The sequence below is a fragment of the Fusibacter sp. A1 genome (assembly GCF_004125825.1).
Taxonomy (GTDB): Bacteria; Bacillota; Clostridia; order Peptostreptococcales; family Acidaminobacteraceae; genus QQWI01.
In genome coordinates, this window is sequence record NZ_QQWI01000010.1 from 1 (window position 1) to 57,671 (window position 57,671).

Here is a 57,671-nt window from a genome sequence, read left to right on the forward strand (position 1 = left end):
TCATTTATATGTTTATTCAATACCTTGTCTTTGAATGAAACTTTATAATGTAGACTCATGATGTTCTCCTTTTCCATATATGATATATGGCTCAGCTTATCATGTCTACTTAAATGGGTTCACTTCATCGGAACGGTGGCTCAAAATGGTCCGGAATATGCACTTACACAGAAATTAACAAATACTTGGTAAAAAGCAGATGGTAGTTAATCGACTTGTAATGCTTGATTCAAGTTACATGAAATAGCAGACTTGACCAAGTGGTCAAGGTGTGGTAATATTATAGTATGACCAACTGGTCAAGGTGTGGTAATATTATAGTATGACCAACTGGTCAAGGTTAGGAGGTAATACTATGACAATTGTAAAATTAGAAAATTTGACAAAGTATTATGGAAAAAATAAAGGAATCGAGAATGTTTCTTTTGAAATTGGAGAAGGTGAAGTTTTTGGATTTATTGGTCCAAATGGAGCAGGAAAGTCAACGACCATTAGAACACTCTTGGGTTTTATTAAACCGACAAGTGGGTCAGCAACCATCCTTGGAAGAGATATAAGTTTGAATTTAAATGATGCGAAAATGAATTTAGGATACTTACCTTCAGAAGTAGCTTACTATGATGACATGAATGCATTGCAATTACTTAGATATTCCGGAAAGTTTTATAAAAAGAATTTTGATGCTAGAATTCATGAATTAGCAGCCTACTTCGAGTTAGACCTAAAAAGAAAGATAGAAGACTTATCTTATGGAAATCGTAAGAAGGTAGGCATTATACAATCGTTGTTACACAGTCCAAGATTATTAATTCTGGATGAACCAACAGGAGGTCTTGATCCTCTTATTCAAAGCAGATTTTTTGATTTATTAGACAAGGAAAGAAAAAATGGCACAACAATTTTCTTTTCTTCACATATATTAAGTGAAGTTCAAAGGATGTGTGACCGAATTGGTATTATCAAAGAAGGCGAATTAATTAAAGTTGAAAAATTAGCAGATATGCAAAAAGTAAGATATAAAAAAATAGGGATAGAATTAGATCGATTACCTGAGATAACCATTTTTGACAACATTTCAACTAAAGAGTTATCCATTAAGGGCAACAGGGTTGATTTTTTGTACTCTGGTGAAATGCATGATTTATTACAAGGTATTTCAAAAATTGGTGTAAAAAACTTATGGGTTGAGGATCCTAATTTAGAAGAAATATTCATGCACTATTATCAGTAGAAAGGTGGATGTTATGATTTTATTACAGAGAGAATTAAAGGCGAATTTAAGAGGTATTATCATATGGATGATTGTGTGTGGTGGCGTTATGACTATGTCGCTGTCTATGTTTCCTTCCTTTGCTAAACAAGGTGATTATCTTGCAGAAGTGCTAGCTAGTTTTCCAGAGGAAATGTTAGCAGCAATAAATGCAAGTAGTATTGATTTTACTAACGTGCTAGATTATTTTGGCTACATTTATCAATATGTATTACTTGCAGTTGGGATTATGTCAATGATGTTGGGTGTTAGCGTATTATCAAAAGAAGAAGGTGAAAAGACGATTGAATTTTTGAATGCAAAACCAATGACAAGAAGTACTATCGTAACTGAAAAGATTCTTTTTGTATTAACGCAGATAGTGTGTGTCAGTGCTTTTTTATCTTTTATGGGTTATGTATTAACTAATGGATTTAATGATGGCAGAATTGCGTTAGAACCATTCATTTATGTGTTCTTAGGTACGATTCTAATAGGTACAATTTTTGCATCTATAGGATTGGTCATATCTGTATTCGTTATAAAAACAAAAAGATACATTCCCATTGCATTAGGAATGGTGTTTACAATGTATTTCATGTCTATGATGGTTGCTGTTAGCGATAAGTTAAGTGGATTAAAGTATATTAGTCCCTTTAGTTTATTCAATATAGGTGACTTAATTAATACATTAAGTATAGATTATGAAAATTTACTGATTGCTCTGACACTAATCATTGGATTGGTAACTACTACTTATATATTATATAATAGAAAGGATTTTTATACTTAGAAAAATTAACGCATTTTGATGATTAAGAAGGTAGAATATGAAATTAGAAGGCATTGAGCAAGATATTAAAACGAGAATAATTCAAGCTTTAATTGATGAGTATTCAAAAAATGGTTATTCCGGTGCTTCTACAAATATGATTGTTAAACAAGCAGGAATTTCAAAGGGATCCTTATTTAATTATATAGGAAATAAAGAAGAGCAGTATATATTTATCGTTGATTATGTAATGCAATTCTTTATTGAAACATTATCAAAATCTATGATAGATATTCAGTTGCCAGGTGATTACTTTGATCAACTATTACTAAAGAGTCAAATTAAATTGCAATTAGCTTTAGAATATCCCAAAGAGTATAAATTATTACTAGATGCATATTTAGAACCTGCTGAAGAAGTGAAGAAGTATATGGCAAGTCAATACGCCATATTTTCAAAAACAACAATGCTTAAAGGTAGTGAGAACTTCGATGCAAAGTTATTAAAAACACCTGAAGATAAGGAAAAACTGATAGAGATAGTATTTCACTTGATTTCAGGGTATTCAGATAGTTATATTAAGAATTGTGATACATTGACGATTGAAGCTATTCCGGGCGCGCTTGAAGAAATGACAAGAGAATTGGATACTTACTTTAAAGCATTGAAAAGGGCATTCTTTAAATGAAAAAGCATATGAGGAGTGAATTATATGAATATAGTAGAAACCATTAATAATCGGTTATCGACAAGAAGTTTTAAAACAGAATCCATAGGATATGAGTTATTGGAGAAGATAAGAAAGTATTCAGAAGAACTGGAAGTGCCATTTAATCACTCTGTTGAGATTTGTTGTTTTAAAGCAAGTCCATCAAAGAAGCTTTATACCGTGTTTAATGCACCAGAGGATAATATTGCATTCATAAGTGAGACTGATTATGTATCAATTTCTAAGGCTGGTTTTATAGGCGAATTGCTTATATTGTATGCAACTAGCTTAGGTATATCCACCTGTTGGTATGGTCATTATCATTTAGGGGAATTAGAACAAAACATGCCTCATCTTGGTGTTCATAAAGGCGTTGGAAATAAAAAGTTTGGTTATGGAAAAGGACCTGTGGAAGGGCGAAGAACAATATGTATCTCGCCACTAGCTTACTGGAATCCAAATGGATTGAGGCTGCTAGATAGAATACAAAAACAACGAATTAGTTATAATAGAAAACCAATTGAAGAATTATTGGTTGGAGAATTATCAAAAGAGGATATATCTCCAAAAATTCTTTTCGCACTAGATTTAGCACGAAAAGCGCCATCGGCAGGTAATGGTCAATTTTGGCGGTTTGAGGTAATGGAAAATCAAAAAAAAATTACTGTAGCTATGCCGATTGGTTATAAACATATTAAGTGGGAACATCCCAATGTGGATATTGGAATTGCAGCCTGTCATTTATGGTTGGGATTATTAGAACAAGGAATCACTAGTAATATTACTGTTCATGAAGATCAGGGACGAGCTGTTTGGACATTTGATTTAGACATGTAAAGACGCTAATAGTCTTCAAGCGTACCTGTAATTGAATTTGATGCAGCTTAGATTGTTTCTCTAGGCTGTATTTTTTATAGCCTCCCCGTGTCAGTCATACACAGCCACACTTACTATAAAGGTCTGTCACCAACAGGCTTACCTCCTATCCGGTACTCGTGGTAAGACACGCAAAAAAAGACCTCACCAAGGTCTTTTTCACTTCAAATCCTATTCGATTTCAAAACCCTTCTCTTTAAAAACAGCTTTTACTTTCTCCCAATCGATGTTACGGAGCTTCGCTCCCTTTTCCAGACTGACAGTTCTACCGATCGTATGCACTATACCCGGACGGAGTATGTGAGAAAAGCCTAGACCGACCATGACTTCGATGACTTCCGGGTGGGCTTTCGTAATTTCATAAACATTATTTGTTGCTTTGATTTTTGTCATATTGGTTCTCCTTTACGAAATCAATTGATATTACTTATCAATTACCCTTTGACGGAAATCCTAATCATACATTTGTTTTTGTGTCCCTACAGAGGGATGCGATGACCAGCACGTTCAAGAGTTCAGTTATGAGATAGATACAATTGATTAAAAGAGTTGGCTTAAGTCCTCTCCTTATAGATATCGATAAAACCTTCAATAAATTGCTGTTCAAAATGATTCAGTTCAGATTTTATTTTTTTTATATATCCCATTTGGATCATTATTGGAGGTCCGAATGGGATCTTTTTTAGCTTTAATCCATACAGATCCCATAGAGTATTCAAATTCTGATAAAAGCCTCACCGTGTCAGTCATACTCAGCCATGAGCCACCGTTCAATTGGAACGGTGGCTCTTTTAGCAAGTATATGCACAATATGATGAATTACATGCTTACCGCGAGCTATCATCGTGATACACCTTACGAAGATCCATGCGTAAAATGGTAGTGGTTTACTAATAATATGTGCTTATATAAGCCAATCTTTGTGTTTGAGTCGATATCTTGCTGAACCAAATGGAATGGGCATTAATTCATGCAGAAAATGCGACTGTACTGTATAAGAATGCAATTAGCGTGGTTCGATATGAGACTATGAATATCAAGAAAAAATTTGAGAATTCCTATGCGATGCTGGTGAGTTAAAGAATAGTTGCCATATTAAATTTGAAAGGGGTCTACATGGTGAAAGTGGTTAAGCTATTAAGTATAATACTCTTCAACCTTGTTGCACTGATGATTCACCTATATACTTTTTTGTTTTATATTTATATTACAGCTGAAATTCCAGTTAGCTATACCGTACTTGAATGGAATCAACATCTACGCAATTTGGTTTTGTCTGGAATCCTACTATTCCTACAGGCGGCACTACTATTTTTGATTACCCAAAGAAAAAGAAAGCTCGGTAAATGACCTTCTAATAACTATGATAAACAAGGTGCAAATTTTGGCCAATCGAGTGCTAAAAAGTATCCCATATCATGCGGTTTTCAACTTCAGCAGTTTAGTCAGCAAGGTTACGTCATTAAAACTAAACCATTAAGTCATAGGTTAAGGCGTGTTATAATTTTATTCGAGGTAGTATGGTAATAGGGGGATGATATGTCGAATGGCATAGTTGTGTTTGGTCTAAATGGTAGTGGAAAATCGACACTGGGAAGAGCGGTAGCGAATGCTCTGGAATATAAATTTATGGATATCGAGGATTATGTCTTTTTAGAGTCTGAGATACCATATACCAAGCAACGTTCAAGAGAAGAGTATTTGAGGTTGATGCAAAATGATATTAGAGAGCATGACAAGTTCGTTTTGTCAGCTGTAAAAGGCGACTTTGGAGATGAGATATCCTCAGCTTATAGACTGGGTGTTTTCATAGATGTGCCATATGACATTAGAATTGAACGTGTGGAGCAAAGAATGATAAGTAAGTTCGGAGATAGGGTGAAATTCGGTGGGGATATGTATGAATCGGAAGTGCAATTCCTTGACTTTGTTAAGACACGCAATGTTCTAAGTGTTGAAATGTGGTCGGAGACTTTGGAATGCCCAATCATTCGTGTTGATGGCACAAAAGAGATACTAGATAATGTTAAGTTGATTGAAAAGAGTTACTTAGATATGTTAGCTTGCAAGAATAGAGTTGAAAAATGAGGTTTCCAAGTGCTTCATTCAATAATTGATTTAGTGTTAGAAATGAAGATCTGAGGAAATTGCCTAATTACATTCAAAAGGAGAATCATAGTCTATCTAGTAGACTAGGGGAAAGGACAGGAATATGGAGGCACTATTCCACAGCTGTCCGAGGTGTGAAAAAAAAATCGAATGTCGGAACTTATTCCAAAGTTGTGCGTCTAATCTGTAGAAACTTATGAAAGACATATGGAGGAATACACATGAAAAGAATGATAAGCACATTTATGGTTGCAGCACTTTTAGTGACCGCCGCATCTGCGTTTGCGGATACAGGGAACACATCGGCACCGATGCCTGTTTTAATATCTGAACCAGTACCGACGCTTTATGACAACACTAGCTCAGTCAATTTTGACCTAGTGCAAGACAACGACGAGTTCACGATCATCTTGGATGAGAACATCACAACTGGCTATTCATGGATCTACACGATCAAAGACAAAGCACACGTCAGCTTTATCAGCGACAGTCAAGTCGGTGCTCAAACGGACCTGATCGGCGCAGGCGGCACACACGCATTTAAGTTCAAAGTAAACAGCGAAGGTGTTTCGACTATCACATTCGACTACCAAAGACCTTGGGAAAACGGCAGTGTGGATACGTTGACAGTGTTAGTGTATAAAAACGGCGATACTGTAATTGTAGAAGAAGACAAGACGGTTTACGCGCTCGATGGTGCTGTAACTACTGAAACGGCGGTTAAAGACGTGTTTTACAAAGAAGAGAAAATAGTGTCAGATGTCGATGCTCAAATCATCGACGGCGTGGTGATGGTTCCTTTAAGAAGCACGCTTGAAAAAATGGGTTACAAAGTAACATGGAACCAAGAGACAAGACGCGTGGAGATTCAACAAGGCGCGCAGTGGACATCGGTTGGAATTGGCGAAAACGCATACTTTAAAAACAGAATGGCACCGGCTCCACTAAGCGCGGCACCGGTTATTGTAAATGGCAGAACCCTTGTGCCAGCAGAATTCTTCTCAGTCATCCTTGGAAAGAACCTTATGGTCGAATCGGGTAACTTGTCATTCGACGATCAAGAAGCAGTCATCCATTCGGGGTATGTCAAGGAGATCTCGACAGATGAAACAGGCATGACGACCATTACACTCACAAGTGACATGGATTCGGATGATATCATGTTACAGACCATCATCCACACGTCGAAGGCCTTTACTTTCTATCAAAAAGAGGTAATCGTCGGTGACTTTGTAAGTGTTGTGAGCGCGATGTTCATGACAATGAGCATTCCCGGTCAAACGAGTGGGTATCTGGTTTTCTAGCTCACGAAAAATGAATAGTTATGAATCGAAGGCGGGTCTTGTACCCGTCTTTTTTTGTGGCGAATGCCTACTAATAAAAATGCTATACTGTAAAAAAGGCTAATTGAATGAAGCGTTTACAGTGTGCTTCACATCGTCTGAAAGGCACTGTGCAAACTGACTTGATTGATAGAGGAGGATGGATGGAAACTGAGAGATTGATTTTACGACCGTTCACTAGGGACGACATCAAGGACTTATACGAATACCTGAGCGATGCGGACGTTGTTGCTTATGAACCTTACGGTCCGCTAAGCTACGAAACATGCTGCGAAGAAATTGAAGACAGAAGTTGTGACAAACGGTTTATTGCCGTCGAACTGAAATCTACCGGAAAAGTCATTGGCAATGTCTATTTGAATCTGGTCGATCCGGAGTTGCCCGCACATACGAAATCGGTTATGTTTTCAATAAGGCATACCACGGGAAGGGCTATGCCACAGAAGCTGTCAGGGCGGTGGTGGACAACACCTTCAAGTTTAAGAACGCCCATAGGTTTGTGGCGTTTTGCAATGTGCTTAACGAACCGTCCTGGCACCTGCTCGAACGCATCGGCATGAGGAGAGAAGCCCATCGGGTCAAGAATATGTTCTTTGACAATGACGAAAAGGGTGATCCGCTTTGGTTTGATTCCTACCAGTACGCCATATTGGAAACTGAATGGCATAGCGAGTGAGGCAAGTCGACCATCGGCAACTGGCAATGACCTACGCAGAATAGGTAATAAGGGCTAAGGATGATGCACAAAAGACTTAGCCCTTACCGCCATATGCCGCCTGCGCAAAAGCGATCAAATTCTTCAAGTCATCCGATAGGTGCTTGTCCTTGTGAATGAGGATCTGTACGTATTGGATGAATTTTTTTTCTGTTTGGACCTTCTTCATTTCATTCTTTTCAAGTTCCATAGCCACAGTTGCGTAAGGCATAAAGGAGAATCCGAAGCCTTGTTTCACATAGCTCTTTATGCCTTCGATACTTTCCATCAAGATGGACGTGCCGAGTGTCACGTCATGGGTGTCGAAAAACTCATAAAAAAGACGATTGTAGCCGGTATGCCCCTTCGATAACAGATACTTTTCTTCAGACAAATCCAAAGCGCTATCAGGAATTGCTGATTGAGCGCCTTTCACAAATACGATTTCCTCCTCGAACAGGGTGGTTGCGTTCACACGAGAATCCCTTACCTCGTCATCTAGCGTAAATCCAATATCGATTTGATGCTCCAAAATGAACTGATGGATTTCCTCGCATCTTGCAATGATGAAATTGATGCTTAAATTATGGTGCTCTTCAATGAATGTTCTGAAAAAAGTTGGAAACTTGTACGTGCTTAAGGATTCCGTGATACCGACTTTTAAGGTTCTTGGGGTGTTCTTATTGAGCATGGCAAAGGTTTCATGATGTAGGTTCAGAATTGAGACGGCTTTCTCCCTCAGCAGCTCACCCTTTGCTGTCAGGTAGATTCTTTTTCCTATGCGTTCAAAAAGAGTGCAGTCTAGATCCTTTTCGAGACCTTTTACGCTATCTGAAACGGTGCTTTGCGCATAATTCAGTACTTTAGCCGCTTCTGTAAAACTGCCCATTTCACAAACCTTCAAGAAAACTGTCAATTGCCTGATTTCCAAGTCATACTCCTTTCCTATCGGTATAACCGATGATATATATCGAATAGTTCTGTTTTTCCTATCTTTGTAATCATGATACCATCATACTATCCAAATGCGAAGAGAGGAAATATGAATGAATAAATCAGGTTTAGCGTCAATGGGCATTTTACTGAGTGCGTTTTTCTGGGGAACTTCGGGCATTTTAACACAAATCGGCCTTGTGGAGACAACGCCGATGCAACTCATAGCCATTAGATTCATAGTTGCCGCTATGGTGGCAGGGGTCTTTTTAAAACCTAATCTAAAGAGTCTTTCGTCAAAAAGCATGATCACCGGACTAGTGTTATCAGCGCTTTTAACGGTTATGTATGTGACTTCGACAATCGGCCTTAAGTATACCAGCGCATCGAATGCAGGCTTTATCATCGGGGCGGCGGTCGTCTTTGTCCCGATCATCAATCAGCTTCTTTTTAAAGCCAAGGGTAAGCCGAAAGAGTACGTTGCGGCGGTGATCTGTCTGATCGGATTAGGTCTTGTAACCTTGGCAGGCTCCACACCGCTCAACTACGGCGACCTGCTATGTTTTGGAGATACGATCGCCTATGCGCTATTTATTATTTACAGCAGTAGAATCAGTGAGTCTGAAGATCTAAATCTGCTTGGATTCATTCAGTATGTTCTTGTAGCATTGTTTTCAGGCACCTACTCACTCCTAGTCGAAGGACCTGTTCTGTCGATAGGCTTAGAAAGCATGCTTGTCCTTTTGACGCTTGGTGTCTTTTGCACCTTTGTAGCGTTTCAAGTGCAGTTGAGGGCACAACAACATATCAGCGCAGAAAAAGCGGGGCGCCTTTTGACATTCATACCGATCTTTACTGTGCTTGTGGACTTCCTGGTATTTAAAACGCAGTTAAGTCCCGCAGCTATGTTGGGTGGAGCGCTTATCATAATGGCTACTGTTTTAGGCGATTTGGATTTCAAACATGTCTTCGCATCCCTCTCAGGTACTGTGGCGGAAGGTTAAGCTCTGCATGCGGGCACTTTGATTTTTCAATAGGCTGCGCAGCTCTCGTTAAAACCTTGCTGTCATGACACAAGAAGAACCACCTGTCGATTTCAACAGGTGGTTCTTTTCATAGTTCGCTTGATTACAATTACCTTAAATTCCACCACCGAGTGACAAAATTTAGTAAAATGGCAGTAGTATTGTTTTATTGCAGTTCTTTTGATGATTGATAGAGTTTACAAAGAGGTGTCATTAAGGAGATGTTTGATGAAAAAGCAAATAGGCGCAATTGTTTTATCGATACTGCTGATCATAATTGGAGTCCTGTCGTTTCAACTGATAATGCTGACGAATGCGTTTCATGATCTTGAACGCAAGCAGCATGAAGCAATGCTTGAAATTGATCAGCTACAAGTTGACGTTGATCGAAAATCAGTGGTATCCGGTGAAAGCAATGACGGGTTATCTAGAATGGAAGCTTTGCTGAATCAGATGGATGATAAAGTAAGAATGCTAGAATCGGAACTGGATGGGTATCAAATCAAGCAGATGTTAAATCGGCTTACTTCAATAGAAAGCAAGATAGCCAATATTCCCGTTGACGAAACGCTAAACGCTAAAGCTAAGGTAAAAGACTGGTTGTCGCTATTTTCTGGTAAACAAGCTAGTCAAGTGAATGGTGCTCTGGTTAAAGAGGCGATGGGCGTTAACTCTGACTTCTACTATGATCATTATGCCGCATTTGAATCACCTGAGAGCATTGAAAAACTTACATTTATGATACAAACGGTTTTTCAAGAAGGAGAGGGCTACACTGTAGAGCTTATATCCGAAACAAATCAGGTATATAGGGTCAATGACACTGATGGGAACGCCTTTGATGTCTACTTAAATGATGATGGAATCTACTCCCTTTGGGTATTTGGTTTTCTTTGTGATCAGTATTTCTCCGAGTTTGCAGTAACGATCATCCAACATAATCAGCAGGACACGTTTACAATGCTTGCTTATGAAGCGTATGATGCAACACCTGAAGATGTCGAAACACTATTGAGCAAACACCTGAAGGGCATTGATGGATTTGATTTGTCCTCGCTGTCCTACCTCTTTAAAGGAATCGATGTAGACGGATTTCAATTTACCATTTACGACAGGGCGGGGCATACTTTGGATTTTCATGTGAATCACAGTGACGGTTTCACAAGTATCAAGAATGCAGACCTCATGTGGGGAGAATAGCAATTCGTACCGGAATGGAACAAGTTGATCAAATGCGAATGAATTTGTCTTAGAGTTTGTCCGGATGATTTAGTTTATCGCCGCGGAAAGGTCTAATTGCGTGTTTTAAAAGGAATCATCGATAATAGGATTATACTCGAAGGCATAGATGCCCATGATGATACGGCTGTTCTTGACATTAAACCCTACCTGCCATGTAGCGACCGAGTCCTAAAGGTTCATACTGCAGACTGGGCGACTAATTGGCCACAATCATTAGAAGAATCATCAACGTTTGATTGGAGCAAGGTATTTGATAGTGCAATGCTGTGAAAAGTGGATTGTAGACCTCAATAGACAAAGCAAACCATTGCGTCATCCTGTGGAAAAATTCATACAATTCATAATTTCATATTGACGAAATTATCAGATGTGATAGAATAGGGTAAACGTTTACCTAGAGGTGCTTAATGAAAATAACGATAAAAGACATAGCGAAATTAGCTGATGTATCTACTGCAACAGTTTCTAAAGTAATCAATGGTAAGGATAAAAATATTTCGAGCAGCACTCGGAACAAGATTCTCAAAATCATTAAAGAAACCAATTATGTTCCAAATAGAATTGCTTCAAGTATGATTACAAAAAAAACGCATTCGATCGGTCTTGTTATTCCTGATATTACAAATCCCTTTTTCCCTGAAATAGCGAGAGGGGTTGAGGATCTTGCAAATCAATATTCCTATCATGTGATTTTATGTAATTCGGATAACAATAGCAAAAAGGAACTCGAATATATCGAAATGTTACAAGAAAAGATGGTTGATGGCATTATCTTGACCTCTTCTAGCAATTCAAAGGGCAGTGCGCCCACGCTGAGCAAACTTCAAATACCAGTAATTACAGTGGATAGGGAGATTGAGGGGGTCACAACGAGCGGAAGGATAATTGTCGATAACTATAGTGGCGCTTACGAAGCGGTTACCTATATGCTTAATTCGGGCTATAAGAAAATACTCCATTTAGCGGGACCTATGACGACTAAACCATCTGTAGACCGCTATCAAGGTTACTTACAAGCCCACAAGGACTTCGGTGATCTAGTGGATGATTCTTTGTATATCGAAGGACACTACACCGCTGAGTTTGGATATAAGGGAATTAAAACAGCGCTTAAGCATGAATTGGATTTTGATGCAGTCTTTTGTGGCAATGACTTGATCGCGCTTGGGGCGATTAAAGGCCTTCATGAGTTAAGGTTGAGAGTACCGGAAGATATCGGCGTAGTAGGGTTTGATGATATCTATATGGCGACCCTGATCGATCCCAACTTAACGACGGTTCATCAGCCCAATTATCAAATGGGCTACAAGGCGGCACAAATGTTGATCGATGTGATAGAGAATAGAACGTTAAGTGATGTAGAAGAAGTTTTAATGACAAAACTTGTGATAAGAGAAACGACTAAATAGTCAATTCTCTTTGTATGGTTAAACGTTTAACTCGTTGAAAATGAATAGGTGGAAAGAGATGAAGAAGATACTGGTTGTAGGTAGTTTGAATATGGATTTAGTTACAAAAGTAGATGTTACTCCTACTGTTGGTGAAACGGTTTCGGGAACAGGTTTGGAATTGATTCCTGGTGGAAAAGGTGCCAACCAAGCGATTGCCATGTCTAAACTAGGTGCAAATGTAAAAATGGTAGGCTTGATCGGCGATGACCAGTATGGCGACTTGCTAAGGTCGAATCTAGAACTTGAGGGTGTGGATCACTCAGAGGTTAGGATGGTGAGCCAGTGTCCTTCGGGTATCGCTTTTATCATGGTAAACCGATCAGGTGACAATTCCATTGTGGTAGTTCCTGGTGCAAACGAAAAATTGCTACCGACAGATATTCAGGAGTCCTGGTTTGAGGATGTGGAGTACCTGGTCTGTCAGTTGGAAACACCGCTAGATACCATTGAAGAAGTCCTAAAGGAAGCAAAGGCAAAGCATATCAAGACAATTTTGAACCCAGCTCCTGCTAAACAGCTAACTAAGGACTTGTTGAGGCATGTGGATATGTTGGTGCCAAATGAGACGGAGTTTTATCATATTACTGGGATCAAGATCACATCTAAAGAAGATTTTATTGAAGGGTACCGAATGATCAACCAACTAGGCATCAAAGAGCTGATCGTAACGATGGGCGCCCAGGGGTCATGGTACTATAACGGAACCGATTTTATTGAGGCGAAGGCTGAAAAGGTGAACGCGATAGATACCACCGCTGCGGGGGATAGCTTTATTGGCGGTGTAGTCACTAAACTTGCTTCTGGCTATTCGATGAGTGAAGCACTGGACTACGGTTCAAAAGTAGCGGCGATTACGGTAACTCGATTTGGAGCGCAAAGTTCATTGCCGACATGTGAAGAGGTAGAAGCGTTAGAGGTGAAAAATGAGAAAAGGTAAATTATTAAATTCAAATATCGTTTCTGTATTAGCTAAACTGGGTCATACCGATACGATAACCATCGCTGATGCAGGACTGCCTATACCCGGAAAAGTGGAACGGATTGATTTGGCGCTTCTTAAAGGTGTTCCTTCATTTTTAGAAACGTTGATGATTGTAGCAAGCGATATGGAAATAGAAAAGATAACACTTGCGGAAGAGATCAAGACACATAACCCGGAAGTATTAAATGTGATAAAAGAGAAGTTTGAGCAGATAGAAATAACTTTTGTCAGCCATGAGGAGTTCAAGCAGCTTAGTAGCGGGTCGAAAGCAATCATACGAACTGGCGAATGTACGCCATATGCCAACATTATTTTGCAATCCGGCGTAAATTTCGAAGAGGCTTAATATGAGTGATGTCATTTTAAGAATGGAAGGAATCACCAAAGAATTTCCAGGTGTCAAAGCACTGGATAGGGTGAACTTGAATGTTTATAAAAACCGAGTGATGGCACTGCTTGGTGAAAATGGCGCGGGCAAATCCACGTTAATGAAAATTCTTTCTGGTGTTTATCAAAAAACCGAAGGTGAGCTATACCTGATGGGAGAACCGCTTGAAGTGAGTGGTCCCAAAGACGCAATGGAAAAGGGAATCGCTATCATACATCAAGAGCTCAATTTGATCAACGAGTTAAGCATTGCTGAAAATATCTTCTTAGGTAGGTTTCCTCAAAAACACGGAAAAATCGATTGGAAAGCACTTGAAAGTAAATCGGAAGCGCTATTGACGAAGCTTAATCTAAAACTGAATCCCAAAACACTAGTTAAAGAACTCAGTATCGGGCACCAACAAATGGTTGAGATCGCAAAGGCTTTGTCATTTGACGCTCGAATCATTATCATGGATGAACCTACCGATGCGTTGACGGACACTGAATCAGAGAGCTTATTTGATGTGATCGAAGAATTGAGGGCCCAGGGTAAGAGCATAGTGTACATTTCACATCGATTGCCTGAAATCTTCAAGATCTGTGATGATGTTACCGTGTTGAGGGATGGACAGTTCATCAATGAATCAAAAGTCTCTGAAATTGATGAGGACAAGCTGATTGAACTGATGGTTGGAAGGAAGCTGGAAGAGCAATATCCGTATTTGGATTCAACCAGTAATGAAGTGATATTTGAAGTGGAAAAACTATCGAACCGGTTTGTACAGGATATAAGTTTCACCCTGAATCGTGGAGAGATATTGGGGATTGCCGGATTAATGGGGGCGGGTCGCACCGAACTTGCAAAATCAATTTACGGGGCAATTAAAAATGACACTTGTAACCTAAGGCTAAATGATAGAAAAGTGAATATCGTCGATGAGGCGAGCGCTCTTAAAGAAGGCATCGCTTATGTATCTGAAGACAGAAAAAAGGATGGTCTCGTTCTTTCACTTTCGGTTAAAAAGAATATGAGCTTATCCTCGTTGTCAAAGTATAGCAATTTTATGCATATAAAAAAATCGTCGGAAACCAAAATGGCGGACACCTTTAAAGAGCAAATGCAGATTAAAACACCGTCACTGGATCAGATCGTAAAGCATTTAAGTGGTGGTAATCAGCAAAAGGTATCCATTGCAAAAGCGTTGTCGTGTGATCCTAAAGTGTTGATTTTAGATGAACCCACTCGGGGTGTCGACGTAGGCGCAAAAAAAGAAATCTATGAATTAATGAATTCGTTTAAAGAAGATGGCATGGGCATCATCATGATTTCTTCAGAGATTCCGGAAATATTAGGAATTTGTGATCGTGTTTTAGTGATGCATGAAGGTAAAGTTGCAGGCATTCTTTCTAGAAGTGAAGCAACTCAGGAAAGTATCATGAGGCTTGCAATAGGCATCGAGGGGGCAAATTAATGAATCAAACTACTAAAACTATCTTAAGGCGATATCAATCAGTGATTGCGCTAATTATCTTTTCGATCATCATCGCGATGTTGAACGATCGATTTATGACATTTTCAAATATCATGAATATTTTGCGACAAACATCGATCAATTCAATCATTGCGGCAGGTATGACATTTGTCATTTTGACTGGCGGTATTGATTTGTCCGTCGGCTCAACCTTAGCTTTTTCTGGTGCCATGGTCGCATGGTTCATTGCAAGCGGAATGAATCCCTTGCTTGCGATTGTTCTTGCCCTAGCCATAGGAACAGCGATCGGTGTACTTAATGGAATCGTGATTTCAAAAGGTAAATTACAACCATTTATCGTCACACTGGCGACCATGACTGTTTTTAGGGGTGCTACGTTAGTATTTACAGACGGAAAACCAATAAGTACCGGATATGAGTCCAATGCAGAATTTTTAACGCAGATCGGTAATGGTTATTTAGGTGTGATTCCAATTCCTATTGTGATCATGATCTTTGTTTTCGCAATCGGCTACTATATTCTGACTCAAACTTCCTTTGGAAGATATGTTTATGCGCTGGGCGGCAATGAGGATGCGACGAAACTATCAGGCATAAACACCAACAGACTTAAAATTATTGTTTACGGAATGAGTGGTTTATTTGCAGCACTTGCCGGTGTCATTATCACTGCGAGATTGTCTTCTGCCCAACCTACAGCAGGGCAGGGTTATGAGCTGGATGCCATAGCCGCAGTCGTATTAGGTGGAACTTCATTGGCTGGCGGTCTAGGTACCATCATGGGTACCGTGACAGGAGCGCTTATCATTGGAATTTTAAACAATGCCTTGAATCTTATGAATGTAAGTTCCTATTATCAGCTCTTGGCAAAGGGTGTAGTGATTCTAATCGCAGTACTGATTGACCGTAAGGAAAAATAGTTATTGATGCTGTTTACAGCTGATATAAATTGTGTGACAGGGGTTGCACAACAAAAAAAACAATTTGAGGAGGATCTCATGAAAAAAGTATTATCTCTTGCACTGGTGTTACTTTTATTGATGTCAATGTTTGCTGGGTGTTCTAGCAATAGTGACAGTGATGAAACTAGCGGTAAAATTGGTTTAATCGTTTCTACGCTAAATAATCCATTCTTTGTGACTTTAAAAGATGGTGCACAAGAAAAGGCTAAAGAATTGGGATTGGAATTAGTAGTACTTGATTCACAAAATGATGCAGCGGCTGAACTTTCAAATATGGAAGACTTACTAACACAGGGTGTTAGCGTTATCCTGATCAATCCAACGGATTCAGATGCTGTTGGAAATGCAATTAAGGCTGCAAATGCAAAAGGTGTTCCAGTAATTACGCTTGATAGAGGTGCGAACTCAGGAGAAGTCGTTTCGCATATCGCATCTGATAATGTAGCTGGCGGCTTAATGGCAGGGCAATACATAGTTGAACTGTTAGGCGGCGCCGGTAAGGTAGTCGAGCTAGAAGGTATCGCAGGCACATCTGCGGCAAGAGATAGAGGCCAAGGATTCAATGATGCTTTGGTTGGTACGGATGTTGAAGTTGTAGCAAATCAAGTTGCAGATTTTGATAGAACTAAAGGGCTTTCCGTAATGGAGAATATTTTACAAGCTCAACCAGAAATCAATGCTGTATTTGCTCATAATGATGAAATGGCTTTAGGTGCTATAAAAGCGATTGAGTCAGCAGGAAAAAACATCATCGTTGTTGGATTTGATGCGACTGATGATGCGGTAAATGCTGTGAAGGAAGGTTCTATGGCGGCGACTGTTGCCCAGCAACCGAATCTAATCGGTAGTTTGGGTGTAGAAGCTGCAAAAAAAGTCATCGACGGGTCTACAGTTGATGCATTTATTCCGGTAGCGCTAAAGCTTATTACAGGTAGCGACGAGCCGGTGGTTCAAGAAGCAAAGACGATGGGTCTGATTCTATCCACCTTGAACAACCCGTTTTTTGTAACTTTAAAAGAAGGTGCTGAAGCCAAAGCTGCTGAACTAGGAGTGGAATTAATCGTTTTAGACTCTCAAAATGATGCGGCTAAGGAACTTTCGAATATGGAAGATCTATTAACACAAGGTGTTGATCTGATCTTAATCAATCCAACAGATTCTGATGCGGTAGGCAATGCAATTAAAGCAGCCAACAGTGCTGGTGTGCCGGTAATTACATTAGATCGTGGAGCTAATCATGGCGAAGTGATTTCTCATGTGGCTTCTGACAATATCGCAGGTGGAGTTATGGCTGGCAAGTACATCGCTGAATTATTAGGTGGTACTGGCAATGTTGTTGAACTCGAAGGTATTGCAGGTACTTCTGCGGCAAGAGATAGAGGTCAAGGCTTTAACGATGCATTAGTAGGAACAGACATAACAGTAGTCGCAAAACAGGTTGCTGATTTTGATAGAACAAAAGGATTGTCTGTCATGGAAAACATTTTGCAAGCACAGCCCGAAATCAATGCTGTATTTGCTCATAATGATGAAATGGCACTAGGAGCACTTACTGCAATTGAAGTATCTGGTAGAGATATTATCGTTGTCGGATTTGATGCGACAGATGATGCTGTAAAAGCTGTAGAAGCTGGTAAAATGGCGGCAACAGTTGCTCAGCAACCCAATTTGATCGGTGCTTTAGGTGTTGAATTTGGATTAAAGGCATTATCTGGCGAGCAAGTTGATTCCTATGTTCCAGTAGAGTTGATGCTAGTAAAATAAGAAATACTCCCCATGCTCCTTTTATCTATCCCATACATGATGTATGGGTTTAGATAAAAGGAGTTTTTTTGCAGTTACAGCCTAATCCAAATGATACATATGAGGTAGACAGCAAGGGTATTCTGTAAGAGGTTCTTACTTATTTATTATCTCTGTCATACTGAATAATATCGTTTACACATTCCTTAACCGATACATAGAGCTTATCGAGTGAGGGCTCGGTAACAAGTGAACCTATTAAGCATACAGGATTTGTTTTTTGATGTGTATTGATATCGGTATAAAAATGACTGGTGAGATCACGGGCTTTAAGGTGGGGAAAGATATACCACTGTTTTACCGTAATTAGCTGCTTAATATCAACACCGACATTCGCTAGCTCATCCGTCATGCCATCGATTGCTGATTTAGATATCTTTCCATATGTATAGGCAACAAGGGTAGTACGTGCCGATTGTCTTTTTGTATAGAAAAACTGAATTTTTCCGTTTTGTCCAAAGTTTGATTTGAAGTAAGTTGTTGGAAGATGTTTATTGTGAACTTCATAAACCGCAGAAATAAAGGGATTGGTTTCGATTTTTTTCATAAGTGTGTTATACAAGGTGTCTTTAATTACATCCTTAGGCAACTTGGTTGTGATGAGGACTTTATCAAAGTAGTCATGTCCGTAAGGTGATTCGATTTTTACCTTTTTGTTTACTACTTCTACATTGATCACTTCGAGCGAATATCTGATATCAGATATATTCTCGCTTAAGCGACTAATAAGGTTCGACATTCCTTTGTTGAGGCTAAGTAGTTTATCTCCTTTTATAAAAGCATAGAGTATGTCAAGACTAAAGATCTTAAATACATAATAGGCTTGAATATGATTGATATTACCGAGTCCGAATGAAGACAGCAAGGGGGTTATGATTTTTGTGATCTGCTCTAACTGATGGTGATTCGCATAGGAGTTAAAAGTAACCAGTAGTTCCTCAGGTACAAAATCAAATCGTACACCCTCAAGATACGTTTTATGTGGTAGAAGGAGTTTAGAAAGCTTGTTAAGTTCTTCAAGTAGAAGTTGTACTTCGTTTTGTGACATCATCTCGGTAGGTTGGTAGCATTCGTTGACATAGTTTTTGTAGATGAAAACCTCTGAGTAGTCAACTTTTAACTCAATAAGCAGCTCTTTGATTTTATTGGAAAAGGAAAATACGGTACCAATGTCTGTGTACACACCTTTACTAAAGAGTGTTCTACAATGACCACCGATATGTTCTTCCTTTTCGTAAATTGTAACCTCAGTTCCTGCTTTTTCTAGTAAGTAGGCGGCTAACATACCACTAAAACCTGCACCAATTACTGCAACTCTCATATAATCACCTATTAATAATTACGGTCCATATACGCCCATATTGGGAGTATGGTTTGTGTGTTTGTAGATAAGTTATGGTACTCGATTGGGGATAATAACCCTTCAGAGTACTGCTTTTTTATGTTCAAGTTGTAATTTCTTATATGGTGCTGAAAACTTATTTTTACATGACTTAGAGCCTGTGCGGATTTAATAAAGGGCATGACAAATTCAGAGTTCACTGATGAGTAGTTTTGCCTTAATTCATGAAACAGCTCCACATGATCATCATCGCTCAGAAAATGTAACGTTGGATCAAAGCCGTGCTCTTTTAAGGTGTTAGAAAGTTTTAACCGGGATACTTGATCAGATTTTTTTAGGAGCTTACGGTCTTCAAAGAAGCAGAGGTAGGCAATTGGCATATTTAAGCTAGTAGCAACTGAAAGGGCGACAGCTGTCAATAGATCCTCAAAATGCTTGTATGAAACCTTTGAATAAATCCTTGAACAGGCGATATGACTTTTTATATCTATGAGGTTGTATAGATAAAGGTGTCCGTAGTTAGGTGTATAGCCGTAATCAGTAATCCAGAAGATCCAACACTCGCCGCTTGTAAGTGAGTTTAAGTCAGGAAGCTGACTTTTATGATCGGCTTGGTATTTTTTTGCATATTTAATGCGGTTTTCTTTGCGCGTTAAGGCGTGTCTTTTTAATATGTTATAGACTGCTGATTCACTAATCTTGCATCCAAGTTCATCAAGTAGGTACTTCAAAGCTCGGGGACCATAGTGGGGATAGGTTTTTACTAGCCTAAATAACTTCTCTTCAATCGAAGCACTGGTCTTATTGAGTGGGATAAAACTTTTTTTCTTGTCGTTTAGGCCATCAATACCATCTTCTTTAAACCTAGTTAACCATCTGTAATAGATTGTTCTAGAGATCGCGTACTTTTTGCAAGTAGGACTGATACCATTTTTTAATCCCTCTGAAATTATTTTATACTTCTGGTCTTTTAGCATGGTTATTTATCTCCCTGATTTTATTCTAATTCCCCAAACTTTAAATGGCAAGATATATTCACTGAGGCAAAAAGTTTACTTTGCCTATCTGTTTACACTTTTTATAAAACTAGCTATAGTTTGATCTGACAAAAGTGTGTGAAATAAATACCTCGTGTTTTATTCTCAGAAAATTCACGCGATTACCCAGCGATTTCCAAGTGTAAACAGTTAGGTAAAGTAGAAGCTCAAAAAAAACGTTGAAAAACTTAGGTTTGATGACCGTATTTAATAGTGGTAGACTCTGCATAAGAACATGGAGGGAAAGTCATGCAAGATATGAAAGTGTTTAAAATTCAAAAGAATATTCATGAGGACAATCAACTGGTTGCAAAGGAAACTAGAAACCATCTTAAAACCAAGTCAACCTACTTAGTCAACATTATGTCCTCACCTGGAAGTGGCAAGACCACTACCTTGGTGAGTACCATTAAGGTTCTAAAAAAGGAGCTTGCAATAGGAGTGATGGAAGCAGATGTCGATTCAGATGTTGATGCAAGAACCGTTCAAAATGCAGGTGCAAAGGCTATTCAACTTCATACGGGTGGACTTTGTCATTTAGATGCCACTATGACCAGACAAGGGCTTGATGAATTGGGGATAGAGGAGTTGGATTTGGTTTTTCTTGAGAACATCGGCAACTTGATTTGCCCAGCAGGCTACGATACTGGAGCTATGAAGAATGTGGCAATTCTGAGTGTGCCAGAAGGTGATGACAAGCCCTTAAAATACCCCAAGATTTTTTGCATGGTCGATGCGCTTATTATCAATAAAATTGATGCACTTGAGCATTTTGATTTTGACTTTGATAAGTTAGAATCGCGTGTTAGAGCCCTAAATCCTGACATTGTCCTATTTAAGGTGTCAGCAAAGACGGGAGAAGGCATTGACGAATGGGCCAAGTGGCTTACATCTGAAATGAGAGGTGAAGGCAATGACAAAAAGTAAAACTCTTGATTTTGATCGCTTAAAGGAAAAGTATAAGTTTGCCTTGTCTTGGGATGATGTTGGAAATCGCCCCTATAGAGAAGATGTTTTGGCTTTGGCTAATAAAATTGGCAGAACTAAGGCCGGTACATCCAGAGAAGCCATACCATTTGGTCCTGAGTATTATGCTATTGCGCCCTTGCTTGACGAATACCAGATAAAAGTTGCCATGAACTTAAGGTTTAGAGAAAAAGTAAGTGCAAAAGATATTAGCGAAGCAATCAGTGAACCCTATGAGAAAGTGGATGAAGCCCTTAAACATATTGCATGGACAGGCCTTGCGTTTGTCAATACCATCAATGGGGTGGACATGTACTGGTTAGATATCTTTGTCCCTGGACACCTAGAAATGATTAATAACAATAAGGAGCTTGTGGAAAAGCATCCTGAAGTTGCTCTTGCCTTTTACTATTTTGGTAGTAAAAAGGGACCAATGGCAGCGGGAATTATGCCTATTGGCGGAGGACCTATGCGTGTACTCCCTATAGAACGAGCAATTGATGGCAATAGTAAAAAGGTGTCTTATGAAGAAATTTCAAAACACCTCAACGAGGCAAGTACATTTAGTGTTTCAGACTGTTCCTGTAGAACTTCTAGAGAAGCGATGGGAGAAGGATGTGGTCATTTAAAAGAGGAAATGTGCGTCCAACTTGACCATGCTGCTGAGTATTACATAAAAACGGGACGCGGGCGAGAAATCAGCCGTGAAGAGGCCTTCGACATTATTAAAAGGGCAGAAGACAATGGCTTGATGCATTCAGTACCTAATCTTGACGAGCCCGGACATACTCATGCTATTTGCAATTGTTGTGGTTGTGGTTGCTATGCTATGCGTTTAGCCAATGAGTACCTCAATAACGATATTGTCAGGTCCAATTATAAGTCAGAAGTTGAAGAAGATAAGTGTGTCGCTTGTGGCGAGTGCGTGGATGTATGCCCGACAAATGCGCTACGATTGGGTCAAAAGCTATGTTCAACAGATGATATTAACGCGCAAATCACTAAACAAACTCCAAGAGATACAGAATGGAACAGTGACAAGTGGAACACAGACTATCGAATAAACCGGAAAAACACCATGGAGACTGGAACTGCTCCTTGCATTACTAAGTGTCCAGCTCATATTCCAGTACAAGGATATATAAAACTGGCTTCACAAGGAAAGTATTTGGAAGCCCTAGAGCTTATAAAAAAACATAATCCACTACCAGCCGTTTGTGGTCGTGTTTGCCCAAAACTTTGTGAAGAAGACTGTACAAGAGGTGATATAGATGAAGCGGTAGCTGTTGACGATATAAAGAAATTTATTGCTGAAAAAGACCTTCAGGAGTCAACGAGATACGTACCGACAAAAAGACATGATTACTCAGATAAGAAAATTGCCATTATCGGTGGTGGACCATCTGGTTTAACGTGTGCTTATGATTTATCCATAGACGGCTATGATGTTACCGTCTTTGAGAAGCAGGCTAGACTTGGTGGTATGTTGACCTTGGGAATACCTGAATACCGTCTGGAAAAAGATGTGATTGAAGCTGAAATAGATGTCTTAAGGGCGATGGGTGTTAAGTTTGAAACGGGGATAGAAATTGGAAAAGACATCAAGATTAACGAGCTAAGAAGTAAAGGGTTTGATGCTTTTTACATTGCCATTGGTGCCCATAGCGGACGTAAACTCAATATTGAAGGAGAAGAAGCGCATGGCGTGTTTTCTGGAGTTGACTTTTTACGTGAAATCAATTTGGGTAGGGGATCTGAGGTCTCAAATAGAACAATCGTCATAGGTGGAGGTAATGTCGCCATCGATGTGGCTAGAAGTGCCATAAGATTATCCGATGTGACTCAAACGGCCATCTATTGCTTAGAATCCCAAACTGAAATGCCTGCCCATAAAGAAGAGATTGAAGAGGCTCTTGATGAAGGTATTGAAATATTCAATGGCTATGGTCCTGCTAGAATTCTCACTTCAGGTGGGAAAGTAAGGGGTGTTGAGTTTAAAAAATGTCTCTCTGTCTTTGATGAATCAGGTAAGTTCAATCCAGTGTTTGATCAGGAAAACCCACTGACTGTCGAGTGTGATCATGTCTTGCTTTCAGTAGGGCAAACCTATGACTATGGTTCGATTTTGGATGGGGAAAATATTGAACTGACAAATAGACATACCATAGCTGTAGATCCCATCACCCTACAAACGAGTCGAGGAGATATCTTTGCAGGTGGTGATGTTGCCAGTGGTCCAAAGCTAGCGATCGATGCAATTGCATCAGGTAAGGAAGCTGCGATTTCTTTACACCGTTATGTGCAAAATGGTCAGTCACTGGTCTTTGGTCGAGATAATCACTCTTACAAGGTGCTCGAGAAATCAAATTTAACTGAATTAGAAAGTTATGACCATGTTAAAAGAGAAAAAACTCACCATGTGGATGGTGCAAGGGCTAGGGAAACATTTAAAGACCTTCGAGGAACCTTCACTGAGGAACAGGTTAAATTAGAAACTGAACGCTGTTTAGGCTGTGGTGCCACAAAAGTTGATGAGTACTTATGTGTAGGCTGTGGTGCCTGTACCCTAAAGTGTAAGTTTGATGCGATTTCACTTAGTCGCGTTCATAATGTTAAAGGGTATGAACTCAAAAACCTACCTAAGGCAGTTCTAAAGAAAGTCATCGGAAGGAAAGTTAAGATTGCTGCAAACCGGTTGAATCCTTTTGTTACAACAAGGTAGGGATAAAGATGCACGAGTTAGGTATTGTATATGAAGTCATTAAAGTTGTAGAAACATTTGCAGAGGCAAACAAGCTTGTGGAGGTTTCTAAAATCGTTTTAGAAATTGGACAGTTATCGCAGGCAGTTCCACGATTTATTAAAGAATGTTACCCAGCAGCAGTCGATGGCACAAGGTTTGAAAATACGGACCTAGAGATCATCCTTGTTCCGGCAATCGGTTGTTGCAAGGGATGCGGTGTGGAGTACAACATTATTACTTATCAAAAAACTTGTCCGGAGTGTCATGGACAAACCTTTGAGTTGATATCGGGTAAAGAATTTAGCATTAAAGAAGTCTTGGCATGTTAGGGGAGGATCAAATGGGTATTTTGTATAATCAATTGACACTTGGCAGTCTTGCTACCATAATTATTTTTACAGGTGTGTGTCTGCTTATTAATGAGGCAACACGTCGGTCTAAAGCTGTTGGGCTAATCATATTTGGCTTATTGCCATTTATTTTGGCAGGGCTTGTTTACTTGGGGTATTTAGGATCGCCTACAGGTAAAACCTGGTTTGGGTGGGTTAAGGTTGTATCAGCCCTTATCGGAGTCTATGGGTTTATGCTAATCAGGTATACTAAACTAGGTCGAAATAAGTTTGCAATGTATTTTCCAGTCACAATTTTGGCGCTAAATATCGCTGAAGCTGTATATAGGGAGTTTGAGGTATTTGCCACTTATAAAGAAATGGTTACAGATGCGTCTGGTGTTGTGATGATGGGCGGCTATTGGAATGTTTTTAATGCCATAGCGGGGATTATTACAATTATCACATTGACAGGTTTTGTGGGGATTATGCCATCAAAGGCTAAAAATCCAGATATGGTCTGGCCAGATATGACTTGGCTTTATATTTGGGGATATACCTTATGGAACTTTGCTTATGTTTATAACTGCATCTCAACGCGGTCTATGTATGCTGGTTTTGGTATCCTAACAGCAGCGATTCTTGCCGAGTACTTCTTTAAGCAAGGTGTTTGGCTTCAGCACAGAGCTCAGATTTTAACAGTATATGCCATGTTTTCATTAAGTGTAGACTATCAGGCAAGTCCTCTCTTCCAGGTGGTGCCCGTTTATAAACAAAGTATGTGGTGGACCGTGAGTCTGATCTCGTTTACCTTTAATATGGGTGTGTTAGCCTATATGATTTATACAATGATAAAATACAAGAGAAATCCGCTTAAAGAGGCTTTGTATACTCATACATCCTATTATCAAAAAACCCTAGAAGACAATCATCTTATCGTTGATATGGAAGAGTTAAAGGTGGTTTGACGATAGGAAAAAAACTTCACATAAGCGAGTCTAAAGGAACAAGCTATTCATAGAAAATACCGAACTGACCCCCAAGAGTAAGACTAAAATCTATCTTATGGAGGTCAGTTTTATTATTTATAACATAGTTATGCCACCAGTTTTGCTTCACACAGGCTGGATACAGAAAATACCATCTAGGATAAGTAGATTTTTTACACTTTTGGTAAAATAATTATTGAGCTTATCATTAGATTAGGGAAGAACAGATATGATTTTGTTGAAAAATAGTCAATTATTCCTTAGTCACATCATCCTGATTTACTTGCTTTACCTAATCGTGATTGAACTAATCATGGACATTGGAATCGAAAATGATTATGTTTTGCAAAAAGGTAAGAAGATCGTTTGAAGATAACTATTGAAAATCAGTCAAATTCAAAACAAGGAGTATGCATGAATATCAAAGTTCAACATTCGATTTCAGTAGAAAATGTCAACTTTATTAGGGAATCAGAAGGATTTAGACAAAAGCCTCCCGAGTAAATTGAATGCAGCATTAATGGAAGTAGCTTGATAGTGGCTGTTTATTGTAATGAGGCAGTTGTTGGAATGGCACGATTGATATGGAATGGCGGTTCGATAGCCTTGATAGTCGGTTTATTGGTGATACCTGAATTTAGAACGAAAGGCGTTGAGAAATTGATGCTGACCAAATTGAGCTAACGGATATGATGTTTAAACAGTGTGGTTTTTAGTCTTGTGGAATCGGGACAATAGAAGAGTAATGATGAGGTAAAAGGGGAATAAATGAGACAACTGTTCAACATCATGATCATATTGTACTCATCTGCAACGGCATACTCAAGAAAGGTGAACCCCATGCCATTTAAACTTATACAATCAGATATTACAGACCTTAAGGTCGACGCTATTGTGAACGCTGCAAACGCATCGCTTCTTGGCGGAGGAGGTGTGGACGGTGCGATCCATCGTGCGGCAGGCGCCGGGCTGCTTGCGGAGTGCAGAACGCTTGGTGGCTGCAAGACTGGACAGGCTAAGATAACAAAAGGCTATAACCTACCGGCAAAGTACGTGATTCACACTGTCGGGCCAATTTGGCAGGGCGGAGATAAGGATGAAGAAGGACTGTTGAGGTCATGTTATCAAAGTTCACTTGAACTGGCTGTCGAGTACAAGTTGAGCAGCATCGCCTTTCCTTTGATCTCATCGGGTATCTACGGTTATCCGAAAGACAAGGCGATCAAGGTTGCGGAAGCTGTTATAGGTGAATTTTTACAGCGTCATGAGCTAATGGTCTATCTTGTCATTTATAACAGAAGATCATTCAAGCTGCCTGAAAAGACATTCACTGCTATCAATGCCTTTATCGATAATCGATATGTGGATGAGTACAGGATTTTTGATCGAAGCGAAGCGCATAAAGTAGGCATGTTATATGAGTCTAAAATGATTCAAACGGAATCAGTAGACGAGCAGGCCAGTAAAGAAGCCCTCAGAAGTCTGACGGATCTCATGGCAGAACTTCAGGAGACTTTTTCGGAACGGCTCTTAAGGCTGATCGATCTTAAGGGAAAGACGGATGTCGAGAGCTATAAGCGTGCCAATGTCGACCGTAAGCTCTTTTCAAAAATAAGGAGCGATAAGCACTATAAGCCGAGCAAGTCGACGGTGATCGCTTTTTCGATCGCTCTTGAGCTTAATTTGGATGAAACAAAGGATCTTTTGCAGAAGGCAGGCTTTGCCCTGTCCAGAAGCAGCAAGTTCGACCTGATCATCGAATACTTTATCAACGAAGAGAATTATGATCTTTATGAGATCAATGAAGCGCTCTTTGCTTTCGACCAGCCTCTCTTGGGGTGACGGATAGGTTATGTCGCTTGTCATGCGACCATTTAAAAGGCTGAAGATGTTATCCTTTAAGTAGAAATCACAAAGGAGGATGACACGATGAAAAAGGATTTAACAGAACTGATCTTTATTTTGGACCGAAGCGGATCGATGAGCGGGCTAGAGAGTGACACGATCGGCGGATACAACGCAATGCTTGCAAAACAAGCAAAGGTGACTGGAGAGGTGATCATTACTACGGTTTTGTTTGATGATGAATATGAACTTTTACATGATCGAATCAACCTAAGGGGGGTAAAGCCGATCACAGAAAAAGAGTACTTTGTCAGAGGCTCCACAGCCCTGCTTGATGCCGTTGGCAAATCCATTCAAAAAATCGTAAATGTCCAGAGCAACACCTCGGAGGACGAGAAAGCGGAGAAAGTTTTATTTGTGATCACTACAGATGGACTCGAGAATGCAAGCAGGGAATACTCCTATAAAAAGATCAAGGCGATGATTGAAAAACAAAAGAAGCGTTATGATTGGGAGTTTATCTTTTTAGGTGCCAACATCGATGCGGTTTCAGAAGCTGAAAAGTTTGGAATCTACAGCAACCGCGCAGCGCAGTTCCATAACGACAAGAAAGGAATCGAACTCAATTACCAGGCGGTCAGCGAAGCCATTTGCGAACTTCGATCAAACAGGTCCATATCGGAAGATTGGAAGCGTAAAATTGATAAGGATTATAGCAAGAGGAAGTAATGTAATCAACTTAATATTAAAAAATCAAAAACAGTTGTGATTTTATATGAATCACAGCTGTTTTTGATTTTCATGCGGGCTTCAATTTTAATTGTAGGTTGCAGAATAAATCATGTGGTGTCACCCTGTCAATGTATAAATGTGTATAATATAGTTAGGATGTATTACTATTATTAAGGAGATGACAATGCTATTTGAAACTTTTACGGGTATCTTAGAAACATTAAACGTATCAAGGGCTGTGATTGATAATTGGTCTGAACTGCTGTTCATCGGATTGCTGATTCTATTCAGTTTGTTGACCTATTGGATTACAAAGAGCTATCTGCTGAAGAAGCTTGAAGTCTATATTTTAAATAACAAGTTCAAATTTGATGACATTCTGCTTGAATCTCAGGTGTTTTCAAGAACGGCACAGATCCTACCTGCGATACTTATCTATTTAGGCGCTACCTCACTGCCTACCTACAGCGGTGTAATTCAAAAGGTGATGGGGCTTTATCTGATTGTGCTCACGGTGTATATCACTGATGCCGTGCTCAATGCGGTCAACTCGATCTACAGGACTTATGAAGTATCTAAACAAAGGCCTATAAAGAGCTATTTGCAGGTGATAAAAATCGTTGTCTATATCTTTGGATTCATCGGTTTTGCAGCAAGCGTCATGGGCAAGAGTCCTGTATATATTTTAAGCGGTATCGGAGCGATGACTGCTGTGCTGATGCTGATTTTTAAAGATTCTATTTTAGGACTAGTTGCAGGGATTCAGCTATCTGTCAATGATATGGTCAGAATAGGCGACTGGATCGAGATGCCTAAATATAACGCGGACGGCGATGTCATCGACATCACACTCAACACGGTGAAGGTGGAAAACTTCGATAAGACAATCACGACGATTCCTACCTATACCTTGATTTCAGATTCGTTCAAAAACTGGCGCGGAATGTCTCAAAGCGGTGGCAGAAGGATCAAACGCAGCCTGCATATGGATATGGAAAGCATCAAGTTCTGTGACGAAAAAATGCTTAAAAAGTTTGAAAGGATAACCAATTTAAGTGAGTATATCAATGAGAAAAACGATGAGATCACAAAATACAACAGCGCACTTGATGCAGATGACTTGATACAGGTAAACGGCAGAAACCTGACCAATATTGGTGTCTTTCGGGCGTATGTTCAGCACTATTTAAAAAATCACCCTAAAGTTCACAAGCATATGACTGTAATGGCAAGACAACTTGCACCCACTGAAAAGGGAATCGCCATAGAGGTGTATTGTTTTACAAATGATACGAACTGGGCAAACTACGAAGGTGTTCAAGCTGACATATTCGATCACCTGATCGCTATACTAAGTACGTTCGAGTTGAGGGTGTACCAGTCACCGAGCGGTTATGACATGCAGAAGATGGGATGCAATTAGAAGGACCTATCTCGTTTTTATTGCCGGTATGTTTGAAAGGAGCCTAACTGATGAAACATGAATCTATTGTTGTGACCTTGAAAGACCGAGAACTGGAACATGTGAAAGTGTTTTGGGAAGAAATGAAGGATGATGAACTTAAAAAGCTATGCCCTATGACAGACTACTCGCTCGATGACGCCATCAAGCTTTATGAACACACAAAAAAAGCAGGGTCGAGCAGTTTTGGTAAGTCGATCTATGCGGAGGACACCTATATCGGCGATGTATGGTGCTATTCGGTGGATGAAGTGGAGCACAGAAACTGCTTTGTCAGCATCGTGATCTTTGATAAAAGCTACTGGCATAAGGGGCTTGGCACTGTAGCCTTAGATGAGTTTATGAAGTTAATCGAATCAAAGTACGATATCGATAGGATTTGTGCCTATACCTACGCGACTAACACAGCGTCGATACGACTGCTTGAAAAGGTTGGATTTAAAATCAAAAGCGCTTTTGAAGAAGACGGTGTTGCTTCAGTTTACTATGAATATCACTTATAATCATATCAAACCTGCGATGTTCAGTGCGCTATAGACTAAAAGCATTACCATGACAAGGTTAAACTGACGCTGAAATTTTGTGAGAAACTTCTTAAAAACCGAGCCAAAAGTCGCCCATGCGATGGTTGAAACAAATGCCAGTAATGCTAGTAAAATTGAGAATCCTAAATAATGGACAGCTGATGAAAAGTAAGGCGTAATGAAGCCCGCGACAATGGTCACTGCAAATAGGATGGCTTTAGGGTTCATAAACTGCATGCTTATGCCATAGAGGATAAGCCCCTGTGACTTAACTTCTTCGTTTTTATCCGAACCATTTTGACTGACTAGAATCTTATAGGCTAATAGGAGCATATAAAGCGCTCCGAGAATACCCATATAATTCCTTATCGCAGGGATCAGATTTGCGAGTAGTAAATTGAAAAAACTAGAGAGAAGCAGTAGTATGAAAAAACCGATCATGACTCCGATAGGATAGTTGACAGCTTTTTTGAACCCGATCTTGTTGGCAAGTGCAAGCGAGATGATGTTGTTTGGTCCTGGAGTGAAGATCACTACCACAGCATAAGATAAAAATGCAGTAAGGTTAAACATAGATGCTCCTTTTATTGATGATAAGCTCCTTAAGCGACTATGCTTGAGGAGTTTTCTGCTAATTGGTTCATTTAATTACTTGGTGCTTATATTGTATCATTTCTGTAAACATAATTATTATTTTTCAAATAGAATACTTTTATGCCGAACATTTTGCTACTATGTAAAGGTCTAAGAAGATATCAGCTTTGTGTGGTTAGAGCTAAAGCGGATATCATGATCATTTTGAAAATACAACACTATATTGGAGGACCAAATGAAACATGAAATTTCGCTTGATGCGGTTAAGATTCGTAAATCGGTACGTACGTTCACAGGTGAGTCATTGACTGAGAAGGATAAAACATTAATCAAGGAGTATTTAGAGAATATAGATAATCTTAGCGGGATTCATGGCAATACAATTAAAATTCGTCTAATAGAAACAAAGGACAGAGCAATTAGTAAAATTGGAACCTATGGAATCATTAAGAACGCACCAGCGTATTTGGTGGTAACTTCGGTCAATACAAAAGATGCAATGTTTGACTGTGGTTACGTTGTAGAACGATTCTTGTTGTTCTTAGCAGATCATGGTCTAGGGACATGCTGGCTGGGTGGTACGTTCAATCGTTCTAAACTAACCGAACAGATACAATTATCAGAGGATGAAATGGTACCGATCATCACACCAGTCGGTTATGGCCATCATAAACGATCACTTAGTGATAAGTTGATTAGGAACCTGGCTAAAGGTGATGACAGATTGGACTTTGATGGCTTGTTTTTTAAAGATGCTTTCAATCAAGGCATTAAAGATCAAGAGCTAAGAGAAACACTCGAAAACGTTCGTCTAGCACCGAGCGCATCCAACAAGCAGCCTTGGCGAGTGCTTGTTGATAGTAAAGGAAATGCACATTTTTATATTAAGCGCACACCAAACTACGCTGGTGAAAAACTTGGTTATGATATTCAGTGGCTAGATATGGGAATTGCGGCATCCCATTATGAACTTGCTTTAAAGAATTTAAGCTTTAGGGTAGAGGAGCCTATACTTGATGGCACACCACAGGACTTTGAATATGTCATTACAGGTTACTCGGTAAATTAATGTGATAATTAAAACGCAGTAGATTAACACTTACGATTATCGATAGTGAATACAAGTCTGTTTTTCTATATTTTGTTATGTTATAATTTAGATAGAAAGTAAAGCAGAATCCTAACTCGGTGTTGAGTTAGGATTTTTTATAATGAGGATATCTAATGGAATGCAATATAGATATACTGATCGCCGGATGCAGCACTAATTGCAGGCACTGCTATGTCGAAGGCGGACCTGAAAGGGCGATGAGTACAGTAGATGTTGAATATATCTTAAAGCGTCTACAGAGGCTTCTGCCTAAACTTGAAGACATCGGACTTGAGGTGGAAGTGACACTCGACAACGAGCCGATCAACCATCCTGACGCGCTAAAGGTTTATGAGTGGGCTAACCGCTATTTGGGGGACTACTACTTTCATCACGGTTCGACGACAGGGATTCCAATTGTGAACCATGCGGACGGTAAGGCGTTGCTAGACCGACTGCTTGAGTATGGTTATAAGGAAGTTTCGTTGACTGTTCATGGTGGACTGATCAACCATAATAGGGTGGTTCAAAACGTGAATGGAATGCAGACCTTAATCAAGGCTGCAAAGCTATATGCTGAGAACGGTTTTAGAGTAGGACTTTCGCTGATGCTAGGCAAGTATCTGATTGAAGATAGGGATGAAGTGACGGAACTGATCAAGAGTATTCCCCACGATTATGTCTATTTCGCGATTACAAACTTTACCCCCACACCTAGAATGATGGAGTATCAAAAGCATAGGGTGACACTTGAGGATGTAAGGAAGCTGAAAGAATATCTGCACGCATGGGGTTGCGATGAAAAGGCTTTGATGGAGCGTTTTGAGGCAAATAACCAGCATAAGTTTGCACAGCGCCTACAAAAGTTGAATGTTTGGAAGGATCTTGATATGGGTGGAGAACGTCTTTACTTATCCATCGATTCGGCGCTTGACTTATCAATAGGAAACGCAGGGGTTCGAACGAAGCTACTTGGCAACCTACGTACGCTGTTGGATGAGGATATCTTAAGGCTGCTTTCAGATGTGGGGGCAAACGACATAAACTGGGCGTCGTATTTTGAGAAGGAATCGCTACCTGATTTTAAGGATTTTGTCACGACGGTTAGTTCAAAAAATGAACACAATAAGATCTATCCGGATATGGACTCTTTTTTGAGTTATCATTTAATGAGCAGTGGCATTAAACATAAGGAGTATGGGAGGGAATTATGCAGTTCTTCATCTTTTTTATAGCGGCTCTTTTTTGCAGCATGTTAGTCATGAAACCGGTGATCGCATTTGCCAAGAAGATTGACTTTCAAGAAAAACCAAGGCCGGATATTCCAAGAAAACTGCATAAGGAACCAAAGCCATATCTCGCATCGGTACCGATGTTCATTATTTACTGGGCGCTGCTTTTCGTATCGGCTGAGTCCTTTAGCTTAAAAACTGCGGTCGTCTTTGGGGCTTCGCTTATCATCTTGCTAATCGGACTTTGGGATGACTGGTACAAGATCAACTATAAGGATCTGCCCGCGCTACCAAAGCTTGTGGTTCAGTTTATTGCTTGCGTTTTGGTGTTCTCAGTGGGAGTTAGGTTCGTAGGGTTTACAAATCCCTTTACAGGAACCTTCATTCTGCTTCCGCTTACTGTGCAGTTCATTTTTACGATACTCTGGATTTTTGGAATAACGACCATCATCAACTTTTCGGATGGCATGGACGGTCTGGCTGGCGGATTATGCTTTATCGCATCCAGCAGTCTGTTTGTGGTTGCGCTGATCAATGGCGATGCGGTAAACGCACTCGCGTGCATCATACTCGCCGGAACGTGCTTGGGTTATCTGAAGTACAACAAGTATCCTTCACTTATTCTGATGGGGGATTCAGGCGCTACTTTCTTAGGCTTCATGCTGGCGACGATCGCCCTTGACGGGGTGTTCAAACAAGCGACCGTCATTTCTTTGGTGGTGCCGATTTTGATCTTCGCACTGCCGATTTTCGACAACCTGTATGTCATGTTCTTGCGTTATAAGAACAAGCAACCCCTTCATATCGGCGATGCCAACCAGATGCACTTTAGGCTTCACTTAGGGGGCATCTCACAAAAGCTGACCGTATACTTTATGTATCTGATATCTGCTTGTCTGTCTTTGGTTGCAATTATTTTAATGCTAATCACAAAAACTACTAGTTTGGCTTTATTTGGCCTTGTTATCTGGTGATCGTACAAACAATAGATGCTTACCAGAAGCATCTGATATGGAGGTTGTACATGATTGTTTTGAGAAACTATGAAGAACATGTAATTAAAAGCGGAAATCATGTCGCTGAGTACATCTTACTCCATCGTTCAGAGGAGTTTGAAGTTGTTGAGAAAAACATAAAAAAAGATGCCCTAGTCATCTGTAGAACAGACGAAACTCATGATAACATGAATTTTTATTATATTGTATCCGGCAGCCTTAAGAATGCGGATACCGATATAGTATATCAACCTGGATCTACCTTGTGTTTTAAGGAACTGGAAACAGCGATGGTTTTTGAGGTGTTGGAAGACACCAAAATGATATGGACTATTCAAAAACCATTGTATGATAAACTACATTTAGAAAATAATGCGATCATGCAGGTGTTGGATCAAATTCAGCAGAAGGACGCCTATACAAAAGAACATACACTACGCGTCACTTCTTATGCAAGACAACTTGCAAAGCTATGTGGAATGAACGGTCGAGAAATATATGATGTCGTCATGGGTTCCCTATGTCATGATTTAGGGAAAATTGAAATTGAAGACTCCATTCTTAATAAGCGAGGCAAACTAACCGAGCAGGAGTTCGATGTGATAAAGACCCATGTCGGATATGGATATCAACATGCAAACGAATATCTTACTGACGGTCAGGCTGAAATCGTGTACGCTCATCATGAAAGGATAGATGGCTCTGGATATCCTCGAGGACTCTCAGAGAATCAGATTGCCGAAGGCGCAAAACTATTGGCAGTAGTTGATAGTTATGATGCGATGACCAGCGATAGACCTTATAGGAAAGGAATATCGGTTGAGGATGCGCTTGCTGAGTTGAAAAAGGGAATTGGTACACTTTATAAAAAAGAGTTTGTGGAAGTTTTCTGTCATTGGATTGAAAATGAAGAGATTAAGACAACTGAGGTGATTTAACCTAGGTTGTTTTTTTTGACCGTTACCGCTGTTCAATGACATTAAATCTTATTAACATCTAAATATTTTCATAAGATCTGGGCATAATATAGGCAGGGAGGATAGTGCGATGAAAAAGTCTGCAATGATAAGCTTGTTTCTAACACTGGCGCTGATTGCGTCAAGTTGTTCGTTACCTGTAAATGATACAGGTTATGAGTATCCGTCGATCGAAGAGCTGATCAAAAGCCAACAGGATTTTGTCAATAACCGTGATGAAAATGGATTCTTGACTACGATTAATCGAGACAATACGGTTTATTGGAACGAGTCCAAGTATTTTGCCCATAATCTGACGTTTGCTAATTTCAGTGATTTTAAAATGGAGATCGAATCTATGGGTGAAAGCAGTGAGGATGAGGTGATCGTCACGATTCGGCAGAGCTATCTTCAAAACGGCAATACGAATAGTACGACCTATGACAACGTGTATGTGAGACGAGATGGTACCTGGTATGACAACGATCTTCACTTTGAGTCTGTTAAGCTTGGTGGTATCAAGGTGCTATATATGGCGGGAGTCAGTAATTTGGAAACACTGAAGGAAAAGGTGCTGATAAGCGTTGAAAATGTGGAGGCGACTTTTCCTGAAAAGGTGGAGGGCGATTTTGAGATCAAGCTTTACAGCGACCAAGAGCTGCTAAGGCAAAAGACGGACCTTGGCATCGAATGGCTCTTTACCGGTTGGGCCGAAGAGGGGCATGCGATAAAGGCGTATACAGAACATAAGAACGACTACAACTACGAAGTGCTTTTTACCCATGAACTGATCCATAAGGTGACGATCGCAAGGGCGAACGGGAACATGCCCATATGGTTTGCAGAAGGACTTGCGACCCACTACGGTTCGAATTTTGTGAGTAAGGGAGATTATATCGATCAGGGAAAATCGACTGCACAGGACTTGAATACGTCTTTGGAGGAACTGATCGCTCAGAATCTGCAAGTGCTGCAGTCCAAGCAGGAAATCTATGCTTATTATGGGACAGCGGCGATGTATGTCAAATACCTTGCCGAGACCTATGGTGATGAAAAGGTGTTTGAGCTATATCAGACGCTTGGTATGTACCCTTTTAACGACATAGCCAGCAATCCTAATTGGACAAAAGTTTGCGACGACCATATGAAAGAGACTCTCAAAAAAGTATTGGGACTTGAGATAGAGGAGATTTCTAATGGATATCTGCTGTGGTATGAGGAACGTTATCTATAATATCTGCGAAGGTTCAATTAGGAGTCAAGTAGCCGGAGAAAAAATCAAAGCCACCAGTTAAGGTGGCTTTTTTAGTAGGATCAGTTCAATAAAATCTCGACGATCTCCACTTCGGGTACCTGATAATAGGTGGTGATTTTATCAAGTGCGTTTTCGAGTGATACTTTATGTAGGTTTTCGTAATCGAATGCCACGTCAAACACCTCGGTATTGGGCATGGTCGACATCATGTAGGGTAGATTGAGTTTAAATGTCATAAAATCAAATGTTTCGCCGTATTTTGGATTGATGGCTGTGAATTTTACCTGTAGCGTATGGTAGTTTTCCTCGAAGATGAGTGTTTTCAGGTCATCGAATGAGATTTTCTCTGGATCTATGCTGTAGTTCAATTGTCCGCCCGTCGTTTGTTTCATTTGATAACGTTTAAATAATTCCTCCACGTGGTGGCCTGATTTGCAGTTTCTATTCATTATTTTAACCCCTCCCGAACCTATCATAACATTCTGAATATTCAGAGTAAATAGTTACCTAAATTATTTTCTTTTTGTAATGCTTATTGGAACAAAAGAGGTATGATATACTTAAGTCATTATTCTCATTATGATAAAAATTCGCAATTTGAGAAAAATAAATCCAGCGATTTGATCAAAAGGTAAGTAAACAGGCCTTTCCACAGTTGGCATGTGAATTGCAGTATATAAAGTCACATATGTGAAGTGATCGCGATCTGTTGAAATCAATTTGTAGAAATTGTGGAGGTTAATCATGGAGAAAAGAATTTTGATCAATGAAGAGCACAGTCATGAAAAGCTCAGCAACAAAGATTATATGAAATTTTTAATTCCTTCCTTAATTGGTGTGTTTTTATTCTTGTTTCCTGTAATCAGAGATGGAGCAGTGAATATCCCCTTAGGCTATCTGATCGATTTCTTTAAGGGTGTCTTTAAACCTTTTGGAATGTCAATCATCTATGGTGTGGTCATCCTGTCGTCCTTTATTACCATCGCGCATAAGATTTTTAAGTTCAAGGCGATTGAAAACAGCACCTTCTGGTCCGGTATTTTTAAAGTCGGCATCATCGGACTAATCCTTCGTTCCTTATCCGTTATTTTTGCTCTGGTCTTGATTTTTGAACCTCAGGGAACTTTATTTGCAATGGTTGCAAACGGCAATACAGGATTCTTGGCGATGGATCTGATGTTCACGATCTTCGTTACTTTCTTTATTACCTGCTATACGATTCCTCTGATTTCAGATTACGGGATTATGGACTTCACGGGCACGATCTTTAGGGGACTTACTTATCCATTATTCAAGCTGCCTGGTAGAAGTACGGTCGACCTGGTCACTTCTTGGATAGGCGGCAACAGTACTGGAATTTTGATTACGATAAGACAATATGTTTCAGGTCACTACAATGCAAGAGAAGCGGCTGTGATTTCAACGATGTTCTCCGCAGTTTCACTTCCCTTCTGCCTAGTGATCGCCAATACGCTTGATGTCGGTGACAAGTTCATGATCTTTTACGGAATTCTAGTTCTTGTTGGAATCATTTCAACCATGATCATGGTCCGCATTCCACCCCTGTCGACGTTTGATCAATCGACCTACAACGATATTCCTTATCAAACACAAGAAATCGCACCAACCGGCCTTAATAAGTATGCCTGGGCTTTCAAAAAATCTGTGGTAAAAGCAAGAGAAGGCGGCGGTATCAAGGATGTGGTCGTTCAGGGGTCCAAAACATATCTGGATTTATTCTTATCACTGGCACCTACAATCATGGCAATTGCCATCGTGGCGCTCGTGCTGTCTGAGTATACTCCGATATTCACCTGGATCTCTTATCCGATGGGTTACTATCTTAAGCTATTAGGTGTTCCTGAAGCGTTTGAAGCGGCTCCAGCCACTATCATAGGATTTGCAGATATGTTCTTGCCTGCCATCGTGGCCAGTTCGATCGTATCCGCTAAAACAAGATTTATCATCGGAATTTTGTCGCTTGTTCAAATCGTCTACCTGTCAGAAATGGGTGCGGTCTTGATCGGGTCTAAGATTCCTTTAAACATTAAACACTTAGCAGTGCTGTTTATGGAAAAGACGCTAATCGCGTTACCGCTTATCGTTCTCTTCACCAATGTTTTCGGCGTCTATTAGCCGTTGATGATGAGGTGATCAAATGAATAGAATAACAGTGATCGGTGCAGGAAACGGCGGTGTGACCGCCGCCTACCATTTCTCAAAACTAGGAAACGATGTTTGCCTATATGATCAGGAAGGTTTTGACACACAGCTTAAGGCGATACAGTCAAGCGGCGGTATCGAGGCACTAAGTGAGCTGAGTGAGGTAGAACTCATTTTACAAGGTTTTGAACGGATCGACAGGGTAACCACAAAAATCGAAGAGGCACTGACCTATTCGAACATGCTGGTGATGATTGTTCCGTCATTTGCCCAGGAAGTACTTTTTGACATGATGCTGCCTTTTTTAACTGAGGAACATATCCTGTTTTCTCTACCGGGAAATTACGCGAGTCTTGCCCTTGAAAACCACAAGAAAGCAAGAGGGTATTCAGATCTTAATCTGACCTTTGTGGATGCGATGACAATTCCATGGGCATGTAGGTTGTCGGACCCTGGTAGGGTGGGAATCATGGGGATCAAGGAATTCATCTACGCAGCGGTGCATCCGAAATCCAAAGAGAAAGAAGCGATTGTGAAAATCAACGAGTTCTTTCCGATTGAGGTGAGACTGCTTGAGAATGTAATTGAAGCAGGTCTTGAAAACATCAATTTCGGCGGGCATCCACTTATCACGACGCTCAATATGGGATTACTTGAAAACTTTAAGGGCCATTTCAACTATTATTGCGACTGCGTCTCCCCGTCGACTGACAAAGTGTCCGAGAAGATGGAGCTTGAGCGAATCGAAATAGGCAAGGGCTTTGGACTTAACTTAAGACCCGAGCTTGAAATGATGAACGCCCTATACGACACCGATGCGAAATCCGTGTACGAGTTCAATAAGACATCGGTGACCCATGGGAAGATACATTCGGCCCCGGATTCTTCCAGCAGCAGGTATATCACAGAAGATGTGCCCTATCTTCTTGTTCCTGTGTATGAGTTTTCCAAGTTGCTTGGCATCGAGGTTCCAATTGTCGAATCCTGCATAAGGATAGCTTCCGCCTACAATGATGTGGACTACTTTAAGACGGGTAGGACCTTAGATAAAATGGGCTTTGGCAATATGACTAAAGAGGATATTTTAAGGGCTGTGAATAGGTAAAGAGCGAGGAGCGAGCAATGGTATCCCTAACACGAATTTCGGAGTATGTGGCACAAACGGCAAATATCATCGGTGGAGTTTTGGAGCTTGATGTTCTGATTGTGGACCGTTCGTTAAGAATCATCGGAGACAGCGATCTGGCATCTGTTTCAGAAGAGGAGTGCATCAGGAAGGATTCGATCCTTGCCAAGGTCATGGCTGAAAAGGAACAGATCATCTTAAGCTCCAAAGAGCATAACGCAGGATGTGCCAGCTGTCTTCAGAGAAACCTGTGTATGGTCGAAATGATCATAGGGATACCCATTTTCTTCGAATCCAAAATACTGGGGAGTATCGGAATCATCGCCAATACCCTCTATGACAAAGAAAAAATGATCAACAATCAAGAAAACTATCTGAAGTTTATCGATAGAATGATCGAACTGCTGACCAATAGGTTAAAAGAGGAACAGGCACTAGAGGAAATCTCGCTTCTTAAGAAGAGGATGGAAGTAGTGCTTGATTCTATCGATGATTTTTTGGTGTTGGTCTCAAGAGACGGTGAGATACTTCAGACCAATCTCAATTTCAAGAACATCTTTAAAAGAAAAAAGCCTAAGTATCTGAACGAGGTCTTATGTGCCGATGTTGTAGATCAGCTTTTGAATGACAGTGAAGAAGTGAAGTTTAAAGAAGTCAAGGTGAACAAGATCCATGATTTTCTGTTGAGTTCAAAACCGGTGATTGTAGATCAAAAGGACCACGGCGCGCTGCTCAGTTTCAAATCGATCAAAGACGTCGCAGTGGAAATGAACGAACTGTATACCCATAGCATGGACGTCGTCTTTGACGATCTTGTGGGGGAGAGCCCTCAGATCAATATGGTGAAGGAACGCATCAAGCAGATCGCATCCAGTTCATCAACGGTGCTTATAGACGGTGAAACAGGGACAGGCAAGGAAGTGATCGCAAGACTGATCCATAACACATCGACTAGAAGCAATGCCCCTTTTGTGGCGATCAACTGCTCGGCTATTCCAGAGGATTTGATGGAATCCGAGTTGTTCGGCTATGAGGAAGGCGCTTTTTCTGGCGCTAAGAAGGGTGGCAAGATTGGAAAGTTTCAACTAGCGAGCGGTGGAACAATTTTTTTGGATGAAATCGGGGAAATGGCATTGCACCTGCAGTCCAAACTCTTAAGGGTACTGCAGGAACGTCAAGTCAACAAGATCGGTGGACTTGAGTCTACAGAAGTCGATGTGCGTATTCTTGCGGCGACCAACAAGCGACTTGAGGATCTTGTCAAGCAAGGCCGATTCAGAGAGGATCTGTACTATAGGCTCAAGGTCATTCCGATCACCAGCCCTCCGCTTAGGGAACGAAAAGACGACATCAGACTTTTGGTGGATTATTTTATCAGTTACTATGCAAGCCGCATTGGTAAAGACATCAATGGAATCAGCGATAATGCGATGGGTATCTTGATGGAACATCCTTGGAAAGGCAATGTGAGAGAGCTTAGAAATGTGATCGAGTTTTCAATCAACATGAGCACAGGCGATATGATCACCCAAACGTCCCTGCCCTTTGATCTGGTTCATCCAACCCAGGAGTACGATGAGGATCTGAATATCGAGGTAGTCACTCAGCGTTTGATTGAAAAAGCGCTTATAAAATATGGAGATAGCACGATTGCCAAGGAAATGGCTGCGAAATCGCTTGGAATTTCGGTGGCGACCCTTTATAGAAAAATGAAAGAGTTGGATTTGAAAAATAGCATCGGTTGAGCGAAAGTCGTGAGAAAATCACGACTTTTTTTATGGTAAAGGTTTTATTGATATAATAGAATTAAAGTGTCGTATCATGTGAGTTGCTTTTTACGAATTGTCAGAGAGAAGTGGAGGTGCCTATGCCACTCACGATAGAGCAAAAAAAAATTTTAATGCTTCGCCGGAGAATCTTCTCTAGACCTTCAAAAACGATTCAAGCGCTAAAGGATAAATTTTCTAGTCCGCTTATGAACGTTATTCAAGAAGGGGACAGCTTTTTCTTGGCAAGAATAGAGCATTTCAGTGAGCAAAGCGCGGCTTGCATCTGTGGTCGCTCGGTCAAACACCTCTATATCATCAGGCACGTGGATAAAGAGCTGGAGCTGGGGCTCGGTAGCGAATGCGTGAAACACTTTTTTGAAAGTGCTTCGGCTGACAAACTGGAAGAGGATCTGAAGAAATTCGACGAATTCTGCCACCAGGTGGAAGAAGCGCTAGATAAGGGAGTGCTGGAAGAACAGCTTCTACTGCTTGATGTGTATAAAAATAAGAAAAACGGATTTTTGAAAAATGAAATCGAAAGACTCAACTACGGACTGCCGCTTACTGAACCCGAATACCGGCGCCTCGTGGAGCGAATCAACCGTGACACGGTAGCCATTGAAAGGACGCTTGACACACTAATCAAACCTTATGAGTCCTTTGCCACTCTCGAAGACAGGCAGTATATCCTTGGAGTGTTGGAAGACGGTTATCAGATCCGTACGGCTGAGGATTTAAAAGACTTTTCACTCGGCGATCTGGCAGCTAGCATCAGGCCTTATATGAAGCAAAGGACAAGGGAATCCTTTGATCAGAAAACAATCTGCCAAATAGAAGCTTCTGTGGTTGAAAAAGAAGTGGATTACCTGTTGGTTGCCGATGTGATTACGGGTATACAGGTCATTAAAGAACAGGTTGACCGCTTAAGTGCTACAGCGAAAGTTGAGTTCGACAACTTGATAAAAGACCTAGAGGACTTAAAGGAACTCGACAGCAAGCTTTATCTTGAGATGCTTGTTCACAAAGAAACCAGAGTGGTGTTGCAGGCGGATCTGAATCAGCTAAAGATTAAGATGAACCTGTACAAGTGAAGGGGTGGATTACAGTTTTCCTTGTCGTTGAAAATCATGCTATAATGGGTTGTTGTTTCGATTGTTAGAAGGAATACTCATAGTGCCTATTGGAAAAGGAGCAGATAGATGGATCATACGCAGCAATTCATCTACTTATATAACCTCATCATACAAATGTTTATTTTGGCGTATGTCATGGTGATGGTCGAGAAGAAGAAGACAACCACCAAAGTATATATGCTGATGGTACTTAGCATTATTGTTTTGACAGTCCTAGAGGCCACTTCATGGCTGGTGCTGGATAAGCCGGGACAAGTATTCAAAACACTGAGTGTGACTGTGATAACACTGGTCTATAGCTTGAATGCATTACCGATGATTTTGGGATTTACTTTTTTTGACTACCACGTAGTGGGTAGTGACAAGGTGGTCAAGAGGCGTCGATTCCTCTATATGGTCATATGGACGATGCTGATATGCTTGAACGTATCCAATCTCTGGAGTCATTTTGTTTTTACGGTGGACGAGTTCAATGTCTATTCAAGAGGCTTTGGTATGTATCTCAATGTAGGAATTCAGTATGCGGTGTTACTGACCTATGTTTCCGGGACTGTCAAATACCTAAGGTCTGTGTCGGGGAGAATCATCAGGATGTTTTTGATGTTCACCTTCTTTCCGATGCTTGGAAGCCTGATTCAGGTTCTTTACTATGGGGTTCCTGGAATCTGGCCGATGTATGGCCTTTTGATGCTCTTTATCTTCATCTTCATGATCAGGGAGGATATGAGAAACGATTCGCTGACGCTGCTTTACTCGCGTGGACAGTTCGATGAGAGACTGCATTCAAAACTCAGACACGACAAGCCGTTTACGATAGCGCTTATCGATTTGGACGAGTTCAAGGCGGTAAACGATAGTTTCGGGCATAATGAAGGAGACGAGCTGTTAAGAACCTTTGCGCGGTTGCTTGAAGATTCGGTTCGCAAGGTTGACATGGTTTCTAGGGTCGGCGGAGATGAATTTACTTTGATTATCGAATCTGAAAGTAGTGCCGTGGGTGTACAAGTTCTAGAGCGGATTGCAAATAATGTAAAGGAATTCAACGAGACGAGCACAAAATCCTACAAGCTTGAGTACAGTCTAGGATTTCAATTTGTGGAACGGCCAAAAGACGAGAATCTGCTGGAACTCATCGGCGTCATAGATGAGCGGATGTATGAGCAGAAGAATAGGCACCATGCATGTAAAGAACACAAATAGGGCATTTGGATTTATATATAATAAGCAGGCAGAAAATCAGTGATTGATATTTTGCCTGCTTTTTTAGTGTGCAAAGAGTCATGTATGGAGTTTTGAGAACATAGGTCATTCATGATCAAAATCGTTATGATGGTCATCGTTTTCAGGTAGCACTGATGCGTCTTTGTAAAACGCGTTAAAGCCTACATGGGCAAGTGCGACGCTGAGAAAGATAATGAAATAGTAATGCCATAGAGAAAAAATGAATCCTAACAACAGATAGATCATAATGGAAGCCACGGCTACAAAGGTAACGAAATTACGCCTTTTCTTGATCAGAAGTGGAAGATCGACCGACTCGATCCTATCACTTGCTTTACTATGAGAGTAGTCTCGTCCCACCAGCTCATCGATGGATATGTTGAATACGTCTGCAAGTAAAGAAAGGTTATGAATATCAGGTAGCGCTTCATCACGTTCCCATTTTGATACAGCCTGTCTGGAAACACCCAGTTTATCCGCAAGGGCTTCTTGGGAGTAACCTCTGCTTTTTCTCAGTTCAATCAGTTGAGTGCTTAGTTTGATCATACTATATCACCTCTTTACCTAATTATCGCAAATTTACCGGTTGCATACCACCATTTTCGACTTGAACTTTGTCAACTGATAGTTGCATCCTAAATAGAGTAATCCGTAGACTTCACATGCGTAAAAATAAATTTGGTGGTACACTAATATTAAAAGTTGTATTGCAAATGACTGGGAGGGAACTATGCTGACAAGTAAAGAACTGACTTCTGATACATGGCATGATTTTGAAAAGCTTTTTGGAAAACATAAGGGTGTGCATGGTGGCTGCTGGTGCATGTGGCACAGACTAAGGTCTGTCGAGTTCAATAAGTTGAGCAAGGAAGAAAGGCGGATGGCGTATCACGATGAAACCATGGCGGGAAACGGTTGCGGCATTATCGTTTATGACGGGAGTGAACCAGTTGCCTGGTGCCAATTCGGTAAGCCGAGTTGTCTCAAATCCTATGACTTTGGAAGAGTCTATCCGAAACTTGACCTGCCTTCACATTTGAAACCGGATTGGCGCATTTCGTGCATTTTTGTAGACAAGGATAGAAGACACGAACAGTTGGCTTCCTATGCGCTGAATGCTGCGATTGAGGTTATCAGAAAAAAGGGCGACGGAGTCGTAGAGGCTTTTCCCCTAAAATCGGCAGCCTCTGGCCGTCCTCAGTATACAGGATCAAAAGAGATGTTTGAAAAGCACGGGTTTGAAGACGTGATGAGCCTTACTGCAAATACGGATTATATGCGTGCGATTATTTAGTGGATATGCATGGAAATGATGAAACCTTAAATTTATCTTAAAAACCACGAAGTTTTGAGAAGTTGATGTATAATGGTTAATGTTTTAACAGAAGTGTTTTTACTAATTGTGGAACAGGTGAGCAATTGCCTAATAAATGCATAGGTAACAGGAGGACAAGTATGAAACGTCATTTTAAAGTAAGACATGTGTTCAGTTTTGTTTTGATCTTGGCACTGGTTATGGCCGGTGTAGCTTGTCAAAAACAACTGAGTGCGAAAGAAACCGTAGAGAGACTATATGAAGAAAGTTTGAACCTTGATGCCTATTCGGCGAAGTTCGAAGGTGATATGAGCATGGAGTTCATCGGTGAAACGGATCCGATGATCGAACAGTACCTCGGTATGTTCAAGAACATTAAAATGAGCGGTGATATGCAGTATAAGGACACTGATAGAATTGGTGACTATGCGATGAATTACACGCTGGATATGAACGGCATGTCTATGGCGATTGAATTCTATTTTGATGGAAGCCGTATGATTGTCAACTATCCGCTACTGCCCAATTATATCGTCATCGACCTGCCTGAGCTGTTAGGTATGCTCAATGAAGAGCAAGAAGCTCCTGTAGAACTGGATTACGAGAGTATTGTTCAAGATCTCGAAGCGCTGACGAGTGAGTTTATGCCTAAACTGAGTGGCGAGATAATCAAGCTGATTGATGAAAACTCCCTAGAACTCTTGGATGAGTACACCTTTACTGTCGATGGTGAGAGTGTGACAAGCAAAGCGGTTAAAGTAAATCTGGATACTGACTTGATGATAGGGATGATGAACTCCTTATTTGAGCAAGCAAAAAACAGTGAAGTCGTCTATCAAATCGTAAAAAAATACGATATCGACGATGAAGTAGGAAGCTTTGAAGACTACCAGGCGGGCTTTGATGGTTTAAAGGCAAGCTTTGAAGAAGAAATGAACTTGAGTGAGTTCGAAGAGATGATGAAGAACATCTCGTATACCTATATTCTTGGATATGATAAAAATTATCGTGTGAACCATATGGCCCTTGATTTAACGATGAAGATTGACGATGAATCCATCGGCACGGAAATTGAGATGACGATGGGTGCCGTCTATGCGATGAACTACGATGCAAAAGAAATTGAGTTCCCCGAACTTACCGATGAAAACAGCATGTCGATCATGGAGTTGTTTCCTGACTTATCAGGCTATGGTTCCTATGAGGATGGCGGGGATTATGAGGACTATGTTCCTGTGAACTATTTCATTGAAGAACAGGTGCTCATGCTTGATGACATTGCTCAGGATCTGACTTTACTGACTGAAACGACTGAGATAGAGGAAGTGTTCGAAAGTTATGTTTATGATTCTTATTTTGAAGTGATGAATCTGTATTATGCGACTAGTGAAGGGGAGATGATTCTGTATCCGAATCAGGAACTTCCTGACAATTACGATCCGAGGGAAAGACCTTGGTATACTGAAGCCCTTTTACAGGGAACCATGATAGGTGAACTCTACGAAGATGCTGCCTCAGGAAGATTTGTACAATCGATTTCTAAGACGATCGTCTTAGATGGTGAGGTCATCGGTGTAGTCGGAATCGATATTTTTGTGGACTGATATAATAATCTAAAACCGGTGTCTAGGACATAGAACGATTAAGGCGCAGTTGTTTTGACAACTGCGCTTTTCTTATCTTGATTTTGAGTGGATATTTTGGGTATCATTCAATAGGATCCAGAGTGGATGATCACAAAGTCTATGCTCTAAAAGGGTATTACTGTTCGGGAGGTACTAAGGTGAAAAAAATCACCCTAATTATTATGATGGTATTGCTGTTAGCAGGTTGCAGCCCCAAAATCGTGACGACTGACGATGCGATAAAAGATGCAACCATCGACAAAACTGAATATGCGACCGACGATGTTCAGATGGGTGGCAAGATCCCTTATGATGAGAGGGTCATTCTGATAGGGTGCCACGGGAATAAGCTTCCGTATTACGGACTGGAAGGTGATGAACTTGTCGGACCTGGAATTGAGTTTACAAAACTGATTTTTGATGAGCTGGGATATGACTACGAGTTTGTGGTAATGCCGTGGTCCAGGCTTTTGTCTTCAATGGAAAATGGCGAAATCGACGTTCTACTGGATACGATTTTGACAGAAGATAGGCAAAATTATCTGGATTATTCGGAGTTTCCTTATTTGATACAAATCGACAAGTTCTATGCACTCAAGACTTCAGACATCCCATATGACGGATCGTTTGGATCCATAAAGGGATATAAGGTCGGTGTTGTGCATGATTTTTCTTACGGCAAGTTAATTGATGATGCGATGGATGATGGTGAGTTCAATTTTGAAGAAACGAGCAATTATGAAGATAATATCGATAAGCTGAGAAACGGAAGGGTGGATCTGATCATCACCAACACGTTAGCTGCCGGCGGTTATATCACTGATGATGAGATTGTTTCTCTTGAGCCGTACATTTCCATGAACTATTCCTTCGTTACTTTTTCAAAAGCCAATGAGCTTGCTCGGTTGAGGGATGAATACGACAAGGTGTATGAGGCGCTCGTTCGTAGCGGTACGATCGCAGAAATGCTTGAGGTATACAACTTAAGTGAAATAGGGGACTCCATCGAGGAGTATGTAAGGTGAAAAGCGGCTGGAACTCTCAGTTGCTTTTTTTTTGTAAAAACAATCGTCGATTTGGGAACTTTTTAAAATTTGGAGCGTCCAATCACTATAAACAAAACAGAGATTTATGGAGGATTCAAATGAAAAGAATAATTGCTTTAGTGATGATAGTGTTAATGATGACATCTGGTCTGTCGACCTTTGCGGATTCGAATGATACTTTGGGCATCATGCCTGTATTGATTTCAGAACCGGGTACCCAGGAACCTGTGCCTACACTTTACCAAGGGGAAAATGCTGTGAGATTCGATGTTATTCAAGATGGAGATAAGTTTACCATCATCCTTGACGAGAATAGCTCAACAGGCTATTCCTGGATCTATGAAATAAAGGACGAGCAACATTTGAGCTTTATCACAGATATTCAAACGGCGTCAGAAACTCAATTGGTCGGTGCTCCAGGAAAACATGAGTTTACTTTTACAGTGAACGGGGAAGGCGTTTCAACGATCACATTCTCTTACAAAAGAGCCTGGGAAGAAGTAAGCATCGATACGTTGAATATTCTTGTCTACAAAAATGGCGACAAGCTCTTTGTTGAAGAAGACAAACCAGTCTATGCGATGGATGATGTTAAGCCTGTACTTTATACGACAAGTTCAGTGTACTACAATGATACACAAATCATTTCGGATGTACCCGTACAACTCATTGATGGGATCATGATGATTCCGCTTAGAAGCACACTTGAAGAAATGGGTTATGAGGTCAAGTGGAACGGCGAAACGAGCTCAGTGGAAATCTTAAAGGGTGCCCAGTGGACGTCTATCAAAATCGGTGTGAACGCCTATTTCAAAAATAGGATGGCGCAGTCGCCTCTTAGTGCCGCTCCAGTCATCGTAGATGGAAGAACACTTGTGCCAGCGGAGTTCTTCAATGTTATCTTGAGCAAGGGTCTAATCATTGAAGAAGGAAACTTGAAGCTTAATGACCGTGAAATGGCGCTTCATTCAGGTTACGTTAAAGAAATCAAGTATGATGAGACAGGAATGATGAGCATTACACTAACAAGTGACATGGATTCAGATGATATCATGCTTCAGACCATTATCCATACGTCACCTGCTTATACGTTTATGAATAAAAAAGTGGTTGAAGGGGAGTTCATTCATGTGATCAGTCCGATGATGATGACAATGAGCATACCGGGACAGACAAGTGGATATATCATTTACTAATAAACAAGAAAACGGCTACTGCGAAATAACAGTAGCCGTTTTTATTATGTTTTCGAATCAGTTGCCGTAGAAGAGACTGCTTGATGCGAACTGAGCGTCGCATGTCAGCTCGATTCCCAAGTTTCGCAAAGTTGCCTCATTGTTTGCGTGTAGAATCACGGTCGCATGTGTCTCACATCCGCGTAGGTCGGATAGGTGGTCAAGAGCGACTTGCGCCATCGGATTAAAGGCCGCACTTATTGAAAGGGCGATCAGTACTTCCTCTAAACTGAGAAGCGAGCGTTTGTCACCTAAGGATTCGGTCTTAAGCTTGATGATCGGATTGAGGATCGCCGGTGACAGAAGATGAACATCATCAGAAATTCCGGCGTGTTTCTTAAGGGCGTTGATCACACATGCGGCAGCCGCGTCCATTGCCTGTCCGTTCTTCCCTGTTACGATCTCTCCATTGTTGAGTTCGAGTGCTACAACAGGAACAGCGGTGTCGGTATCGTATTTTATCGCCAACTGCTCGGCATAAGCTCGCGCGGGTTCAACTACGACACGATGTGTCGGTTTAAGCTGAAGCTCCTCCATGATCATCTTCGATCGGTTGAAGGTGTCGATGTCGCACTGGCCTTTTTTGTATTCGCAGCCCGTCTTGAAGTAACGTCGGATGATTTCTTGTCGAGAAGCTTCTTTGATAGCCTCATCATCGGTGATGCCAAAAGCGATTCGGTTGACGCCCATATCCGTTGGTGACTGGTACATGGAGTCTGTTCCGGTTATCTTTTCGATGATCCGCTTAAGTACAGGGAACGTTTCGATATCGCGATTGTAGTTGACGGTAACTTCTCCGTAGGCTTCTAGGTGGAAGGAGTCCACCATGTTGACGTCCTTCAGATCCACGGTTGCCGCTTCGTATGCGATGTTAAGCGGGTGCTTAAGCGGCATGTTCCACACTGGGAAGGTTTCGAATTTTGAATAGCCAACGCTGTTGCCCATCTTATACTCGTGATAGAGCTGTGTGAGGCAAGTCGCAAGTTTACCGCTACCAGGACCTGGTGCGGTTACCACAACGATAGGCTTTGTGGTCTCTACATATTCGTTTTTACCATAGCCCTCGTCACTTACGATGGTATCCACATCTGTCGGATATCCCTTTGTGGCGGTGTGCTTATAGACTTTGATTCCTTTGTGCTCCAGTTTATTGATAAATGCCGTTGTTGCAGGCTGGTTGTCAAATCTTGTGATGACCACGCTATTGATTTCTAGGTCATTGTTTCTCAAATCGTCAATAAGTTTGAGTACGTCGATGTCATAAGAGATACCGAAGTCGCCTCTCATCTTATTTCTTTCTATATCACCCGCATAGACACAAACGATGACTTCCAACTTGTCCTTCAACTTATTGAGCAGTTTTATCTTTGCGTTTTCATCAAAACCGGGCAACACTCTTTTGGCATGCATGTCAAATATCATCTTGCCGCCAAACTCCAGATAAAGTTTATCGAAATTATTGACGCGTTCAAGAATGTACTTTGACTGTTCCTCAAGATATTTTTCAGAATCAAATCCTTTTTTCATAATAACCTCCAATGGTTTTCTTTAATCTATCATGCATATGGTTTGTTTGTCTACGTACATTTTGTCAAATACCAAGGAAAATCTAATTTGTCAACGGATCAATAAGGTACGACAATTTACGTGTTTGGCAGAAGCAACTGATTTTCTTAACAAAACAGTAAAAATTATAAGCGGATATAAACCGACGAATCGGGTAATAGATATAGCAACAAAGGATAAGTAGGTGCAAAAGGAGGTTTTTATGCGACTGATTGCAATTATACTGATCGTACTCTTGCTTTTCACGCTTCCTGTCAACTATGTAGCTAATTTGCTAGGGCGACCACCATCGAAGACTTGGCATGAGGAAGCAGTGGTCACGTTTTATGAAGACCAGATCATTCGAAAATACGCTCCCATAGATTATGTAAAATACGGTGACAATCTGATTTCTGTGGGGATAGAGGCAAATGAGCTGGACATAAGGCTCTTTAACAAGCAAAATGCTCCTGTGGATGCGTTCAAATCGGTGTTTATCGAAAGAGCAATCTGGCAGCTTAAGATCGAATCGGTTGACGAACGGGAGCTGTCTATACTGACATTCGGTGATTATGTCCTTTATAGGACTCGAATCAGCCTTGTCGATGGAACCATCACCAGCGACAGGCGTATTGCAGAAAATGTCATCAAGTTTGATGGTGAGGAAGGGTATGTCGTTTTTGAGCAGGACTCACAAATCTATTTGTTGATTCCTGATGGCGGTATGCAGTTGCTATTTAATGGAAATGTTAACCAACTTGAGCTTGTGGTTGGTGAAAACTACATTACAGTAGTCGATAACCGCAGGGACTTGGCGAAGTTTGAAACCCATGTCACAAACTACAGAATTGACACACACGAAATTATCAGTGTGAATTTAACAGAAACGCTCTCTTTGTCAACGGACAATTTTATTGACGCTAAGCTAAATGATGGACTTTTGGGTGTTCTATTGATGAGGACAGATGGGAGTGGAGTGAATGAAGTTGTAACGTATAAGGGTGTCGTTCTAGATGAGAACCTAAGTGCGAAGAAAGTGTTCGAACTTCAGAATAGGAACCTAAAAAAAGGCGCCTTGATTATTGAGATAAGACCTTCGTCATTCGATTTGGCAGTGAAACGATTTACTTCGAATTATGCGGATTATTTTAGGTTAAATACCGAATCAAAGCTCGTTGATTCGGAACGAATGACCAGGAGCCTTCACGTAAGCGCGATGCCGCTCTATGTAAAATCAGAGGAGGCGGACTACTTCTATTGGATCAACGTAAAATCAGGCGGAAAAGAACTGAATGCGACTACGACATCGAGCAGTGTAATTGACAAGGGGCCCGATATGATGGATTATCTCACATCTGCCTGGTTCACATTCGCCAGTGCGGCGATCATCATCTCACATCTTGCTCTCCCTTATTTTGTGATCATCCTGATGGCGATCTATCTTTGCTTCTATTTCGAAAAAAAATATTGGGAGAACAAGCTTATTTCAAAGATGACCGTTCCTTTTATCATTCTTGTCAGTGCAGTCTATATGATATTTATCATTGAATATCTTTTTGTCAAAAACTCGGTTATGCTCGCATATCTTCCTACGCTTTTAAGTGTGCGTTTAGGGCTCTATCTAGTACTTGCAGGGATTTTTCTAGTCAGTGCTGTCATTTTAAAACTAGCTATCGGTCAGTTTCTGATTTCTGGAAAGTACGCGAAGGTAACCGTGTTTACCCTCTCTGTGGTACTGTTATATATCGTCACAGTCAATATCTATGTGCCGATTGACTATTTTTTGCAGATGACCTTGTAAAATTGATTACTCAAAGGTCGTGATCTCATTCACCGATGACTAGATAAGCGCTCGCTGGATGAAGAAAGTGTGGAATATACGATCTGACTATTGACAGCATATGAATCTACTCATATAATCAGACTATTAAAGGCAATGAAGAGAAGAGTACTGTGTAAAGAAGGTCAAAGAGAGCCCCGATGGTGGAAAAGGGCACTGGACATGCGCGGGAAACAAGGCTTGGAGCTGCGCTGCGGATCGGTTGGTGATGTGGCGACGTGAGTTCACGTTACAGAACCGGAGCATCAGTTGTGCTCGATCGAGGCTTAGCAGCAAATTAGGGTGGCACCGCGACTATATCGCCCCTACGTTTTATACGTAGGGGCGTTTTTGTTTTTGTAAGCTTATATAAAGGAGGCAGCAACTATGAAAGAATTCAAAAGACCTAGACCGGAATTTCCAAAAAGGGCAGTGATCACAGCAGGTATGCCCTACGGTAACAAATCATTACACTTCGGGCATATCGGTGGTGTGTTCATTCACGCAGACACCTTCAGCAGATTCTTAAAAGATAGGATCGGTAAAGAGAATGTCATCTTCGTATCCGGCACGGACTGCTATGGTTCGCCGATCGTTGCAAGTTATAAGAAACATATCGACGAAACTGGTGAAAACATCACGATGCACGATTACGTATACAGATTCCACATGATTCAAAAAAATATTTTAAATGACTATGATGTTTCGCCCAGTCTCTACACTTCCTCAGCATTTGGAAGAAGCGGAGAAATTCATAATGAAGTATCAAAAAAACTGTTCGACACCATGTATGAGGGCGGCTACCTGAAAAAGATGTCTTCTCTGCAGTTTTTCGATCCTGTGGAGAACGAGTACCTTAACGGACGCCAAGTCCTTGGAGAGTGCCCGTTCGAAGGATGTAAATCGGATAAGGCTTATGCCGATGAATGCGCCCTAGGGCATCAGTATATGCCTAGCGAACTGATCAATCCTGTCAGTATCCTTTCGGGTGTCAAACCTGAGCTTAAGAATGTGTCAAACTGGTACTTCATTTTGGACGAGTATACTGAGCAACTGAAAAAAATGGTGGACAGGCAACGTAAAGAGAAAAAAGTTAGACCCATGGTCTTAAATATCACGGATGAGTTTTTAAAGGATCCGGCAATCTATGTCACTCGTAAAGAGCAGGAAAAACTAGTAGAAGCCGGTATTGAACTAAAGAACTGCACGCTGATCGACGAGCCTAAAAAACCGTCGGTAACCTATGAGTTTGATTCTCTGAGCGATCGGGATGATGCAAGAGCCATTTTAGAAGCGAGTTCGATCCGTTTCAGAACTGGCAAAACACTGGTTCCTTTCAGATTGTCCGGTAATATCGACTGGGGCGTTCCTGTTCCAAATAAAGAGGACTTGAATGATTTGACCTTCTGGGTATGGCCTGAATCGCTATGGGCACCGGTATCGTTCACAAAAGCCTATCTTGAATCCATCGGAAAGGATCCGGCGGATTGGAAGGACTGGTGGATCGCTGACGAGACGAAAGTCTATCAGTTCATTGGAGAAGACAACATCTACTTCTACGGTATCGCAGAAATGGGAATGCTGCTCGCTTATCTTGGCATCGGTCCAGATGAAAAAAGAGATTTAAATGAGGTGAACTTCCCGGAACTTATTGCGAACTGCCATCTGCTGTTCCTCGATACAAAAGCGAGCAGCTCTGGAGAAATTAAGCCGCCGATGGCTGATGAGCTCTTGGAGTACTACACTAAAGATCAGCTTCGCATGCACTTTTTAAGTCTGGGACTGTCCAAGAAGAGTGTGAGCTTCAATCCTAAACCATTTGATCCCAACAGCAATCCGGCAGAGGCGGACGTGGTGCTTAAAGATGGAAATCTGTTGACGAATGTCTTCAACCGTCTTGTGAGATCTTGCTTCTACACCGCTCAGAAATATACGGATTCTGTCATACCGACACATGAGGTTTCTGAGGAAATCCTTAATATCGTTGAAAAAGGTGTGCTTGAATACGAAGCGAATATGGCACGCCAAGAATTCCATCGGGTTATCTACACGCTCGACAGTCTGATTCGGTCGCTTAGCAAATACTGGGCCAGAGAAATGAAGATTGCAGATGACAATGATGACAACCTCCATAGGGAGCGTATCCTTGCCGATTCGTTCTATGGCGTGAAAACGACACTTACACTCTTGCATCCGATCGTACCGGAAAGTGCGGAGCATGCGAGAGAATATCTGAACCTGAATGAAACCGTATGGTCTTGGGACCATATTCTTAAACCGACATCGGTTCATATGGATGATTCTGAAAACCATAGACTTAAGTTTATCGAACCAAAATTTGATTTCTTTAAAAAGCACGAATGCCAATTTGGCGACAGTCAAGCATAAGGCGAAAGAATCGTGTATACTATTAATTGGTCGCTATTGATAGTACACCTTTAAATTTTAGGAGATAAACAATGAAGCTGATTAGATTTGTCAGGGGTAGAAACACAGAGAAAAGACAAATTCCAATAATTAAAAGAATAGTATACCTACCGCTTTTGGCGGTAATCATAGGCATCGCAGGGATTTCTTTTGTCGGATCGCGTACGATAGAAGATCAATTGCTCCACCAGATGAAAGAAAATGCGCTGGCTACGGCTGTTCAGATGGGTGAGCGTATAGGGCTTCAAAAAGACGCCCTGGATGTCATAGAGGAACAGTTCGCCGATAAAATCCTTATTGCCAGTCGTGTTCTAAAAGACCACAAGCACGAATTTGACCAGGTGACGATAAAGCGTATCGCCGAGCAGCTCAATATTGGCGAGACGAACTGGTTTAACTCAGGTGGAACGATTCTCTACTCGAGTATCGACCAATACGTCGGATGGACGGCACCTGCGGATCATCCTGTGAGCCAGTTTATCAAAAGTGGAAGCGACACGTGGCTTGAACCGATCAGAAAAGATTCTGAGTCGGATTCATACAACAAATATGGTTATGTTCGATTTGATAACGGTGAGTTCGTACAAATCGCCATACCTGCTGATCGGGTGATGGAGCTCACTGAGCAGTTTTCTTATCAAAAGCTGCTGGATGACATTGTAAATGATAATGAAATCTTGTCTGCAAGCATCTTTGCAAAGGATGGCATGATCATGGCTTCTACCGATTCGGTCGAGGATGCGGGTCATCCAAGCGAAATGATACTTCACATTCAAACAGGCGGTATTGAAAAAATTGAAAGCCATATCAAATTTGATGCGGAGTTGAATCAGAATATTTTGCATGTGTATGTTCCGGTGATTTTAAGTTCATCGGAATCGGGAATGCTAGCACTTTGCTATTCGATGGATCATGTTGAAAGAGCCGCCTATGTAAGCCAAGTGCAGATATTTACGATTGGAATATTGCTTGTTTTCATCGTCGCAGGTATTTTGTATCTGGCGCAAAAAAGACTGATCGTCGCTCCAATCAAGGCGCTTGATGATGACATGCAGGTGATCTGTCCGGAATCGGCGGTTGTCTATAGGCTTCCCATTCCATCGAAAGATCCTTTCCTGTCCATTAGAAAGACCACAAATACGGTACTTGATAAAACGCAGCAGTACCTTGAAGAGCTGATCTGTTTTCAAGAAGAGCTTACAGCGTCCAATGAAGAACTTGAAGATACGGTGAGTCAGCTGACTGCGAATGAAGAAGAATTAAGAGCGCAATATGATGAAATACAAGAATATGTACACAAAATAAAAGAATTGAAGCACCGCTATGAGATAGCCATCGATGCGACAAAATGTTTCTTATGGGAGTATTCTCTCGATACGAAGAGAATCTCCTTTTCAGATAACTTTGAAAGCATCATCGGACCCAAGGTAGATGACTATGCCCTAGAAGATATTTTTCAAAAGGCCGTTCATCCGGATGACGTATCAGGCTGCAGAAATGAAATAAGTGCATTCACTCAACGTGTGAATCAGGACAACCAACTTTCGGATGAAGGTATCCATCTGGAGCTGAGATTGAAAAATGAGTCTGGTGATTGGAACTGGTATATCATGCGTGGCAGAGGTGTTGACGATTACAGTGGTGTGAATCGTCTTTTAACAGGCGTTCTGGTCGATATCACCAAACAAAAGGAACAGGAATCCTTCATCAGGTATCTTGCCGACCATGATGCGCTAACAGGTCTCTATAGCAGACGAAAGTTCACAGAGGAACTGCAACTTAGACTCGACAGAAACGAAATAGGCGCTGTCATTCTAATGGACGTCGACAATTTTAAAGTGATCAATGATACATCGGGTCACGTGTATGGCGATTTCGTCCTGCAGATGGTAGCGGATACGCTCAAAGAGATTATTTCTAAAAAAAGCATGATCTATCGATTGGGTGGAGACGAGTTTCTGATCATAGTCGAAGGAGATATCCATTCAAAGGATATGGAGAACCGGTTTGCAGAGTGTATCAGCGGATTTAAAGCAAAGATGGAAGCGTCCTGCTCGAATCATCATGTCACGCTGAGCACAGGGATTGTCAGCTATCCAGACGACGGTAATACCGTTGAAGAGCTGCTGATCAAGTCCGATATTGCCATGTATAGCGCGAAACGGTCAGGTAAGAACCAATACCAGTTCTATAACGACAGCATGCAGGATCAATTGTCCAGAAAAGTGGAGATTGAACAACTACTTCGCAATGCCTTATCGCAAGACGGGTTTGAACTGCACTATCAGCCAATCGTACACACGCAGACGCAGGAACTCGCATATTTTGAGGCGCTTATCCGCTTGAAGGACAGGTCGGTGACTCCAGATGTCTTCATCGATGTGGCCGAAGAGTCTACACTGATAGAAGCCATTGGAAAATGGGTGATCATAGAAGCCTTTTCTCAACTGAACAAGTGGCGTTTGTCAGGCTTTGAAACAAAAAAAGTCTCGATCAACTTGTCGCCAAGACAGATCAGAGTCGCAAGTTTTGTCGAATTTGTGAAAGAACAGCTTAAGGTATACGAGCTTGAAGGGACACAAATTGAGTTTGAAATCACAGAAAATGTACTTGTTGAGAATTTGGACAGCGTGATAGAGATCCTTCATTCCTTGAATGAACTGGGTATTTCAATCGCACTGGATGATTTTGGTACAGGATACTCATCGATAAGCTACCTGACCTATATGCCAGTGAGCAAGATCAAGCTTGACAAGAGCCTAAAGGACAAGTTCATCCATCTGGAAAGCATCAAAGTCATGGATAGTATCATCAACCTCGCCCACGGCCTGAAACTGTCTGTAGTGACAGAGGGGGTTGAGACGCTTGAAGAGTACAGAAGACTCAAGCGGGGTGGAAGCGACTACATTCAAGGTTACCTGTTCAGCCAGTCGTTAACTGCTGCAGAAGCAGAGGGGTGGCTTGAAAACAACTTGAAAAAACCGGTGATTTCCGTTCAGCAAATCACGTGAACATCGAATACGCAAAACGAGCCTCTCCCTTTACTTGGAGAGGCTCGTTTTTTAATGTGTGATACTCAACGGTTTAAAGACGATATCCACTTCTACCCCTTGTTTTTCTTTGCTCTGAAGTGCGATTTGTCCG

General features: G+C 40.9%; 51 protein-coding genes, 2 pseudogenes and 1 other annotated feature (1 of these 54 running past the window's edge). Of the genes and pseudogenes, 44 read left to right on the forward strand and 9 right to left on the reverse strand.

Going from position 1 to position 57,671, the window contains the following annotated elements; genetic code table 11:
• Positions 1-355 precede the first annotated feature (355 nt).
• Genes DWB64_RS14225 through DWB64_RS14240 form a run of 4 tightly spaced genes read left to right on the forward strand, consistent with a single transcriptional unit; the run spans position 356 to position 3,567 of the window.
• Positions 356-1,231: an ABC transporter ATP-binding protein gene (locus DWB64_RS14225; RefSeq protein ID WP_129488924.1), complete on the forward strand. Its 876-nt coding sequence runs from the start codon at positions 356-358 to the stop codon at positions 1,229-1,231.
• A gap of 13 nt (positions 1,232-1,244) precedes the next feature.
• Positions 1,245-2,042, forward strand: a complete 798-nt coding sequence (locus DWB64_RS14230) for an ABC transporter permease subunit (RefSeq protein ID WP_129488925.1) — start codon at positions 1,245-1,247, stop codon at positions 2,040-2,042.
• Between the two features lie 37 nt (positions 2,043-2,079).
• Positions 2,080-2,709 (forward strand): TetR/AcrR family transcriptional regulator, encoded by a 630-nt coding sequence (locus tag DWB64_RS14235; RefSeq protein ID WP_129488926.1) that lies wholly within the window; start codon positions 2,080-2,082, stop codon positions 2,707-2,709.
• 24 nt (positions 2,710-2,733) lie between these two features.
• A complete protein-coding gene (locus tag DWB64_RS14240; RefSeq protein WP_129488927.1) occupies positions 2,734-3,567 on the forward strand; it encodes a nitroreductase family protein in 834 nt (277 codons plus the stop codon).
• A 210-nt stretch (positions 3,568-3,777) separates the two neighbouring features.
• On the opposite strand, the gene DWB64_RS14245 is transcribed toward DWB64_RS14240, so the two are convergent.
• On the reverse strand, positions 3,778-3,999 hold the full coding sequence (locus tag DWB64_RS14245; RefSeq protein ID WP_129488928.1) for a DUF1858 domain-containing protein: 222 nt from the start codon (positions 3,997-3,999) through the stop codon (positions 3,778-3,780).
• Between the two features lie 1,146 nt (positions 4,000-5,145).
• Here DWB64_RS14245 and DWB64_RS14255 point away from each other — a divergent pair.
• From DWB64_RS14255 to DWB64_RS19670, 4 genes and pseudogenes are all read left to right on the forward strand, one after another.
• Positions 5,146-5,694 carry an AAA family ATPase gene (locus DWB64_RS14255; RefSeq protein WP_129488930.1) on the forward strand — a complete coding sequence of 183 codons (549 nt, stop codon included), beginning with the start codon at positions 5,146-5,148 and terminating at the stop codon, positions 5,692-5,694.
• Between the two features lie 242 nt (positions 5,695-5,936).
• The gene (locus DWB64_RS14260) at positions 5,937-7,019 is read left to right on the forward strand and encodes a stalk domain-containing protein (protein WP_129488931.1); all 1,083 of its coding nucleotides are present in this window, start codon (positions 5,937-5,939) and stop codon (positions 7,017-7,019) included.
• Positions 7,020-7,201: 182 nt separating this feature from the next.
• Positions 7,202-7,378, forward strand: a pseudogene (locus tag DWB64_RS19665) (GNAT family N-acetyltransferase); the annotation flags it as partial.
• Between the two features lie 74 nt (positions 7,379-7,452).
• Positions 7,453-7,734: a GNAT family protein gene (locus tag DWB64_RS19670; protein WP_348983851.1), complete on the forward strand. Its 282-nt coding sequence runs from the start codon at positions 7,453-7,455 to the stop codon at positions 7,732-7,734.
• A 76-nt stretch (positions 7,735-7,810) separates the two neighbouring features.
• On the opposite strand, the gene DWB64_RS14270 is transcribed toward DWB64_RS19670, so the two are convergent.
• A complete protein-coding gene (locus tag DWB64_RS14270) occupies positions 7,811-8,683 on the reverse strand; it encodes a LysR family transcriptional regulator (protein WP_129488932.1) in 873 nt (290 codons plus the stop codon).
• A gap of 115 nt (positions 8,684-8,798) precedes the next feature.
• Between DWB64_RS14270 and DWB64_RS14275 the strand changes: the two genes are divergently transcribed.
• From DWB64_RS14275 to rbsB (DWB64_RS14320), 10 genes and pseudogenes are all read left to right on the forward strand, one after another.
• On the forward strand, positions 8,799-9,689 hold the full coding sequence (locus DWB64_RS14275) for a DMT family transporter (RefSeq protein WP_129488933.1): 891 nt from the start codon (positions 8,799-8,801) through the stop codon (positions 9,687-9,689).
• A gap of 249 nt (positions 9,690-9,938) precedes the next feature.
• Positions 9,939-10,910: a hypothetical protein gene (locus tag DWB64_RS14280; protein WP_129488934.1), complete on the forward strand. Its 972-nt coding sequence runs from the start codon at positions 9,939-9,941 to the stop codon at positions 10,908-10,910.
• Between the two features lie 96 nt (positions 10,911-11,006).
• On the forward strand, positions 11,007-11,222 hold the full coding sequence (locus DWB64_RS14285; RefSeq protein WP_129488935.1) for a TrmO family methyltransferase: 216 nt from the start codon (positions 11,007-11,009) through the stop codon (positions 11,220-11,222).
• 137 nt (positions 11,223-11,359) lie between these two features.
• Positions 11,360-12,361 carry a LacI family DNA-binding transcriptional regulator gene (locus tag DWB64_RS14290; protein WP_129488936.1) on the forward strand — a complete coding sequence of 334 codons (1,002 nt, stop codon included), beginning with the start codon at positions 11,360-11,362 and terminating at the stop codon, positions 12,359-12,361.
• A gap of 58 nt (positions 12,362-12,419) precedes the next feature.
• A complete protein-coding gene (gene rbsK, locus DWB64_RS14295) occupies positions 12,420-13,340 on the forward strand; it encodes a ribokinase (protein ID WP_164980427.1) in 921 nt (306 codons plus the stop codon).
• Positions 13,327-13,731 (forward strand): D-ribose pyranase, encoded by a 405-nt coding sequence (rbsD, locus tag DWB64_RS14300; RefSeq protein WP_129488938.1) that lies wholly within the window; start codon positions 13,327-13,329, stop codon positions 13,729-13,731. The genes rbsK and rbsD overlap by 14 nt, the downstream gene beginning before the upstream one ends.
• A gap of 1 nt (position 13,732) precedes the next feature.
• Positions 13,733-15,226 (forward strand): sugar ABC transporter ATP-binding protein, encoded by a 1,494-nt coding sequence (locus DWB64_RS14305; protein ID WP_129488939.1) that lies wholly within the window; start codon positions 13,733-13,735, stop codon positions 15,224-15,226.
• Positions 15,226-16,167: a ribose ABC transporter permease gene (rbsC, locus tag DWB64_RS14310; RefSeq protein WP_129488940.1), complete on the forward strand. Its 942-nt coding sequence runs from the start codon at positions 15,226-15,228 to the stop codon at positions 16,165-16,167. Before DWB64_RS14305 ends, rbsC begins: the two co-directional genes overlap by 1 nt.
• Positions 16,168-16,245: 78 nt before the next feature.
• Positions 16,246-17,139, forward strand: a pseudogene (gene rbsB / locus DWB64_RS14315) (ribose ABC transporter substrate-binding protein RbsB); the annotation flags it as partial.
• A gap of 36 nt (positions 17,140-17,175) precedes the next feature.
• Positions 17,176-17,973 (forward strand): ribose ABC transporter substrate-binding protein RbsB, encoded by a 798-nt coding sequence (gene rbsB, locus DWB64_RS14320; protein ID WP_129489040.1) that lies wholly within the window; start codon positions 17,176-17,178, stop codon positions 17,971-17,973.
• A gap of 139 nt (positions 17,974-18,112) precedes the next feature.
• Here rbsB (DWB64_RS14320) and DWB64_RS14325 read toward each other — a convergent pair whose 3' ends face one another.
• Together DWB64_RS14325 and DWB64_RS14330 are read right to left on the reverse strand one after the other, a co-directional pair.
• Positions 18,113-19,333, reverse strand: coding sequence for an FAD-dependent oxidoreductase (locus tag DWB64_RS14325; protein WP_129488941.1), 1,221 nt, complete (start codon positions 19,331-19,333; stop codon positions 18,113-18,115).
• Between the two features lie 11 nt (positions 19,334-19,344).
• Positions 19,345-20,331 carry a helix-turn-helix domain-containing protein gene (locus DWB64_RS14330; RefSeq protein ID WP_129488942.1) on the reverse strand — a complete coding sequence of 329 codons (987 nt, stop codon included), beginning with the start codon at positions 20,329-20,331 and terminating at the stop codon, positions 19,345-19,347.
• Between the two features lie 309 nt (positions 20,332-20,640).
• On the opposite strand from DWB64_RS14330, the gene hypB reads away from it, so the two are divergent.
• The 9 genes from hypB (at position 20,641) to DWB64_RS14370 (ending at position 29,960) form a co-directional block, all read left to right on the forward strand.
• Positions 20,641-21,318, forward strand: coding sequence for a hydrogenase nickel incorporation protein HypB (gene hypB, locus DWB64_RS14335; protein WP_129488943.1), 678 nt, complete (start codon positions 20,641-20,643; stop codon positions 21,316-21,318).
• Positions 21,305-24,079, forward strand: coding sequence for an FAD-dependent oxidoreductase (locus DWB64_RS14340; RefSeq protein ID WP_129488944.1), 2,775 nt, complete (start codon positions 21,305-21,307; stop codon positions 24,077-24,079). Before hypB ends, DWB64_RS14340 begins: the two co-directional genes overlap by 14 nt.
• 8 nt (positions 24,080-24,087) lie before the next feature.
• Positions 24,088-24,429 (forward strand): hydrogenase maturation nickel metallochaperone HypA, encoded by a 342-nt coding sequence (locus DWB64_RS14345; RefSeq protein ID WP_129488945.1) that lies wholly within the window; start codon positions 24,088-24,090, stop codon positions 24,427-24,429.
• 11 nt (positions 24,430-24,440) lie between these two features.
• Positions 24,441-25,397, forward strand: a complete 957-nt coding sequence (locus tag DWB64_RS14350; RefSeq protein ID WP_129488946.1) for a DUF5692 family protein — start codon at positions 24,441-24,443, stop codon at positions 25,395-25,397.
• 558 nt (positions 25,398-25,955) lie between these two features.
• The gene (locus tag DWB64_RS19675; RefSeq protein WP_371682611.1) at positions 25,956-26,102 is read left to right on the forward strand and encodes a hypothetical protein; all 147 of its coding nucleotides are present in this window, start codon (positions 25,956-25,958) and stop codon (positions 26,100-26,102) included.
• A gap of 156 nt (positions 26,103-26,258) precedes the next feature.
• The gene (locus DWB64_RS14355) at positions 26,259-27,260 is read left to right on the forward strand and encodes an O-acetyl-ADP-ribose deacetylase (protein WP_129489041.1); all 1,002 of its coding nucleotides are present in this window, start codon (positions 26,259-26,261) and stop codon (positions 27,258-27,260) included.
• An 87-nt stretch (positions 27,261-27,347) separates the two neighbouring features.
• Positions 27,348-27,992 carry a vWA domain-containing protein gene (locus DWB64_RS14360; protein WP_129488947.1) on the forward strand — a complete coding sequence of 215 codons (645 nt, stop codon included), beginning with the start codon at positions 27,348-27,350 and terminating at the stop codon, positions 27,990-27,992.
• 187 nt (positions 27,993-28,179) lie between these two features.
• Entirely contained in the window at positions 28,180-29,418 is a 1,239-nt protein-coding gene (locus tag DWB64_RS14365) for a mechanosensitive ion channel family protein (protein WP_243118990.1), read from the forward strand.
• A 50-nt stretch (positions 29,419-29,468) separates the two neighbouring features.
• Positions 29,469-29,960: a GNAT family N-acetyltransferase gene (locus DWB64_RS14370; protein WP_129488949.1), complete on the forward strand. Its 492-nt coding sequence runs from the start codon at positions 29,469-29,471 to the stop codon at positions 29,958-29,960.
• On the opposite strand, the gene DWB64_RS14375 is transcribed toward DWB64_RS14370, so the two are convergent.
• A complete protein-coding gene (locus DWB64_RS14375; protein WP_129488950.1) occupies positions 29,961-30,554 on the reverse strand; it encodes a LysE family transporter in 594 nt (197 codons plus the stop codon).
• A gap of 256 nt (positions 30,555-30,810) precedes the next feature.
• Here DWB64_RS14375 and DWB64_RS14380 point away from each other — a divergent pair, with 256 nt between their 5' ends.
• The 5 genes from DWB64_RS14380 to DWB64_RS14400 all read left to right on the forward strand — a co-directional run bounded on the left by DWB64_RS14380 (position 30,811) and on the right by DWB64_RS14400 (position 36,082).
• The gene (locus DWB64_RS14380) at positions 30,811-31,644 is read left to right on the forward strand and encodes a nitroreductase family protein (protein WP_129488951.1); all 834 of its coding nucleotides are present in this window, start codon (positions 30,811-30,813) and stop codon (positions 31,642-31,644) included.
• A 155-nt stretch (positions 31,645-31,799) separates the two neighbouring features.
• Positions 31,800-32,900: a radical SAM protein gene (locus DWB64_RS14385; protein ID WP_129488952.1), complete on the forward strand. Its 1,101-nt coding sequence runs from the start codon at positions 31,800-31,802 to the stop codon at positions 32,898-32,900.
• Positions 32,876-33,871 carry an MraY family glycosyltransferase gene (locus DWB64_RS14390; RefSeq protein WP_129488953.1) on the forward strand — a complete coding sequence of 332 codons (996 nt, stop codon included), beginning with the start codon at positions 32,876-32,878 and terminating at the stop codon, positions 33,869-33,871. Before DWB64_RS14385 ends, DWB64_RS14390 begins: the two co-directional genes overlap by 25 nt.
• Positions 33,872-33,921: 50 nt before the next feature.
• Positions 33,922-34,830 (forward strand): HD-GYP domain-containing protein, encoded by a 909-nt coding sequence (locus DWB64_RS14395; RefSeq protein WP_129488954.1) that lies wholly within the window; start codon positions 33,922-33,924, stop codon positions 34,828-34,830.
• A gap of 109 nt (positions 34,831-34,939) precedes the next feature.
• Positions 34,940-36,082, forward strand: coding sequence for a hypothetical protein (locus DWB64_RS14400; protein ID WP_129488955.1), 1,143 nt, complete (start codon positions 34,940-34,942; stop codon positions 36,080-36,082).
• 80 nt (positions 36,083-36,162) lie between these two features.
• On the opposite strand, the gene DWB64_RS14405 is transcribed toward DWB64_RS14400, so the two are convergent.
• The gene (locus DWB64_RS14405; protein ID WP_129488956.1) at positions 36,163-36,552 is read right to left on the reverse strand and encodes a hypothetical protein; all 390 of its coding nucleotides are present in this window, start codon (positions 36,550-36,552) and stop codon (positions 36,163-36,165) included.
• A gap of 295 nt (positions 36,553-36,847) precedes the next feature.
• On the opposite strand from DWB64_RS14405, the gene DWB64_RS14410 reads away from it, so the two are divergent.
• The 5 genes from DWB64_RS14410 (at position 36,848) to DWB64_RS14430 (ending at position 43,494) form a co-directional block, all read left to right on the forward strand.
• A complete protein-coding gene (locus tag DWB64_RS14410; RefSeq protein WP_129488957.1) occupies positions 36,848-38,239 on the forward strand; it encodes a YjiH family protein in 1,392 nt (463 codons plus the stop codon).
• 22 nt (positions 38,240-38,261) lie between these two features.
• Entirely contained in the window at positions 38,262-39,371 is a 1,110-nt protein-coding gene (locus DWB64_RS14415) for an NAD/NADP octopine/nopaline dehydrogenase family protein (protein WP_129488958.1), read from the forward strand.
• A 17-nt stretch (positions 39,372-39,388) separates the two neighbouring features.
• The gene (locus tag DWB64_RS14420; RefSeq protein WP_129488959.1) at positions 39,389-41,137 is read left to right on the forward strand and encodes a sigma-54-dependent Fis family transcriptional regulator; all 1,749 of its coding nucleotides are present in this window, start codon (positions 39,389-39,391) and stop codon (positions 41,135-41,137) included.
• A gap of 122 nt (positions 41,138-41,259) precedes the next feature.
• Complete coding sequence (locus tag DWB64_RS14425; RefSeq protein ID WP_129488960.1) at positions 41,260-42,252, forward strand: hypothetical protein; 993 nt, start codon at positions 41,260-41,262, stop codon at positions 42,250-42,252.
• Between the two features lie 108 nt (positions 42,253-42,360).
• A complete protein-coding gene (locus DWB64_RS14430) occupies positions 42,361-43,494 on the forward strand; it encodes a GGDEF domain-containing protein (RefSeq protein WP_129488961.1) in 1,134 nt (377 codons plus the stop codon).
• 105 nt (positions 43,495-43,599) lie between these two features.
• Here DWB64_RS14430 and DWB64_RS14435 read toward each other — a convergent pair whose 3' ends face one another.
• Positions 43,600-44,061, reverse strand: a complete 462-nt coding sequence (locus DWB64_RS14435) for a helix-turn-helix domain-containing protein (RefSeq protein WP_129488962.1) — start codon at positions 44,059-44,061, stop codon at positions 43,600-43,602.
• A gap of 184 nt (positions 44,062-44,245) precedes the next feature.
• Between DWB64_RS14435 and DWB64_RS14440 the strand changes: the two genes are divergently transcribed.
• From DWB64_RS14440 to DWB64_RS14455, 4 genes are all read left to right on the forward strand, one after another.
• The gene (locus tag DWB64_RS14440; RefSeq protein WP_129488963.1) at positions 44,246-44,809 is read left to right on the forward strand and encodes a GNAT family N-acetyltransferase; all 564 of its coding nucleotides are present in this window, start codon (positions 44,246-44,248) and stop codon (positions 44,807-44,809) included.
• 161 nt (positions 44,810-44,970) lie between these two features.
• Positions 44,971-46,434: a PDC sensor domain-containing protein gene (locus tag DWB64_RS14445; RefSeq protein ID WP_129488964.1), complete on the forward strand. Its 1,464-nt coding sequence runs from the start codon at positions 44,971-44,973 to the stop codon at positions 46,432-46,434.
• Between the two features lie 179 nt (positions 46,435-46,613).
• Entirely contained in the window at positions 46,614-47,480 is an 867-nt protein-coding gene (locus DWB64_RS14450; RefSeq protein WP_129488965.1) for a transporter substrate-binding domain-containing protein, read from the forward strand.
• Between the two features lie 119 nt (positions 47,481-47,599).
• Positions 47,600-48,697 (forward strand): protease inhibitor I42 family protein, encoded by a 1,098-nt coding sequence (locus tag DWB64_RS14455; protein WP_129488966.1) that lies wholly within the window; start codon positions 47,600-47,602, stop codon positions 48,695-48,697.
• Positions 48,698-48,754: 57 nt separating this feature from the next.
• Here the strand turns inward: DWB64_RS14455 and DWB64_RS14460 are convergent, their stop codons facing one another.
• Positions 48,755-50,263, reverse strand: coding sequence for a DUF1846 domain-containing protein (locus DWB64_RS14460; RefSeq protein ID WP_129488967.1), 1,509 nt, complete (start codon positions 50,261-50,263; stop codon positions 48,755-48,757).
• A 241-nt stretch (positions 50,264-50,504) separates the two neighbouring features.
• On the opposite strand from DWB64_RS14460, the gene DWB64_RS14465 reads away from it, so the two are divergent.
• The 3 genes from DWB64_RS14465 (at position 50,505) to DWB64_RS14475 (ending at position 57,538) form a co-directional block, all read left to right on the forward strand.
• The gene (locus DWB64_RS14465; RefSeq protein ID WP_129488968.1) at positions 50,505-52,082 is read left to right on the forward strand and encodes a hypothetical protein; all 1,578 of its coding nucleotides are present in this window, start codon (positions 50,505-50,507) and stop codon (positions 52,080-52,082) included.
• 126 nt (positions 52,083-52,208) lie between these two features.
• Positions 52,209-52,431, forward strand: a binding site (T-box leader).
• A 56-nt stretch (positions 52,432-52,487) separates the two neighbouring features.
• Positions 52,488-54,488: a class I tRNA ligase family protein gene (locus tag DWB64_RS14470; RefSeq protein WP_129488969.1), complete on the forward strand. Its 2,001-nt coding sequence runs from the start codon at positions 52,488-52,490 to the stop codon at positions 54,486-54,488.
• A 71-nt stretch (positions 54,489-54,559) separates the two neighbouring features.
• The gene (locus DWB64_RS14475; protein WP_129488970.1) at positions 54,560-57,538 is read left to right on the forward strand and encodes an EAL domain-containing protein; all 2,979 of its coding nucleotides are present in this window, start codon (positions 54,560-54,562) and stop codon (positions 57,536-57,538) included.
• A gap of 51 nt (positions 57,539-57,589) precedes the next feature.
• Here DWB64_RS14475 and DWB64_RS14480 read toward each other — a convergent pair whose 3' ends face one another.
• Positions 57,590-57,671 carry the end of an ATP-binding protein gene (locus tag DWB64_RS14480; RefSeq protein ID WP_129488971.1) on the reverse strand. The gene runs 1,637 nt beyond the window's last position, so the window shows 82 of its 1,719 coding nt (coding positions 1,638-1,719); its start codon lies off the right edge, out of view; the stop codon is at positions 57,590-57,592.

Excerpts from the sequence above, each read along its gene's own strand:
- DWB64_RS14260 (WP_129488931.1), top strand. The coding sequence starts at position 5,937 with ATGAAAAGAATGATAAGCACATTTATGGTTGCAGCACTTTTAGTGACC.
- rbsC (WP_129488940.1), top strand. The coding sequence starts at position 15,226 with ATGAATCAAACTACTAAAACTATCTTAAGGCGATATCAATCAGTGATT.
- hypB (WP_129488943.1), top strand. The coding sequence starts at position 20,641 with ATGCAAGATATGAAAGTGTTTAAAATTCAAAAGAATATTCATGAGGAC.
- DWB64_RS14245 (WP_129488928.1), bottom strand. The coding sequence starts at position 3,999 with ATGACAAAAATCAAAGCAACAAATAATGTTTATGAAATTACGAAAGCC.
- DWB64_RS14455 (WP_129488966.1), top strand. The coding sequence starts at position 47,600 with ATGAAAAGAATAATTGCTTTAGTGATGATAGTGTTAATGATGACATCT.
- DWB64_RS14325 (WP_129488941.1), bottom strand. The coding sequence starts at position 19,333 with ATGAGAGTTGCAGTAATTGGTGCAGGTTTTAGTGGTATGTTAGCCGCC.
- DWB64_RS14475 (WP_129488970.1), top strand. The coding sequence starts at position 54,560 with ATGAAGCTGATTAGATTTGTCAGGGGTAGAAACACAGAGAAAAGACAA.
- DWB64_RS14415 (WP_129488958.1), top strand. The coding sequence starts at position 38,262 with ATGAATAGAATAACAGTGATCGGTGCAGGAAACGGCGGTGTGACCGCC.
- DWB64_RS14360 (WP_129488947.1), top strand. The coding sequence starts at position 27,348 with ATGAAAAAGGATTTAACAGAACTGATCTTTATTTTGGACCGAAGCGGA.
- DWB64_RS14395 (WP_129488954.1), top strand. The coding sequence starts at position 33,922 with ATGATTGTTTTGAGAAACTATGAAGAACATGTAATTAAAAGCGGAAAT.
- DWB64_RS14235 (WP_129488926.1), top strand. The coding sequence starts at position 2,080 with ATGAAATTAGAAGGCATTGAGCAAGATATTAAAACGAGAATAATTCAA.
- DWB64_RS14290 (WP_129488936.1), top strand. The coding sequence starts at position 11,360 with ATGAAAATAACGATAAAAGACATAGCGAAATTAGCTGATGTATCTACT.
- DWB64_RS14365 (WP_243118990.1), top strand. The coding sequence starts at position 28,180 with ATGCTATTTGAAACTTTTACGGGTATCTTAGAAACATTAAACGTATCA.
- DWB64_RS14255 (WP_129488930.1), top strand. The coding sequence starts at position 5,146 with ATGTCGAATGGCATAGTTGTGTTTGGTCTAAATGGTAGTGGAAAATCG.
- DWB64_RS14390 (WP_129488953.1), top strand. The coding sequence starts at position 32,876 with ATGCAGTTCTTCATCTTTTTTATAGCGGCTCTTTTTTGCAGCATGTTA.
- DWB64_RS14340 (WP_129488944.1), top strand. The coding sequence starts at position 21,305 with ATGACAAAAAGTAAAACTCTTGATTTTGATCGCTTAAAGGAAAAGTAT.
- DWB64_RS14430 (WP_129488961.1), top strand. The coding sequence starts at position 42,361 with ATGGATCATACGCAGCAATTCATCTACTTATATAACCTCATCATACAA.
- DWB64_RS14225 (WP_129488924.1), top strand. The coding sequence starts at position 356 with ATGACAATTGTAAAATTAGAAAATTTGACAAAGTATTATGGAAAAAAT.
- DWB64_RS14470 (WP_129488969.1), top strand. The coding sequence starts at position 52,488 with ATGAAAGAATTCAAAAGACCTAGACCGGAATTTCCAAAAAGGGCAGTG.
- DWB64_RS14380 (WP_129488951.1), top strand. The coding sequence starts at position 30,811 with ATGAAACATGAAATTTCGCTTGATGCGGTTAAGATTCGTAAATCGGTA.
- DWB64_RS14275 (WP_129488933.1), top strand. The coding sequence starts at position 8,799 with ATGAATAAATCAGGTTTAGCGTCAATGGGCATTTTACTGAGTGCGTTT.
- DWB64_RS14230 (WP_129488925.1), top strand. The coding sequence starts at position 1,245 with ATGATTTTATTACAGAGAGAATTAAAGGCGAATTTAAGAGGTATTATC.
- DWB64_RS14440 (WP_129488963.1), top strand. The coding sequence starts at position 44,246 with ATGCTGACAAGTAAAGAACTGACTTCTGATACATGGCATGATTTTGAA.
- DWB64_RS14385 (WP_129488952.1), top strand. The coding sequence starts at position 31,800 with ATGGAATGCAATATAGATATACTGATCGCCGGATGCAGCACTAATTGC.
- DWB64_RS14405 (WP_129488956.1), bottom strand. The coding sequence starts at position 36,552 with ATGAATAGAAACTGCAAATCAGGCCACCACGTGGAGGAATTATTTAAA.
- rbsB (WP_129489040.1), top strand. The coding sequence starts at position 17,176 with ATGGGTCTGATTCTATCCACCTTGAACAACCCGTTTTTTGTAACTTTA.
- DWB64_RS14400 (WP_129488955.1), top strand. The coding sequence starts at position 34,940 with ATGAAAAAGTCTGCAATGATAAGCTTGTTTCTAACACTGGCGCTGATT.
- DWB64_RS14460 (WP_129488967.1), bottom strand. The coding sequence starts at position 50,263 with ATGAAAAAAGGATTTGATTCTGAAAAATATCTTGAGGAACAGTCAAAG.
- DWB64_RS14280 (WP_129488934.1), top strand. The coding sequence starts at position 9,939 with ATGAAAAAGCAAATAGGCGCAATTGTTTTATCGATACTGCTGATCATA.
- DWB64_RS14305 (WP_129488939.1), top strand. The coding sequence starts at position 13,733 with ATGAGTGATGTCATTTTAAGAATGGAAGGAATCACCAAAGAATTTCCA.
- DWB64_RS14345 (WP_129488945.1), top strand. The coding sequence starts at position 24,088 with ATGCACGAGTTAGGTATTGTATATGAAGTCATTAAAGTTGTAGAAACA.
- DWB64_RS14465 (WP_129488968.1), top strand. The coding sequence starts at position 50,505 with ATGCGACTGATTGCAATTATACTGATCGTACTCTTGCTTTTCACGCTT.
- DWB64_RS14370 (WP_129488949.1), top strand. The coding sequence starts at position 29,469 with ATGAAACATGAATCTATTGTTGTGACCTTGAAAGACCGAGAACTGGAA.
- DWB64_RS14425 (WP_129488960.1), top strand. The coding sequence starts at position 41,260 with ATGCCACTCACGATAGAGCAAAAAAAAATTTTAATGCTTCGCCGGAGA.
- DWB64_RS14435 (WP_129488962.1), bottom strand. The coding sequence starts at position 44,061 with ATGATCAAACTAAGCACTCAACTGATTGAACTGAGAAAAAGCAGAGGT.
- DWB64_RS14410 (WP_129488957.1), top strand. The coding sequence starts at position 36,848 with ATGGAGAAAAGAATTTTGATCAATGAAGAGCACAGTCATGAAAAGCTC.
- rbsK (WP_164980427.1), top strand. The coding sequence starts at position 12,420 with ATGAAGAAGATACTGGTTGTAGGTAGTTTGAATATGGATTTAGTTACA.
- DWB64_RS14375 (WP_129488950.1), bottom strand. The coding sequence starts at position 30,554 with ATGTTTAACCTTACTGCATTTTTATCTTATGCTGTGGTAGTGATCTTC.
- DWB64_RS14420 (WP_129488959.1), top strand. The coding sequence starts at position 39,389 with ATGGTATCCCTAACACGAATTTCGGAGTATGTGGCACAAACGGCAAAT.
- DWB64_RS14445 (WP_129488964.1), top strand. The coding sequence starts at position 44,971 with ATGAAACGTCATTTTAAAGTAAGACATGTGTTCAGTTTTGTTTTGATC.
- rbsD (WP_129488938.1), top strand. The coding sequence starts at position 13,327 with ATGAGAAAAGGTAAATTATTAAATTCAAATATCGTTTCTGTATTAGCT.
- DWB64_RS14350 (WP_129488946.1), top strand. The coding sequence starts at position 24,441 with ATGGGTATTTTGTATAATCAATTGACACTTGGCAGTCTTGCTACCATA.
- DWB64_RS14330 (WP_129488942.1), bottom strand. The coding sequence starts at position 20,331 with ATGCTAAAAGACCAGAAGTATAAAATAATTTCAGAGGGATTAAAAAAT.
- DWB64_RS14240 (WP_129488927.1), top strand. The coding sequence starts at position 2,734 with ATGAATATAGTAGAAACCATTAATAATCGGTTATCGACAAGAAGTTTT.
- DWB64_RS14355 (WP_129489041.1), top strand. The coding sequence starts at position 26,259 with ATGCCATTTAAACTTATACAATCAGATATTACAGACCTTAAGGTCGAC.